The organism is Pseudomonas sp. MWU13-2862 (genome assembly GCF_023242495.1).
Classification (GTDB): Bacteria; Pseudomonadota; Gammaproteobacteria; order Pseudomonadales; family Pseudomonadaceae; genus Aquipseudomonas; species Aquipseudomonas gingeri_D.
Window position 1 is genome coordinate 1 of record NZ_JALMEZ010000025.1, and the last position, 57671, is coordinate 57671.

The window sequence follows — 57671 nt, forward strand, 5'->3', positions numbered from 1 at the left end:
GTGGGGTAATAATGGGAATGATACCGTCAAATTTGTTGGCGATATTTCACCAGAGCAGTTGTGGTTTAAAAGGGAGGGTAATGATCTCCAAATCAGCGCTATTGGCTCAAACGATAAGGCAGTGATTCAGAATTGGTATATCGGTGATTCTTATCACGTCCATCAGTTTTTAGCTTCTGATAGCAAGGTCGTGTTGGAAGGGCAGGTGCAAAATCTGGTGGATGCCATGGCAGGATTTGGGGTGCCTGCTGGCAGCGAGTCCAACCTTAGTAACGATCAGCGTTCGCAATTGGATGTAGTCATCGCGGCAAACTGGCACTGAGTATTTCAAGTGAAAGCGGTCGATAGCCTGTTGGTTATCGGCTGCTTCAGTGACTTGACGTTTCTGCTGGATTTTCAGTGCTCCTTGCAGGAATGTTATCTGCCCTATTTCACACTCGACGGCTATGATGGTGTTACTACAGGTATTTTTTAAAACTGCCGGCCGAAATACTCACCACCACACCCAGTACCGCTGCGCTGGGCAGTAGCACCAGCAAAGGGCTCACGGTCATCGGCAACGCGGGGTAAATGATCCAGGGCGCGATCCACAGCGGCACGATCATCCGTTTCGCCCGATGGTAGATGAACCCGGACTCTCTCCCCGCGCCAAAGCGACGCAAATCTCGACGCACCAGTCCATCGATCAGCCCCGTGAAGACCGCCATCAGGAACAACGGCAGCGTCAGTATCAAAATCAGGATGCGCGCCAGAAAGGTCAGCGCTGCATACACCGCCGCCAGCCCGTAGTCTTCAAGGTGCACATAGACCAGCCCCAGGTAGTACTGAATCCCTGCCCCTCGGTTACCGTTCAATCGTGCCTGCTCGGCTGATTGGGTAATCCAGCGGATCAGACCGGTTTTCTCGAAACCCCATTCATACGCCAGGCCGATGATCCAACGAGCGGTTTGCCCTGGCTGCTCAACCAGCAGGCTCTGGACAAAAGCTGCCGACAACCACTCCAGCTCGCTGTTCAGCATGTCGCGCGAGTGATGCCAGCCTTCCTCCGGCCAGAAGAAATACAGCCCGATCCACTCGGTCACCACACTGAAAAACAACGACACCAACAAAATGCCGAGGAGGGTGAAGGGCAGCCCCAGGACCTTGCTGATCAGGCCCTTATCGCGTTGTGGTTGTTGGCTTTTTGCGGTGTCGGTGCTAGTAGCCATGGTCCTCTCCTGCTCAGGACTCCGTGACGATCACAGGCTCGAAGCAGACCAACAGTGGACCGGCGACCGGGTCCACCACCCTAATCTGGAGCACGTTGATCCAGCGTGGAGAGAGACCGTTTTTGCTAAAGCGGTCAAACAGATCATTCCCTTCATGGGCCCCCCATCGAGCAGCGATCAGTAGCTGATGCAAGACGTGGGAGACCGTCTGAGTCGCCGACGTGAGTGCCCGAAGGTGAACGAAACGCAGCTTCACACGGACTTTTCCTTTCATGGTTGAGCTTCCTCTGCAGTTGTCGAAGCGGTCTTGGCCTGGTGCGCTTGCTCCAGCAGATCCGCCGGTAGTGATTCATCCAGCGCCCGTGTTCCACTGCTCATCCACCACTCGCCACCGCCATCGATGTAGCGCTTGCGCATGTGCTGGGCCAGGGTTTGCAGGTCCTTGGGCATGCATTCATCAGGATCGGGGGCGGGTATGGGCATACGGATTTTCCAAAGGTTGGCACCTTCGATCAGGGCAAAGGCTTGCCCCTTCGGCAGACTGACGATGTGGGCCGGTTCTATCAGCGGAACGCTGGTGGAGCTGACCCGGTCCTGGGTGTTGCTGGTGAAGTCGGTACTGCCGGTCGGGTCCGAACTGTCCGTCGCGCCGCTGACCAGCGTGGTGGCGTAGACGTCCACCTTCGGCAATTGCCGGGTCAGCAACTCGGCGGTGGCGGTCTCGCGCACCCGCAGCATGAAGAGGTTGTTGAAATTGCCCACTACCTGACCGGCTTTGGCTCGGTTGCCGATCTTGGCTTCGATATCGCTAAGGGTCTGGGTGTAAGCAGTGACTTGGATACCGGCACCGCCGCCCTTGTTGATCATCGGAATGAACTCATCACCCATCAGTTCGTTGAACTCATCGGCGTGAAGGTTGATGGGGATTTTCTGATCGTGGACAGCACCCGGCAGGCCGTCATCAATGCCGAACTTGTAGATGTGGCCTGCCACGGACACCAGGTCCGAAAACATCGAGTTGCCCACGGCGGCGGCCACCTCTGGATCGGACAAAGCATCGAGCCCAACGTACACAATCGCCCGCTTACGGATGATCTGCATCCAGTCAAAAATCGGCCGAGGATCGTTGAGGTCCGTATAGTTGGGCGAGATCAGCTCGGCCATACGCCCAGTTGTGAGCTTCTCCAGCAGCGGGAGGAGCGAGGCAACGATCTTGTCGAAATAGGTCTTGTCATAGCGGATCGCCGAGCGCAGTCCATCCATCACGGGGTCCGCTACTCTGGTTTGCGACAGGTACTGGTCAATGGCCGTTACGCGCTTCTGCCTGCCTCGCATGTTGTAGGGCGTGTTCTTTTCAGTGAGGGTGCCTTCAATCGTGACAATCACTTCCCAAGCCCTGGGATCGTGTTTGGCAAAGTAGTAACCGCTGTACTCAATGAATAGCGCGTCGATATTGATGACGTGCTGTAGGATCTTCAGGTAGTCCGGGCGGATTCCCAGTTCCACCAACGCTCGGGCAATGATGTTGACAAAGCGCCAGGCGAACTCCCTGAAGGCTGCGCTGTTGCCCTCGCCCGAGAGCTGACCGGCGATGCGACTGGCCACCTCGGAGATGCGCCCAAAACGACCTACGGCGTTGTAGCGCGCCGAAAAATCCGGCCAACCCAGGTGAAAGACATAAAACTCGTCCTCACGCCCGGCGCGCTTGGCTTCGACGTACATACGCTTGAGTAGATCTGCATCGCCCTTGGGGTCGAACACAATCACAGGTTCGAACTCAGGCAACCCGTTGACCATCTCCTTGCGGCGGATATCCTGGGTAATGAATAGCTCTGCCAACCGGGTTTTACCGACCCGTGTCGTGCCCAGGACCAGGCTGTGGCCGACACGTTCTCCCAACGGCAGCGACACCTCGACTTCATTGGGTTCAACGCCATGCAGGCGAGGAGAGCCGCCTACTGGCGGCAGAGGACGCACCGGGTTAAACGGGCTGTCCCAGGCGGTAACGCGGGGCACCAAGCTCAACGGAAAAGGCGCCACCTCCAGGCGTACTTCCAAACGGCGAGCGGCCTGAAATCCGGCGGTGGGCTCCACGTAGCGACGAAACTCGGGCCGGTAGGTCTGCATCAGACGCTGGGTGTGCCGTTGCTCCCACTTGAAACCGAGGCCGATAAATAGTCGGCTGTTGCTCACGGGCACTTGCTTACTGGTCATCACATAGCGCGGCAGCCGACGGATATTGCGCCGATAGCGCAACACCACCAGTGCCTGACGAAGGCGCATCCCGCCGAACCCCAGAAAGAACACCGCCGCCCCGACCCCGAACAGTGGCGTCATCGCCAGCGACCAGGGCGCGAACAGACTCAAGTACGCCCCGATGCCACACACCGCTACGGTGTAGAGCTCCACCGCAGGCCGCAACAGGGCCTCGATGGTATGGGACTGGGTCATGACTACTGCTCGATACCGGTGGCCGTCACCAGCGCGGGGTAGTGCTCTATCCCCAAGCGCTGCGCCAGGTCATCCGCCGCCGCTGGCACCATCTCCAGTCCGGCGCCCAAAGCGCGTAGTTCTGTGAGGGCTGTCATCCGCTGAACATTGACCACCCACCCGACGGCTTTGATTTCACGCAAGACATCGCCACGGCGCTGCAGCCACTGCCGTGACAGCTCGTCATCGCCCACCAGGAACACGGGCTGTAAGCCGGCGGCATTGTGTGTACGGCTCTCGAAGGGCCCAGGGCTCAGCGAAGGGGACTTCACTGGCAACATGTCCGCCTCGCTGTACGCGGTGGTGCGCACTGGCGGCAAGGTCATGGCCCTTGCCGGTTGCTCATCGGGCAACAGGTTGAGCGAGCGGTAGTACGCCAGGGTTGAGGTGCCGCCCCGGTCATCAACGACGATCAGTTCGGCGTGGGTGGCTTTGCACAACAGGCCCGCCACTGTGCCCAGCATCAGAGCGGTCAGTGGTGCGCGGGAGATAAAAGAGGCGTGTGGTGTTTGTGTCGGGTTCATGGGGTCTTCATTCCTTGAAGGTTGGGGCGGGTGATACGAGTGAGGTGCCGAGCAAAGGCTTGGCGGTAGCGTTTGGCGGGTGCACCGCCAGCGGGGCGGTGGTAGCGGCCTGCGGCAGTGGTCCAGTTGTTGTTCGGGGATTTGTGTTTCAGGAGCAACGCGGTGGCGACGGTCAGGTTGCGGTACGGGTCCAGGGCTTCGCAGGGATGCGTGAAGTGCTCGCCGTTCCAGCCCAGGTTGATCTGGCCCAAGCCCGCATCCACCTGTTTGGCACTGACTGTCCGGAGGGCTTGGAGCAGTGCACCGCACGCCGAGCGCCGATCCGCAAAGCGGTACGACTGGCCCGCCACGTTCAGGGTCCAGGGCCAGGGAACCAACCGGCCACGTACACGGGCACCACTTTCCTGTAGGGCCAGCGCGTACAACACCGGAGAGGGAACCGGCGTGCCCCGGGTCGCCCACTGGTAAGCGGGCGGCGGTAAGGCAGCAGCGCTGACCTGTAAGGCCAGCAGGCCGCCACTCACCAAACCGGCACACGACCACAAGCGGCCCCGGCTCATTGCCTTTGCCATTGGCCAAAGACCTGCCGCATGACGGCAGGAAAGGCCCCGTTGTCGCCCAGACGTGCCCAGTGTCCGGTGTCGTGATTGAGGGTGATGTCGCGGTTGAGCACCTTCTTCGGCTCAATACCGGCCCGCTTGGCCCAGGCCCGAAGGCGGTCGTCTTTGCCCCGGCTGTCGACCAGGTACAGATCAAAACCCTGTGCCGCTTGCTGAAGCTGTCTGACGCGCTCTGGGCAGCCTTTGCAGTCCGAAGTGACAAACACTGCCAACCGAGCCGATGAAATCACAGGAGACGCCTGGGCCGTGCTCTCGGTGCCGATCAGGTTCACCGGCAGTTGCCCGGGGTACAAACGCTGATAGGCCTCGTTGTAGGCGTTCTGGTAAGTCAGCAGCTTTTGCACTCGGACGAACTCCGCCTGCACCTGCTGTTCGGCATAGCGCTGCTGTTCCTGTGGATCTCGCGCCTCAATACCCAATGCCGTCAGCGGATCGAGGTTGGGCGAGTACACACCGAGCGGTCCTTGCATCAAGCGGCGATAGCGTTGCCACTCTTCTGGCTTGAGGCCCCATTCAGAGGCCAGCGCCTGCTCAAGTGCTTGAGTCGGGAGCTCCTGATGCTGGATGTGTGGTGTGCTTTCAACGGTCAGAGGGGTCAGCGTTTCGGCTTGAGCCACCAGGGACGGCAACAGACAGGCACCGCTCAACCACAGACAAAGAGGGGATATGTTCATGGCGCAGCCCTCACGGGATCGAGATGGAGAGCGAACCACCATCAGGCCGAATCCATTGGGCTTTGCCTGGCTCCAGCGCTTCCAAACGCCAGCCCAAGAACACCCGGCCCGGCCGAAGCAGTTCGATGTCCTCCAGTCGCCGCACCCCTGTGAGCGCCACCGCTAAAAACAACTCACCGCCGCGTGACTCCAGACCCACGACGGTGAACGGCAGTCGCGTGGACGCGGTGGTGTTGGTTCTGCGAGGGTGCACGACCTTGGGCAGCCTCGATGAAGGCCTCCGCGCGGCGGCAGAAGACGGTACCGGCGCAGTGGTCGGGGAGGGAGGCGTTTCTACGGCCGCTTTGAGCGCCAGCAGCGCGCCCTCGGTGTTTTCCACCTGGGTGGTCAGAGCAGCGACGCCTGAGACGACGGTCGCTACGGAACGATCCGCGGCCAGCGTCTCAATACGTTGAAGAAGCGTCTTTTGCGCGACTTGAAAGTCGGCCTCTGTCACGCATGACTGCAAACCATCGAGTTCGGTATCCACCCTTTTCAGGTGCAACTGGATGCTTTCCAGACCTTCGTGAGAGGGCATTGACTCCACAGCGTCGGAAAGCATCGAGAGCTTGTTTCCCAGGTAGACCGCTGTGCCTGCTAGCAAAATCAGCGTCACACCTTGAATGGCCGAATACACTGTAGGACGTTTCATTGCTCACCTCCCAACGGCTGCGCCATAGGTGAGGAAAACGCTCCCGTTGTACCCGCCACCGGACCAACCAGCACGGTTGTCGGTAGCTGATCAGTCACATCGTCTCGCGCCGCAAAGCAGACGCTCCGGGCTCTTTCGTCCACCTCCACACGCCAGGCTGGGCCAGCCAACGTCAGCAGTGCATTGCGTACGGTGATAGGCCCAAGCCGGTAGTGCGCCGCTGGAAGCGGATGGGCATACAGCACCTGCACGCCGCCAGTCTCTGCGGCGATCGCCGGGCACAACCGATAGCCGGAATGGCGCAGAACGTAGTGCATCGCTTCGTGAACCGTCGGGTTCAGCGTCTCCGGCAATCGGATATCGATCACTTGGCTCAGCAAATCCAACTGCTCGGTTCGGGGAAACGTGCTGGCGAGGGTATAGCGCCCCTCACGCTGAGCCGGCGAGCGTTCAGGCTGCAGCCATTGAACCTGGGACGAACGTGAAACCTTCGACACGGAAGGCCGCACAACCTCTCTCTGGGGAGACGAAGTCATCAATGAGTTGCAGCCCGACAGCGCGATCACCGTCAGTGGCAAGGCGAGTTTTACAGCAGTGGCCAAAGGCCGAGTAGGGGAGAAAAACATCCATGTGTCCTCACGCGTTGGTAAGAACACATTTGCAAATCAGAGCAATCGGCGCAGCAAACAAACAGGATTTGGGTCGATGTGATTTTTCAGGTGACCTTCTGCTGGAAGGGACACCGCAGCATTAGGCATCAGCTGTTTGGGCGGTTTCGAGAGGGCAACCAGTTTTTCAGTCTGGAAGAACTGGCGCTTCAGCGAGCAGCTTTTCGGATGACGAAGCAGAGTGATGGGGGCATCAAAGACGGGTGAGCGTGAGCTCCAACTGCCGATGCTCCCAAGCGCTCAGTAGATCAACGGGATTGGTTCCGTAACGCTGCCAATCGTCGAGTGTTCCTGTTCTTCCGGCAGGGCACGTCGCGGCTTCACAGTAAGTGAGGGTGTCGCCGTCATTGAACAGCGTGAGCGTCCAGTGATCTACCTCAACGGGCATAGGTCCGGTATGGATCTCGTTCCAGCATTGTGTACTCAGTCGACGCAGGGTACGTACCCCCAGGGCGACCTCTTTGAGCACCTGATAAACTTCACGAGCGGTGAGGGAGGCGGCTGTCGTCATGCGCTTTGTTCCTCTGGGGTCCAGCTAACAGACGGTGCGAGTGATCTGCTTTTGCGACTCTGCATTGCAATACACGGACTGGAATGGGGGCTATCAGTATACTGACGTCTTCATTCCTCAAGATGCCCGAATAGCATGTTGAGGCTGGGAGGACACGATGTATGGTGATTTACGATCGTCCAAGAGTCGCTACACTTCCCGCTCTCTGTTTTGGACCCCGCTATGAATCTCTCTGACGTCGTTCTAGTGCTGCTCTTGGCCGCACGTATTCATGGTACGGATGAAGCGGTGAGGGCATCGGCCAAGAGCTGCGTGAAGAAGTTGCCACGGTCTAAGCGCGACCTGATCTACAACGTGATCAACAGCCGCAGCCCCATGGAACTGGTCGCTCTCCTGGCTGAAAATCTCGACGACTGAACAGCGAAATGCTTGGTTCGTTTTCCTGATTCAGGAGATGACATCACCGTGACCTAATTGGCTGAAATTCAGCAAAGCCCCCCTGCGGGAGGATTCCCAGCAGGGGTAGGTGGAACCCACTCAACAAGCAGAAGGCATCAGCGGACCGACGAAATCTGGTCTTGCAGTGTCAACACTCTTCGGCCTGGTGCGGCGTTTACGAGACGCCTTTTGGACCAATCGAGTATTGGCCACATACCAGTGACTCAGATCGATGCCTTTGGTGCGAACCATTGCTGGCAGGCGATCCATTTCACGAACCAGAGAATCTGGGACGCAGGGAGGTGGTAGCTGAATTGAAGGGCTTGCCTTGGGTTGGGTGACAGGCAATACATTCGTTGATTTCACTGCACTCAGGAATTCCCGTGTGACAGCGCCGAGTGCGAAGCCAATGTTGTAGCTGAGTGTGGACATGGTGTTCCTCCTGCAGAACAGGGTGCGGAGAAAACACTGTCCTCTAGGGGAAGTGATTCCCCGTTAGGTGAGTTGCATCAGGTTTCTATCGACGGTTGTCGTTCAGATGAAGACGTGGGCAAGAGTCCGTCTGGTCGCAGACAGCCTCCAGCCACGGGTTCAGATCTGCCACTGCAGGGGCCGAAGTGAAACCAGAAGGCGGGCGCCCGGGGAGGGCGCCTTGATAAGGGTTACATCAGCCCATGTTGGGTCATGGACAATGGATCACCGGCACCGACAATGATGTGGTCCAGCAACACCACGTCAATTAGCGCCAGGGCCTTACGTAGTCGTTGGGTCAGTATGCGATCAGCCTGACTGGGTGTGGTGCACCCCGAAGGATGATTGTGAGCTGCGATGACCGCTGAGGCGTTGTGGGCAATTGCACGCTTGACCACCTGCCTGGGATGAACAGTGGTTTGATCAATGTCTCCTTGAAACAGTATTTCAAACGCGAGGACTTGGTGTTTGGTGTCCAGGAAAAGGATGGAAAAGACCTCGCGATCCATCCCGGCCAGTTTCAGTTTGAGGAAGCGGCCGACCTCTGGTGGGCTTTCGAGCTTAGGGCCCCGAGCAAATAGCCGTCGATCCAGAATCCGCATGGCCTTTTCGATCAACACATCTTCCTGGGCTGGGCTTAGTGCAGCTAGAGCCCGCATGTCGTTTGGGGCGTGGGTAGAACTCATGACGTCAACCTCTGTTTCCAATCATGGAGGCACGCCATCCCCGAGGGACGCGTATGCCCCCGAAGGTGAAAGAAGGCGCCGGTCAGGGCGCCTGGGTGATGGATCAGACCGCGTGGTGCGCGACCGTTGCAGCTTCCGTGATGTCGGTTAGATCACCGATATCGCTGGAAGCAGAGTCATAGGCAGTCTCTGGTGCATTTGTTGTATCTAGCGGATTGGATGTCTGCGCTACATTCGCCGAATCGACGTCTGATTCCTCTTCCTTGGGCGCGTGGTACACCACTTCACCATCGATTTTGATCAAGGACAGAGAAAGTAAATTGCTTATCAGTCTGGTATCCGGCTGACCTCTGAACTCACCTGTCTGATGGGTGAAAGACCTGGTCCAAAGGCCGCTGAGTTTGAAGCATGCCACGACGGTCTGACCTGAGTTGATCTCTTGTGCACAGTGGCTGATGAGCTGTTTGGCCTCGGTACCGACCACGGTGCAACTAAAGTACCTGTATTCGACTTTGTCGGCAGGGCCCATGAGCACGGTAACGGAAACCTTCAGGTACGATTGTTTATGATATGTGATCGTGCTGACATTGTTGAGATAGCCGATGCAGTCAAGGTACATGTTGAAATGCTTTTTTTCTTCAGCAACGGGTTGAGTTTGAGTCGTCATGAGTGTCTCCAATTTCAATAGGAAAATGGGGAAACACTCATCCCCAAGGGGAAAGTGATTCCCCATTGAGTGGTGGTGCAGTAGGCATTCGGCCGTCAAAGGCACTGACGACTGACCGCGATGATGAATGCGAGAGCGGTCCGGTGGTGATCAACGCGATCATCGCGTCGTAGCCTTTTAGATCCGGGCTACCTGGGCATGTTGCCGACAACGTCAGCAGGACACCCCTTCAGCATGAGAAAAAGAACCCCAGTTGGTCTAGTCCTCCCTTTCAGACGGGGTATGTCGGATATTTCAACTTGAGCGCCGTCAGCTTGGCGAAGCATCCCGTGTCGTGCCACTTCCCATGCTTCCTCTGGTTGATACACCTCGGCCCTACCTTCGAAAAATAAATGCAGTGGGACGTAATCCTGTTTTCCCCTGGCATTCCGCGCCCAAAAAAGGTCATAAAAGGAGAGGCGAAACGGAAGGGGCCAAGGGAAGCAAAACGAAGGGCAAAGGGCCTACCCGCAAACGGTCATCCGTGCACTGAACAGCCAAAAGGCTCCCTCACACCACACGGATGGCAGGCTGAATGTTCTGGCAATTCAAGCTGAAAAAGGCGGCTGATCATGAGCCAACTCGCAAGACCGGGGCGTCCAACTATTTCACACCGCAGACTGCCGCCGAGCTGTTGTCGACCCCGCGCCGGCGCAAACTCCTAGAGCACATCTGGCAGCGCACCTCGCTGTCCCGTAAACAGTTCTCCGAACTCTACCTGAGCCCCATCGAGCGCTACGCCGAACTGGTTCAGCAACTGCCCGCCTCTGAAAATCATCACCACGCTTACCCTGGCGGTATGCTTGATCACGGCCTTGAGATCGTGGCCTATGCCTTGAAAATCCGACAGTCCCACCTGCTGCCCATGGGCGCTCCCCCTGAAACCCAGGCAGCGCAAACCGAAGCCTGGAGCGCCACCGTCGCATACGCGGCCCTTTTGCATGACCTTGGAAAAATCGCGGTCGACGTGGAGGTGCACCTGGACGACGGAACAATCTGGCATCCGTGGCAGGGCCCGGTCAGCCGCGCGTATCGCTTTAAGTACCTGAAGGGCCGCCCCTACAAGCTCCACTGCGCCGCGACGGGCTTGCTCTCCTTGCAAGTGCTGCCACCGTCGATTCTCGATTGGCTGAGCACCTATCCAGAACCCTGGGGCGCACTGATCTACGTGCTGGCCGGGCAATACGAACATGCCGGTACCTTGGGTGAACTGGTCAGTCAGGCTGATCAGGCGTCGGTGGCGCAGGAGCTGGGGGGGAATCCCGTTCGGGCACTGGCCGCGCCGAAGAGCTCCCTGCAGCGTCAATTGATTGAAGGGCTGCGCTATCTCGTCAACGAGCGGCTCAAGCTGAACCAGGCTCGTGCTTCAGACGGCTGGCTCACGGATGACAGCGTGTGGCTGGTCAGCAAGACGGTAGCGGACAAGCTTCGCGCGCACTTGCTGTCTCAAGGTGCGGATGGGATTCCGTCCTCGAATGCCACGCTGTTTAACGTCCTGCAGGACAACGCGATCATTCAGGTCAACACTGATGGCAAGGCGATCTGGACTGCCACCGTTGAGAGTGGCAAATGGAAAAAGACCCTGACGTTCCTCAAAGTCTCGCCGTCGTTGCTCTGGGAGGAGGGTAAACGCCCTCCGGTATTTAGCGGTTCGATCACGGTTGAAACGGCAGTCGAAACAACGGGGGAACGAAATGAAACAACGGCCGGGGATCGCTCATCGCCTGGACTCTCTCCACCTTGGGAGATGGAGTCTGACCTGATGCAGATATCTGCTCAGGCGAGTTTCATCTTGGAGGCGGATGCACCCTGCGGTTTAGAAGAGGGGGCGCTAGAGGAGGAACCACCGGAGTGGTTTCGGATGTTGAACGAGGGCAGCTCAATGGAGGTGTATCACCATGAGGCTGATGAACCGGTCACTGCCGAGCCCCGTCCATCGCCCGTGCGCCAATCCCCGCTTTCACGCCAACCTTCCTCGCCAGTTCGTTTGCCAATCCCAGACGTGAAAGTGAAAGACCTGGGAGAGGCTTTCATGACATGGCTGCGCCAAGGCATTCTGAAGCACACAATCACCATTAACGACGCTCACGCTTCGGTCCATAGCGTCGCCGAGACGGCCTTTCTGGTTACGCCGAAGATCTTTCAGCGTTATGCCCAGGAACACCCCGAAACTGCACGAATGGCCAAGGAGCAGGGGACCAGCGACTGGCGTTGGGTACAGCGTCGTTTCGAGAGACTGGGCCTGCACCACAAGAGTGAAGGGGGGCTGAATATCTGGATCTGTGAGGTCAAAGGTCCTCGCAAAACCCGAGGTATCAAGGGCTATTTGCTCAAGGATCCACTGCTGATTTTCACTGAGAAGCCCTATGACAACCCGTATCTGAAGTTAAAGGACTCGAAGGGCTGAAGTTCCTACGCCTGCACGACTTTGTCGATGTCACGGATGCCAGTGCGTTCCTCTACAGCGAGTTCGCCCTGATGCGACGGCTGTGTCATCCCAGTGTGGTACGTACCTACAGTTTCGAAGTCGACACTGCTTGTGCGCGGACCTTCATGACCCAGGAGTTGATCGAGGGCATGGGCCTGGACCGGCTGCTGTGCGAGCGGCCCGAGGGCTTGCCTTGGCCTGTGTTGCAGCCGATTGCCATTGGCCTGCTGGAGGCATTGGCCCATGTGCACCAGCGTGGGGTGCTGCATGGCGATGTGAAACCCGGCAATGTCCTGTTGGCGAAGGATGGCCCGCGGCTGTTCGATTTCGGCCTGGGTCGGCCGATGGCGGGTGTGTTGCCCGGGCTGGCGCAGTTGAACCGGTCGCGCTTCAAGGCCTGGACGCCGGCGTATGCGGCAGCCGAACTGCTGGAAGGGGCGCCATTATCGGTCGCGACGGACATCTATGCCTTGGGATGCGTGCTGTATGAGCTGGCCAGCGGCATGCACCCTTTCCATCGTCTGGATGCGCTCAAGGCCAGGGACCAAGGTCTGGAGCGAACCCTGCGACGTCCGGCACAACTGCCGGGCCGTCTCTGGCCTGCCTTGCGCCAGACGCTGAGCTTCGACCCCGAGCAGCGGAGCATCAATGCCGATCAGTTGCTGGAGGCGTTTCGCAAGGTCCCGCTCCGGCGCCGCTGGCCGCGCCTTTGGCTCCGTTGCTAGTACCCGCGCTGCACGTTCGCCAGGTTCTCTGGTGTCAGGCCGTTGAGGACGCGCTCGAGATTGGCGAGGAAACTGTCGGCAATTTCGTGACCACTGTTGCTGGAAATCGCCGACGTATGGGGTGACAGACGAACCCGTGGATGGGCGTAGAACGGATGTCCGTCCGGCAGCGGTTCGGGCTCGGTGACGTCCAGCGAGGCGAGGCCGATCGTTCCGTTCTCCAGTGCTTCAAGCAACGCTCCCTGGTCAAGCAGGCCACCACGCGCGATGTTGATCAGATGCAGGCCGGGCCTGGCGCTGGCGAGCACGGCAGTGTTGACGATATGCCGGGTCGCGCCGGTCAGGGGGGCGGCCAGCACCAGGTGATCGGCGCGGGCAAACAGGTCATGGATATCCCGCGCGGCCTCGACACCTTCCACCTCGAAGGGCGTCTGGCTCTGACGCAACGCCAGCACCTTGATGCCCAGGGCGTGGGCCTTGGCCGCGAGGCTGCGACCGATGGCACCAAAGCCGAGAATCCCCAGGGTGGTGCCCTTGAGCGGTGTCAGCGCAGTGAAATTCCACTGTGAGTCATGCACCCAGATGTCCGGTAGACGCTTGGCGGCGGCGAAGATCGCGGCCAGGGCGAATTCGGCGATGTTCTCGGCGGCGCTGCCCCGTGACGTACTCACCGGTGGGCCGTCGAAGAACCATTTGGGGTAGAAGTCGATACCGGAAGACACCACCTGAATCCATTTCAACCCATAGGGCCAGCCCGGCGGTGGGGTGTCCGGCGCCAGGTAGCCGCGTACATTGATCGGCCGCGCCAGCAGGATACTGACCTCGGGTGCCAGGTCGCTGGGTACCCCGGCCGGGACGCCGATAAGGCGCACGCCAGGGTGCGCTTGGGCGAGGCGCTGGCGGACCACCTCGTTGAGGTCTTCATCCAATTGGCTGGCAATCACAAGCTGGTTCATGGGCGTTCCTTTGGCTGGCGCTGGGCGAAGACGGCTTTGCCGACACCTTGCAGCACGGCATCGTTCTGCGGCGTGTGAACGCGACTGCAGAGCACGTCGCGGTAATGCCGTTGCAAGGGGTTGTGGCGTGACAGGCCGGGATTGCCGGACGCCTCGATGGCCAGTTCGACGGCACGGATGGCGTTGCCGGTGACCAGGAATTTCAGTTGCGCGGCGTTGCTCGTGGGCGTGTGTCCCTCAGCCGCGGCATCGAGCAGGCTGCGGTTGGCGAACAGCAAGGTGTCGATATGCCCGACGGTTTCCTGGAAGCGCGGCAGGGTCGAGAGTGCCGCGCCGAGGTTGGAGGGCTTGCGTTGTTCCAGCCAGCCCACCAGCCAGTCCCGAGCCGCTTGGGCAACGGCGTCGTAGACCGATGAAAGCAGTACCGACATCCACAGGAAGCCGTCGCCATCCAGCTCGGGTTGCGGTGCGCTCCAGGGGCTGACGCTGACGGCGTGATCCAGCGGCACCAGGACATTGTCGAATACCACCTCGTGGCTGCAGGTGGCGCGCATGCCCAGATGGTCCCAATCCTCGATGATGCTGATGCCGGGCGTGTCCTTGTGCACCAGCCAGGCACCGACCAGCGGGTCTTCATCGGTGCTGCGGGCCCAGACGCTGAACCAGGTCAGACCGTGGCTGCCGGTGGAGTAGATCTTGCGCCCGCTGATCCGCCAGCCGGCAGAGGTGCGGCGCGCGACGGTCGCCGGCAGGCCGCCACGGGCTGGTGTACCGAGGTCCGGTTCGACGCGCAAGGCGTTGATCAGCGCCCCCTTGCTCACCGCGTCCTCGGCCACCTGCGTGCGCAAGGCCGGAGGCCAGGTTTTGCTGTCCTGCAAACGGGTGTGTTGCAGGTACTGCATCACCAGGATCAAGGCGGTGGAGGGCTCGCCCTTGGCAATGGCGCTGATGGCCTTGCGCGCCTGGGCCAGGTTGGCGCCGCCACCGCCCAGGGCCTTGGGCACGGTCAGGGCCACCAGGCCGTGTTCGTGCAACAGCTTGAAATTGTCATGGGGGAAGGCGCCGCTTTCGTCGTAAAGATGAGCGGTGGCGGCCAACTGACTGCTGATGCGTTCCAGCAAGGCTTCGAAATTGGCAACTGCCACCGAGCGCAGCAGTGGCGTTTGTTGAGAGGAAAGGCTCATGGTCGGCTCACTCGATCAAAATAGTGTTTATATCGGCAGCAACTTGAACTGCCGATCCCACAACGGGCTGACATCCAACCGCTGGCTCAATACCCCGGCGCTGAAAAACAGATCCGCCACTTCCTGCTGCGAAGCGATGGCCTGCTCATTCACTTCGATCAGCTTGTAGGGCTGGCTGCGGCTGTTGTACATGTCGAGGAACACCGCTTTATCCACCCCCAGCAGTTGCGCCGATTTCACGGCCCAGGGCTCGGGGTTGTTGTTCATCCACTCCAGGGTGCGCGCTTCGCGCTGCAGGTAGTCCTGGATCGCCTGTTTGCGCAGAGGGTCCTCCAGGGCGGCGGGGCGGGCCGCGATCAGGTAGTTGCCCGAGAGGTAGCCCAGGGCGGTTTTCAGCACCCGGGCTCCACTGCGAAATTTCGCCAATTGGATAAACACGCCGTAGATCACCCAGGCGTCCAGCTGGCCGCTCTGGAACGCGCTGAAACCATCTTGTGGGGTGAGTGCCACGGCGGTGATGTCGTTCAAGGTCAGCCCTTGTTCCTTCAGGGCCTTGATCAAAAAGTAGTGGGACGTGGTGGAGCGCACATAGCCCACCCGCTTGCCCTTCAGTTGCTCGACGGATTCCAGTTTCGAGTCCTTGGGGATCAGGATCACCTGGTTGTTCACGTCGCCTTGAAGGACGGCGATCAGCTTGGGCTCGCGATGGCTCTGGATCGAGAAGATCGGCGGGATTTCACTCATGCCGCCGATGTCCAGGCTGCCTGAAGCCAAGGCTTCGACAATCAGGTTGCCGCCGGCAAATTCCGCATAGTCGACTTTGTAGGGGGTATCGGAGGTGCCGGCATCGTCGGTGAAATAGGAGTCCTGGCCACGGTAGCTGGCGACGGCGAGGGTCAGCTCCGAAAGTTTTGCCGTGGCCCCCAGCGCCCGTGGCACCAGGGTCGACAACCCCAGTGCGGCCAAGGCTACGGAGCTGGCGGTCAGGAAACCGCGACGATTGAGCTGTCCCTGGATGATCGTGTTCATCATGGTCAGGCCAGTGCCTCCTGTTGCGCTTCGGATTCAAGGGCGAGGCTATGGCGATTGGCCGGGACCTCCAGGCCGAGGTTGTCGCGCAGGGTGACGCCGCTGTATTCGCTGCGAAACAGACCACGTTGCTGCAACACGGGCACCACCTGTTCGGTGAAGGACTGCAAGCCATCCGGCAGTAGCGAGTTGATAATGAAACCGTCGGCCGCGCCCGCTTCGAACCAGGTCTGGATCGCGTCGGCGACCAGCTCCGGGGTGCCGACGAAATCACGTTTGGGGCGCGAAAAGCGCAGCGCCACTTCCCGCAACGTCAGGCCTTCGTCCCGGGCCAGCTGTTTGATGCGGTCAGAGCCGCCTTTCTGGCTGTTGGAGCCCAGGTCGCCCAATTCGGGGAACGGCGCGTCCAGTGGATATTGGCTGAAATCATGGTCGTTGAACGGCCGACCCAGGGCCACGATGGCATCCTCGACGGTCACCAGTTCCACGGCTTGTTGATAGCGGCTTTCCACCTCGGCTTCATCGCGGCCGACAATCGGCCGGATGCCCGGCAGGATCGACAGCTGATCGGCATCGCGGCCAAAACCACGGGCGCGCTTTTTCAGGTCCTGGGCATAGGCACGGGCTTCGTCGAAGTTCTCGGCGTGGACAAAAATCGCATCGGCATTCTCGGCGGCAAAGTTACGCCCGGCCTCGGAGGTGCCGGCCTGGAAAATCACCGGCTGACCCTGGCGGGAACGGGCGATGTTCAGTGGGCCCTTGACCGAGAAAAACTCACCCTTGTGTTCCAGGGCATGCAGCTTGCCGGGGGTGAAGAACTCGCCGCTTTGCTTGTTATAGGCAAAGGCATCGTCCTCCCAGGAGTCCCACAGGCCCTTGACCACTTCCACGTGCTCCTTGGCGATGCGATAGCGCACGGCATGGGGCGGGTGTTCGGCCTTGCCGAAGTTGTCGGCGGTACCGCTGAGCCAGGAGGTCACCACGTTCCAGCCGGCGCGGCCGCCACTGATATGGTCAAGGGAGGCAAACTGGCGCGCCACCTGGAAGGGTTCGGTGTAGCTGACGGTCACGGTCGCCACCAGGCCGATGTGCGACGTCAGCGCCGCCAGGGCCGATAGGATGGTCAGCGGTTCGAAGCGGTTGAGGTAGTGGGGGCTGGATTTTTCATGGATATGCAGGCTGTCGGCAATGAACACGAAGTCGAACTTCGCGCCTTCCGCCAGTTGTGTCTGCTGCTTGTAGAAGCCGAAGTTGACACTGGCGTTGGGCTGGGCCTGCGGATGGCGCCATTCGCCCCAGCCATGGCCGACGCCATGGACCATCGCACCGAGTTTCAGTTGGCGTTTGCTCATGTTCTCACTCCTTTAGCGGGACGGCTGTTTATCGAGAAGCTTGGGTAAAGGGGGCACGCTGGGCGTTGAAGCTCTTGTCGAAGCCTTGGGAGACGTCGATGTGTCGGGTGAGAAGCCCTTCTTCCTGGTAGATGTCAGCGGTGGTTTGCAGGCCGCTGATCACCGCGTCGTCGATCGCCACCGGTTGCATATGGGTGGCCTTGGCCACGGCTATATGCACCGCCAGGGGCAGGCCGGTGATTTTGGCCAGGGCGGCGGCATAGGCTTCGGGATGGGCATTGCTCCAGCGATAGGCGCGATCGACCCGGGCGACGAAGTCGTCCAGTTGCTGGCGCTTGCCGGCAATGGCCTGGCTGGTGGCCGCGAGGTACAAGTGGTTGGTCAGCAGGCTGTCACCACTGACCAGGACCTTGGCCTGGCTCTGGGTGGTGGCGATGGTGGTGTAGGGATCCCAGGTCGCCCAGGCGTCGGCGCTGCCGTTGTCCAGCAGCAGGCGCGACTCGCTGGGTAGCAGGTAGATGAATTGCACGTCCTGGGTGCTCAGGCCGACACTGCGCAGCGCCTTGATCGCCAGGAAGTGGCCGATGGAGCCGCGGGTGGTGACGATACGCTTGCCCTTGAGATCAGCGGCAGTGTTCAGCGGCGAATCCTTCAGCGTGAGCATGGCCGTGGTGTAGCGCCCCTCGGCGTGGATGATGCTCACCACCTTCAGCGGCGCACCGGCACCGAGGGCGAAGACATAGGGTGCATCGCCCAAGGCGCCGATATCCACGGCACCGGCATTCAGTGCTTCACCCAGCGGGGCGGCGGCGGGGAACTCGGAAAACTGGATCTCGTAGGGCACGTCGGCCAGTTCGCCGGAGACCTCCAGCAGCACTTTGATCGTCGACTTTTGATTGGCCACCAACAGCGGTTGCAGGTCGGCGGCGTGGCTCGCCGCGCCGAACGCGAGGGCGCTGGCGAGCAGCAGGTGCTTGAACGGTTGGGTAAAGCGCATGACAGCGTGCTCCAGGCGAAGCTTGATGTTTCGTGTCACCTCCGCCTGGAGAAAGGGGTCGGGCTGAATTCAATGTGTGGTATGGCAAACGGCGCTGCCCGGCATGCGGTGCAGAAGCCTGGAGGGCTCAGATCACGAAAAAGCCATGGGTGCCGTCGCGGGCCAGTTGCTCCACCAGGCCGAACTCCCAGTCCAGGTAGGCCTGCATGGCTTCCCTTGGGTTGTCGGTGCCTTCATAGGGGCGGCGATAGCGGTCGATGCGCGGTGAGGCGAGGTGACTCTCGCCTTCTTCCAGCGGCAGTTGTGCGGCAATCCAGCTGGCGGTGCCGTCTTGCAGCAGGAACACCTGCTTGCCGGTCAGGGCCTCGACTTCGGCCACCGCCAGGCGCGCCAGTTGGCTGCTGCCACAGGTCAGCACATAGCGTTGCGTTGCCGGCACCTTGGCCAGGGCTTGCGGCAATTGCCCGCGCAGGGCCCACCAGGCGCCGGGGATGTGGCGTTTGACGTAGTTGGCGCTGCTGGTGAAGTCGAGTACGGCGGTGTCGCCGTGGGTCAACCACTCGGCCAGGGTCTGCGGGCTGATGACTTCGGCCTGCCGAGCTGCAGGGACCGGTGCCTGCCACGGGCCTTGCTCGCTGAAATGAGCCGGTTGCAGGTCATCCAGCACATGCACTTCCCAACCCAACTGGGCGAGCCAGGAGGCGGACATATTGGCCCTTACACCGTCGTCATCGGCCAGCACCAGGCGCGCACCGCGCACGCTGGCGACATGATCGGTTTCCTGCACCAGTTGGCCGCCCGGCGTCGAGCGGGCGCCAGGCAGGTGACCGGCTTCGTATTCTTCCGGGGTGCGTACGTCGAACAGGTAGGTGGTACGCGCCGCTTGCTGCTGCCAGCCTTGCAGGTCGGCCAGGGTGGCGCGGCCCACGTGGGCCTTGTCGGCAACGCGGCGAGCTTCCTGGGCGGCGACCTGGCGATGTTCTTCCGAGGTGGGGGCGAAGCGTCGCGACTGACCGTGCTGCAGCGTCTGGCCGGCGAGGGTCCAGCCGATGGTGCCGTTGCGCAGGGCGAATACCCGATTGGCGATGCCGGCATTGATCAGCGACTGGGTGCCGATGATGCTGCGGGTGCGCCCGGCGCAGTTGACGATTATATGGGTGGCCGGATCCGGCGCCAGCTCGCGGGCGCGTAACACCAGCTCGGCGCCGGGGACGCTGATGCCAGTGGGAATACTCATGGTCTGGTACTCATCAAAACGCCGGGCATCGAGCACCACCACATCGGCCTCGCTGTCGAGCAGCGCCTGGACTTCTTCCGCCGCCAGGGACGGGGTGTGGCGGCGGCTTTCCACCAGCTCGCCGAAGGCCTTGCTGGGCACGTTGACGTCGATAAACAGCTCGCCACCGGCGCGGCGCCAACCATCAAGACCGCCCGCCAGCAGGCTGACCCGGGTATAGCCGAGCGCCTGCAAGCGCTCGGCGGCGATGTTCGCCAGGCCTTCGCCGTTGTCGTAGACCGTCACCTGGGTATCGCGGCGGGGGATGCGCGAGTAAACCTCCAGCTCCAGTTTGGACAGCGGGATATTGGCGGCGAACAGAGGGTGGGATTCGGCGAAAGGTGCTTCCTCGCGTACATCGACGAGGGCGACTTCTTCATGGTCCAACAGGGCCTGGCGAATCTGGGCGAAGGTGCGGTTCGATACAGTGCTCATTGGGCAGGGCTCTCTTTGGACAAATCCCAGATGTTCGGGAGAAAGGCGTTGGAATAACCGGATATAAACAGTTTCTCGCTGCCGTCGGGCTGATACACCGCACGGCGCACGGCACCGATATTGGCGCCGTAGACATGGATGCTGATGGACACCTGGTCAGCAAAGGCATTGCTGACTTGATGGATGTCACCGATCTTCGGCGAGACGGCCTCGACCTGGCCCGGTTCCAGCCGGATCGGTTTGCCCTCGGCGCTCAACGTGCCGTCGGTGTTGCGTTCGAACCCTTGGGAATACTCGGCGCCGCGCAGCATGCCGATCAGCCCCCACACCCGATGATCATGAATCGGCGTGCTTTGTCCCGGTCCCCACACAAAGCTGACGATGCTGAAACGCTGCCGAGAATCGGCATGCAGCAGAAATTGCTGATAGCGCTCGGGGCTGGGCTGGGCAAATTCGTCCGGCAGCCAGTCATCATGGCTGACCAGTTGCGCCAACAGCTTGCCGCCGCGGTGCAGCAGATCGCCTTCGCGAGGGTTGCCGTCGATCAATTCCGCCAGGGCGCCTATGAATGCTCTGAGTCTCTCCGGGTGTCGGGCCTGGGTCATGGCAGTTCCATCGTGGGTGGTTCGTGGTGGTGGGTTATCTAAGCATAATGTTTATAGTTAATATGCTATTTTTTAATGATTAGGTTATAGCTGAAAGTAATTTAGAACCGGTTTGAATAGCGTTAGGCGTTATCGATGGGGCGGGTGGGCTATCCAGGCGGCGTTTATGTAACTATGCTTTTCACACATCTTAATGACTGTTCTCTATGTGCGGCCCAAATGAAAATTGACGATATCGATGCCTTTGTCGAAGTGATTCGTTGCCAGTCCATCAGCCATGCCGCCGAGTCGTTGCAACTGACCCAGCCGGCGATCACCCGCCGCGTGCAGAACTTCGAGCAGGCGCTCGGAGTGGAGTTGTTCGACCGTAACACCAAGCCTCTCAAGCCTACGCTGATCGGAACCCGGGTGTATGAACAGTGCCGTCTGATCCTGCGGGAGATGGATGCATTGCGCGAGTTGGTGGCCACCGATGCACCGCCCACCGGGTTGTTGCGCCTGGGTGTGCCGCAAACCATCGGTGACGTGGTGCTGCTGGACGCCCTCAAGCACCTGCGCACCGAATACCCCGATCTGCGCGCCCAGGTGGCCACGGGCTGGGGCAGCCAGTTGGTCGGCAAGATCGAGCGCGGTGAACTGGACGCGGCGGCGGCGCTGTTTCCGGCGGGCAAGATCTTCCCGGACAACATCATCGGTGAATCCATCGGCAAGATGGAACTGGTGGTGGTGTGCGCCAAGGCCCAGTTGCCCAAGCGCCCGTGCAAGCTGGCGGATGTCTACCAGAACGGCTGGATTCTCAATCCCGATGGCTGCGGCTTCCGGGCCGGGCTGCAACGCACCCTGTCGGACCAGGGCCTGGCCTTGCGGGTCAACCTGGAAACCTTCGGTACCGAGTTGCAGTTGGGCTTGGTGGCTGACGGCCTGGGGCTGGGCCTGGTGCCGCGGCCGTTGCTGGAACGCAGCGTCCATCGCGAGCAACTGGCGGTCATGCCCCTCAAGGATTTCAAGCCGGTGATGGACCTGTGGCTGATCTACCCGCACTTCCTCGGCAACCTGCAAGGGCCGGTGGATGCCTTTGGCAAACGGGTGGCGGCGTCGTTGCACAAAGTCAGAAACGCCGCATGATTGCGCTGCTGGATATGAAAAAAAATAATAATTAGCTTAGATTAAAATGTGCTTTTTATTATTTTTTTCCATCCCATAGGCTTGTCTGGAAGTCCTTAAGGCCATCCAGGAAGTTTTGCCATGAGCAGCGTCAGTCCGTTATCCAGCGTTTCGAACAATGTCCGACTGCGGGTCACTGCAGAAGAGTGGGAGGTCCGTGTCAAGCTGGCTGCGGCCTATCGGCTGGCGGCCTTGTACAAGTGGACCGATCACATCTACACCCATTTCTCCGCCCGGGTGCCGGGGCCCGAGGAGCATTTCCTGATCAATGCCTTCGGGCTGTTGTTCGATGAAATCACGGCCTCCAACCTGGTCAAGGTCGACATCGATGGCACCCTTGTCGATGACCCGACCGGGCTGGGCATCAACTACGCCGGTTATGTGATCCACAGCGCCATCCATGCTGCCCGCCCTGACCTGCAAGCGGTGTTGCACACCCATACCCGCGACGGCATTGCGGTGTCGGCACAGAAGGGTGGGTTGTTGCCTATTTCCCAACACTCCATCGGTTTTTCCGGGCGAGTGGCTTACCACGGCTATGAGGGCGTGGCCCTGGACCTGGATGAGCGTGAGCGCCTGGTGGCGGACCTGGGGGACAAGAGCGTGATGATCCTGCGCAACCATGGCTTGTTGACGGCGGGGATCAGTGTCGAGCATGCGTTCCAGCAACTGCAGGGCCTGGAGCGGGCGTGCAATATTCAGATCGCGGCGCAGGCGGCGGGGAATGCCGAACTGATCTTTCCGCCGGCCGAGGTGGTGGCCAAGGTTGAGAAGCAGGCCGAGGTGTTCAAGAGCGGGGAAGGGCCGGGGGTGGCGCGGCATTGGAATGCGTTGATTCGGCAGTTGGAACGTACCGATACCGACTACAAGCATTGATCGGTCATGGGTGAGTTGATGCCCACCCTTCCCGAGAGGGAAAGGTGGGTTTTGCAAGGGGATCAACCCGAGTACAAAAGGTCGAACCCGACGCTTTCAAAAAGGCCGCTCTATGCGACCTTTTCAGCCGCTTGCCGCTCGCGTTCCGCCACCAACTGGCGGGTCAGGGGGATCAGGCGCTTGCCATAGTCAATGGCATCATTGAGAGGGTCGAAGCCGCGAATCAGGAAGGTGGTGATACCGAGGTCGTAATAGTCGAGCAGGGCCTCTGCCACTTGTTCCGCCGTGCCCACCAGTGACGTCGAATTACCCTGTGCCCCCAGCAGTCCGGCAATCCCGGTCCACAAGCGTTTATCCAGCCTCGAACCCTGGGCCGCCGCCGCCAGCAGGCGACGAGACCCTTCGTTCGGTGGTTCGCGCCGGACAAAACCGTTCTGCTCGGCCAGGGCGGTAGCCTGTTGCAGGATCTGCTCCGCACGTTGCCATGCCAGCTCCTCGGTCTCGGCCAGGATCGGCCGCAACGACAAACTGAAGCGAATCGTCCGTCCGTGTTTGGCGGCTTCAGCCCGTACCCGGGCCACCACTTCCCGCACTTGCTCGTAGGTTTCCCCCCATAGCGCATACACGTCCGCATGCTTGCCGGCCACGGCGATCGCAGCCGCTGAAGAACCGCCAAAATACAGCGGGATATGCGGCTGTTGCGGCGACTTCACCGTCGAATAGGCGCCCTCGACCTGGTAGTAGGTGCCTTCATGGGCAAAGGGTTTCTCGCTGGTCCATTCCTGGCGCACCACGCTCAGGTATTCATCCGTGCGGGCGTAGCGTTCGTCCTTGTCGATATGGCTGCCGTCGGCCCGCAGTTCGCGATCGTCGCCACCAGTGATGATGTGAACGGCGGTGCGCCCGCCGTTGAACACGTCCAGGGTGGCGAACTGTCGAGCGGCCAGGGTCGGCTGGGCAAAACCGGGCCGATGGGCAATCAGGAACTGCAGTTTTTTGGTCACGCTGGCCGCGTGGGAGGCAATGAGCGTGCTGTCCGGGCTGTTGGAGTGGAAGGCTACCAGAGCACGGTCGAAGCCGGCCGCTTCGTGGGCGCGAGCGACGGTTTCCACGTAGTCGGGTTGCAAGGTCGGGCCACTGCGGGGATGGATCTCCGAAGCGTGGTGGCCGCCGATGTAGCCGATAAATTCAATGCTCATGCTCAGTTCCTTGTGGGTAGGGGCGCTCTGTAGGGGTCGAAAGTAGGGGGCGGGGGCGGGGCTGTAAAATGCCGTTTTGTTCTAAGTTAATTATTAATTTGTAGAATTTTAAGAAATGCTATTTATCAGTAATATGCATTTTGTTGGTTGAGGTCGGCGTGGGCGGCGAGGCTCGCTTGATTATGCAAATAATTTATTGTTTGGATTTTATGTCTGATTTTTAATCATATTAGGTTATTCCCAAAAAGAATTTCACTGAGGTTTTTTATGCGACTAGCATGAAGCTGCAACGGCGCTCCTGGCCGTGTTTTTTGTGAGGACGGAAGCCCGATGAATGAAAAAACCCTGAATGCCAGCTCGTTTTCCGTCGACAAGGCGGCTCGCTTCCAGGGCGAGCCTGAAGGTGTGTCACGACTGGTGCCCCTCTGGTTGCGCAACTGGCGCACCCCCGAGGTGTTATTGCGGTTGGTCAGCCCGATCGTGTTGCTGCTGGTATGGGAGTTGGCCTCCGAGCTGGGGCTGATCCCGCAACGGATCATCGCCGCGCCGTCGCAGATCGGCGGTACCTTGTGGGCGATGATCGTTTCCGGCGAGTTGGGCAAGCACCTGCTGGTATCCCTGCAACGGGCGCTGCTGGGGCTGGGGATTGGCGTCAGCATCGGTGTGGCGGCGGCGCTGATCACCGGTCTGTCCAAGCGTGGCGAGGTGATCCTCGATTCGCCGATGCAGATGCTGCGCACCATTCCCTCCCTGGCCCTGGTGCCGTTGTTCATCCTCTGGTTCGGCATCGGCGAGTTCACCAAGATCGCGCTGATCGTCACCGGCACCACCTTCCCGGTCTACCTCAACCTGTTTTCCGGTATCCGCAACATCGACCCCAAGTTGATCGAGGCCGCCAACACCCTGGGGCTCAATCGCCGTGAGTTGATCTGGCATGTGATCCTGCCGGGTTCGTTGCCTTCTTTTTTTGTCGGCCTGCGCTACTCCCTGGGGATTTCCTGGCTGGCCCTGGTGTTCGTCGAGCAAATCAACACCACCGCCGGTATCGGTTTCCTGGCCAGCGATGCGCGGGACTTCATGCGCACCGACGTGATTGTGATTTGCCTGTTGATCTACAGCGTCCTCGGCCTGCTGATCGATGGGCTGATCCGCACCCTGGAACGTTTCGCCCTGGCCTGGCGCCCATCTTTCGTGAGGAACTGACATGTCGAATATCGAATCCTTGGCGGCACCGGTACAGTTGCGCAATGTGGTGCGCCAGTTCGGTCAGCAACGGGTCATCGACGGCCTGGACCTGGACATTGCCCCCGGCGAGTTTGTCGCACTGCTGGGCGCCAGCGGCTCCGGCAAGACCACCTTGCTGCGCAGCCTGGCCGGGCTGGACAGCATCGACAGCGGCCAGTTGCGCGTGCCCAAGGCCCGGGCGGCCGTGTTTCAGGAGCCGCGGCTGATGCCCTGGAAGCGGGCCTGGAAAAACGTGATCCTCGGACTGCGCATTCCCGATGCCAGGGAACGCGCGGTGCAGGCGTTGACGGAGGTAGGGCTGGCCCATCGACTGGACGCCTACCCGGCGACGCTCTCCGGTGGGGAGGCCCAGCGCGTGGCATTGGCCCGTGGTCTGGTGCGCGAACCCAAGCTGCTGTTGCTGGATGAACCTTTCGCCGCGCTGGACGCCTTGACCCGGATCAAGATGCATCGGCTGATTATCGAACTGTGGCGCAAGCATACGCCGGCCGTGCTGCTGGTCACCCACGACGTTGATGAGGCGATTTTGCTGGCCGACCGCGTGATCGTCCTGGCCCATGGCAAGATTGCCGAGCAACTGACCATCGATCTGCCTCGGGCGCGGGACACGGGTCAGGACGGCTTCCAGGCGATCCGGGCACGCTTGCTGAGTCTTCTCGGGGTTGAAGTGGACGTCCCGGCGGCGGTGGGGCAAGCGGCTGCCAGTGGCTTGCGGCGGTTTGCCCATGGTTGAGTTGAGAGTGTTGATGCTGGTGGCGGCCGCGTTGTTGCTGGGGGGCTGTGATAAAGCGGCCGAGGCCCCGAAAACCCATTCTGATTTATCGGGCGTGACCTTGATCCTGGGTGATCAGGCCAAGGGTTTGCGCACGGTGGTAGAGGCGGCCCACGCCCTGGAAGGCATCGACTACAAGGTTGAATGGGCCAACTTCCAGGGTGCCGCGCCGCTGTTCGAAGCCTTGCGCGCCGGCGCGGTGGACCTGGGCCCGGCCGGTGACACGCCGGTACTGGCCGCGGCCACGGGGGGCACGGCCTTGCGTATCGTTGCCGTACGCCGCAGCCAATCCCGGGGCATTGCGATCCTGGTGCCACCCGATTCACCGATTCACACCGTCGCGGACCTGAAAGGGCACAATGTGGTGGTCTCGTCCGCCCGTGGCAGCATTTCCCAGTACCTGCTGATTCGTGCCCTGGCCAATGCCGGAGTGGATGAGAAAGACGTCAAGGTCGGTTTTGTCCTGCCCACGGATGCGTTACCCGCCTTCAATGCCGGAAAGATCGAAGCCTGGGCCACCTTCGGCGTGTATCAGGCATTTGCCGAGCAGAAAGGTGCCAGGGTGCTGATCAGCGGGGAGGGGATCAATACCGGGCTGACCTTTATCACCGCGTCCGATGAAGTGCTTGCCGATCCCCTCAAGCGCAGGGCGTTGGGCGATGTGTTGCAGCGTTTCGCCAAGGCTTTTGAATGGGCGCAGAAAAATCCCGAGGAGTACGCGCGGGTGTTTGCCAAGGCCAATGATATTCCCCTTGAGGTTTCTCAGTTGCTGCGCCGTTGGGGGGATGAGTCGTTGTTGCCGGTAGAGGCGAGGGATCTGCAGGCGTTGCAGCAGGTGGATGATCTTTTCGTCGAGAAGAAGATCTTTCCCCATCGGGTCGAGGTGGAGAAATTCACCGATGCGCAGGTGTTTTCGAATGAGTCGGTGGCGCTGAGTCGATCGACATCGACAGCCACAAATCCCAACTGATCGTTCTGAAGACGGACTCACGGGCGCCGATACAATCCGCGTCCGCGTCTAATGGAAGCGCTGGCCCGAGGCCTCGCCCTGGAGTTGGCGCCGATACGGGTCAACACGCTGTCACCCGGTCCGATCAATCCCCCCATTTTCACTGAAGCGCTGGGCGCCAGGCTGGTCTGAGCGGCCCAACCGGCCAGCTCTGAAAAAGCTCATGCCGGACGGTCATTCTCATAACGAACCAATAGAGGCAATATGCTATCTGCGTGGGGGCGCTTCAGCCACGGTTGGCACCCAAACGAATAAACGTCTGAAACAAGCGCTATAAGCTTTACTTGGAAGGCACATTGCTAGTAATCAGTGAGTGTCTTCAATTTTTGGCTCAGGGAGCGCTGATGAGTGTTCGTCCATTGACCGACTCCCCGTTGCAATCGAACGATTGCGATATTGTCGCTTCTCAACTAAAAGGGACCCCGGGCACGGTTGGCATGGCCTACGTTGGCAACGAGGACAGGATCGAAGACTTGCTGGACTCAGCGCGCAACTGGGCCCATACCACTGCCTGGGTGGTTTACCGCGCCGGAGAACAAATGCACCGGGTCGGGCAGGGCGACCCCTCGCTGCAGTGGCCCTCAAGCGTCGCCCATGAAGCGTTTGACGCCTTTTGCCTGACCCGCCAGTTGCACCGCTGGCCGACGGGCAGAGGCGAAAACGTGCTGGGCTGGCTGCTCGCACCCATCAAGGATGCCGCGGAACCGGCGCTCGCCGAGTTTGCCCAGCGCCTGGGCATTGAGGTACAGACCAATACCCTGGCCCGTGCGCAGGTCACTCAGCGTGTGTTGTATGAGATTACCTACCTGGCCAGTTCAACCCGCGACCGTTCGGTGTTTCTGGTGGGGGTTCACCAGTTGCTGGCCAGCCTGATCGACGCCGAGAACTTCTACCTCGCGCTGTATGACCCGCTCAGTGGCAAGATCGACTACCCGTACTACGTCGACATTATCGACGTGGATGCCCTTGAAGCCGAGAACTACGAATACCTTGACCCTGGGCACCTGTCCTTGACCGGCCAGGTGTTGACCACCGGCCAGCCACTGCTGATCGACTCCGCCGGCATTCTCGCGGCCCAGGCCGAGGGCCGTTTCCACTGCGTGGGTGATCGTCCCGAGTTCTGGATGGGCGCACCCTTGAAAAATGCCTCGGATGAAGTGTTTGGCATGCTGGCGATGCAGGTCTACGACGTGGCCCGTATCTACAGTGCCGAAGACCGCGCGCTGTTTCTGGTGGTGGCCCGCCACGTGGCCATGGCATTGGACCGGATCCTGCACCGGGCGGACCTGGAAGAGACGGTGATGCGTCGTACCCTGGAGCTGTCGGCACTCAACGATGCCTTGAGGCAGGAGGTGCTTGATCGCGAGCGCGCCGAACACCTGCAGAGCGCGTTGTTCCAGATAGCCGAACTGTCGAGCCAGCCGGGCGACATGGCCGAGTTGTTTCAAACCCTGCATGGCATCGTCGGCGAGTTGCTGTTCGCGCAGAACTTCTACATTGCGCTGTTCGACGACGCGACTGGCGAAGTGACCTTTCCTTACTATGTCGATGAGCGACTGACCACCCACCCGGTGGCCCGGCGCGGGCGCCGGGGCTTGACCGAGTACGTTATCCGCCAGCGTCGACCCTGCCTGATCGATGCCGGCGAGTCCGAGCGCTTGTCGGCGAGCGGTGAAACCGAAAGGGCCCATGAGTCTGTCCGCGCCTACTCCTGGCTGGGCATTCCCTTGTTCGATGGCGATGTGGTGCGGGGCGTGCTTGCCGTACAGAGCTACACCTCGCAGGTGTGCTACACCCTGCGTGACCAGGAGTTGCTGACGTTCGTGTCGCGACACATCGACACCGCGCTGTCGCGCCGCACGGCCGCCGAAGCGATCCACGCTGCCAACCTCATGCTCGAAGCCCGGGTGCAGAACCGCACCCGCGAACTCGATCATGCCAATGCCAAGCTGCAACACGAAAACTCCCACGATGCGCTGACCGGGCTAGCCAACCGTACCTACCTGCAACAGCGCCTCAACCAGGCCTGGTCACGGTTCGATAGCGAAGGCGGGCACCTGGCGGTGATGTTCATCGACCTCGACCGTTTCAAGATGGTCAATGACAGCCTCGGCCATCATTTCGGCGATCTGCTGCTGATGCAGGCCGCCGACCGTTTGCGCGGTTGCCTGCGTGACTCCGACATGCTGGCGCGCCTGGGCGGTGATGAGTTTTCGGTACTGGCTCCCGAGGCGCCGCTGGACAGGGTGATCGACATTGCCGAACGGATCCTGGTGGCGTTTGACCTGCCGTTTTTCATCAATGGCCATGAAGTCTTTTCGTCCTGCAGTATCGGTATTGTCAGCGCAGACAGCCAGTTCCATCAGGAGCCGGCCGACCTGCTGCGCGATGCCGATGCGGCGATGTACCGGGTCAAGAGCGCCGGGCGCGACAGCTACGCGGTGTTCAACCAGGAAGTACGCCGCGAAGTCTCGGACCAGGTCGAGCGTGAAGGGGCCTTGCGCAACGCCCTCAAGCGCACTGACGAACTGCTGCCGTATTTCCAGCCGATTGTCAGCGTCGAAAGCGGTGAGCTGCTGGCCCTTGAAGCGCTGGTCCGCTGGCATCAGCCGGGCGGGCGGGTGGTCGCGCCGGGCGAGTTTCTGCCGGACTTCGAGGGATTGCGCCTGATCGGTCGACTGGACCTGTACATGCTGAGCAGCATTGCCGTGATCCTCGCCCAGCCCCAGCACGCCCATTGGCCACCGGTACACGTCAATTGCTCGAGCTACAGCATGACGCGCCCGGACTTCGCCAGCGATGTGCTTGCACTGCTGGCGCGGCACCAGGTCTCGCCGTCGCGGATCTGCCTGGAACTGACCGAAGGTGCCCTGGTGGCGGAGCCGGCGCTGGCTCGACGCACCATGCAACAGCTGGCCGACAACGGCATGTCGGTGGTGCTCGATGACTTCGGTGCGGGCTTTTCATCCCTGAGCTACGTGCATCAATACCGTTTCAGCGGCTTGAAGATCGACAAGTCGTTCATCCTCGAACTGACCAGCAGTGCCCGCAGTCGCGCGATTGTCCGGGCGATTGTGCGAATGGCCGAATCCCTGGACCTGAGCGTGGTGGCCGAAGGGGTCGAGGACGCCGAGACGCTCGAATTGCTGCGTGAAATGGGGGCGGGACAGGCCCAAGGTTACTATTTTGCCAAACCGATGGGGTTGCAGGCGTTGATGGGGTGTTTTTCTGGCAGCGGATCGGTTCTTGGCTGGAGCGGCAGCGCAGACGCGTAACCCCCAGCTTCTCCAGCCACCCTTTACCCATTCTTTACCTGCCTTTGTGTCTCGTTCGCCAGAGGCTCGGTTACGCTGCTAGCCATCTTGATCTTGACGACTTTGTGAATCGAATGAACCTTCAACCTCGTTACTGGCTAGCGGTGGGCGCCTTAGTGGGCAGCCTGGGATTGATCTCTGGTTGCGCGGGCGATCCGCCAGACCCGCGAATCGAATTCACCGAGCTGGTCAATAAAGACCTGGCCAGCGCCTATCAACCGTCCCACAACGAAACAACCGATTGGGGCGCCATCTGGCAACTCGATCAGCAATCGGTGGATGTGGCCTGGTTGGCGCCGGCTACCCATGAGCGCCTGCCGCTGATTATCTACTTGCCGGGGTTGGGTGAGCCGGCCTCGGGCGGTGTGGAGTGGCGCAAGGCTTGGGCGCAAGCCGGTTATGCGGTGCTGTCTGTTCAAGGGCACGCCTATGATCAGTCGATTTTTGCCTCGGCGCAGGCGTTGGATGGCGACTTCCGTGGCGTGGCGAGCACTCATTACACCGCCGCCGCCTTGCGCGACAGGCTGGCCACCTTGCAGAAAGTCCTGACTGAGGTTCGGGCTCGGGCCGCGAAAGGCGACGCACAACTGGCGGCCATCGATTGGGACCAGGTCGTGGTGGCCGGCTTTGATTTAGGGGCACAGACCGCTGAGGCACTGGCCGGGGCGCTGGAACCTGGCGCTACGTCGGGCGTCGCGATTCAGCCCAAGGCGGTGTTGTTGCTCAGTCCTTATGTAGAAGCCGGTGCCCGGCCAGGGCTGTTCGCCCAGATGTCGGCGCCCGTGCTGTCGATGACCGGTCAGGAGGATGAAGATCCGTTCAACTGGGTCAGTTCCTATCGCCAGCGACAGGTGCTGGGGGAGTCGGTGACGGTGGCCGGCAGCGTTCAGTTGGAGCTGAACAAAGCGACGCACAAGACCTTGTCCGGTACCGAGCTGTTCAACCGACCATCGAAAAAAGCCGACAAGGGCAGCGACCCGTCCGGCGATGCTCCCAAGAGCAGAGGGCACAAGCACGGTGGCGCCAAGCCCGGCGGTGGCGTCCATAGTTCGATGGCGGGCGAACCGGCCCCGGATCCCAAGCAAGTGGCCGCGATTCAGGCAATCGGTGTGGCGTTTCTCGATAGCCGCATCAAACACAATTCCGCGGCTACCGAATGGTTGCTGAAAGGCGCGCCAGGTTGGCTGGAGGGGGCGGGGCGGTTGAAGTAGTCATGGCCGGATCCTGGTGCGCCAGCAGATCGGTCTACTCGTGAGTCATGGCGGGGTTTTCCCTACAGCAACTCCCCGCAGATTTAACGGATGGGCGATGTCACTCGTTCAGCAGAGCTTGAACGACAGGATGTCGATATTTTTCTTGTGCAGGCTGCTCTTGGGCGTCAGGCGCATGTACCAGTCGCGAAGCCAGCAGGCGATGCTCGACTCGGCCTGTTCGATGCCGCTCATGAAGCGCGCGGCGTTGACGATTCCGTTGGCGCGGGGATGCCGATACGCCTCGTACTCCGCCAGCGCGGCGCGCAGGTCAGACGTTCTCGCCAATCGATCAGCCAGTACTACGGCGTCTTCGATAGCCTGCGCCGCCCCTTGACCCAGGCTCGGCAACATCGGATGAGCCGCGTCGCCCAACAGCGCCACATGCCCGTCGCAGAACTGCTCCACGGGCTGGCGATCCCGGGCATGCATTTTCAATATGACATCGTCGGGCGTCGCCTCGATCGCGGCACGGACTTCCGGCGCCCAGCCGGCATAGGCGTCGAGCACTTCCTGTTTGTTGATGCTCAAGGCGTCGTGCGAGGCGTTTTCATGGTTACAGGTCCCCCACCAATAAGCATGGCCGTCGCCCACGCTGCAAAGCCCGAAGCGCTTGCCGCGGCCCCAGTAGTGCGCCACGTAGCCTTCAGTCATGACCGGGTGACTGAACGGCGTTACCGCCAGCCAGGCGATATAGCCTGAGGATCGTATGGGCGTCTCGCCCAACATCTGTCGGCGGATAACCGAGTTGAGACCGTCGGCGCCAATCAGCAGGTCAGCCTCGTCGGTACTGCCGTCTTCGAAGCGCACCGTCACGCCATTGGCGTGGTTGGTATAACCCGTGCAGCGCACACCCGTTACCAGCGTGTCGGGGGCGAGCTGCTGCGCCAGCGCACGCAGCAGCAAGGGCCGCTGGATACTGATACTGGGGTAGCCCAGTTGCTCGCCTATCTCATGAATGGGGATGCTGGTGATGGGCTCGCCACCCGGTTTCTTGAAAAAGAACTGGCGGATCTCCTGGCCAGCCTGTTCGACCGGAGCATGGGCACCGATCGAATGCAGCGCCGCCATGGCATTGGCCATGATGGACAAGCCGGTGCCGCCGGTGCGCAGCGTTTGAGCCGCTTCGAAGACCTTGACCTGCCATCCCGTGCGTTGCAGTGCGATGCCCGCGGTCAGGCCGCCGACACCGGCGCCTGCCACGATAGCTTTCCTGGGTTCTGTCATGCTGTTTTCACCTGTAGCAAGCCATTCAAGTCTGACGGAGCTGTCAATCCGGCTCCGTTGCCCGCGTTTCCTGTCAGGGCCGCGTCCATGTGTAACTTGATGAATTTGCCAACCCGCTGGATATGGGGTTCGCGCATCATCGTCAGGTGATCGCCTTCCACGCCAATGCGCTGTACCCGAGGAGAAACAGAGCGCCATCCGCGGTACGGATCGCTAAAGGCGGTGCCCACCAGTTCGTGGGGGCCTTGCAGTACTTCGGGCAGCTCTACATCCGCCGCGAATAGGGTCACGGGCAAGTCCCGTGGCGGGAAACGGTACTCCAGCATCCCTTGCCAGTTGGCATGGAATACCCGGAACAGTTGGTCCAGTGTCGCCACGGTAAAGGTTTCGTCGAAAATGCCCTGATCGATGCCGTGCTGTCGGATCACCGCGAAGGCTTGCGAATCGCTCATCGAGGAAAAGTCCAGGGCCTGATAGTCGTATTCCTTCTGGCCGTCGCCGCTGAGCAATTCCCACATGAACCAGTTGATGAACTCGGAGCGTTCGACCTGCACCTGGTCTTGACTGATACGCACGATGGTGTCGAGCAGGAACACGTTATGCACAACTCGCCCGCGACGCTGCAACTCGCTCGCCAGCTCATACGCCACGACGCCGCCATACGACCAGCCACCGATATTCAGCGCCCCGTGCGGTACGACCTGCTCGATGGCATCTGCGTAATACTTCGCCTGGCCGTGTACCGACGGGATCGGCTCTCGGGCGTCCCAGGTTCCCGGCGCCTGCAGCGCAAGAAGATTAACCTGATCCTTGAGGACGCGCGCCAGGGCGGCATAGCACAGCACGTGGCCGCCTATAGGGTGGACGAGAAACACCGGTGGCTTGCCAGGCGCGTTCTTGAAGTCCACCAGCGCGCCAGTAGCGGAGTGTCCGGTTTCGCTCCTTTGCAGCACTTGGGCGAATTCGGCGATGGTCGGGGCCTGGATGAAGTCGGACAGTGATGGCTCCAGACCTTGATGCATGACCAGCTTCGCTACCAGTTGCACCGCTTTGAGCGAGTTGCCGCCCACCTCGAAGAAGTTGTCATGGACACTGATCTCCTCCAGGCCCAAGGCTTCCTGCCAATAAGCCTGCAACAAGTCTTCAGTGGCATTTCGGGGCCCGGTGAAGGGGCGCAGCAGGGTGTTTTGAATCTCGACCTTTTGCAGTTGCCGGCGGTCGATCTTGCCGGTGGGACCCAGTGGCAGTTGCTCAATGCTGATCAGCGTGTTCGGCACCATGTAATCGGGCAATGCAAGGCGCATCTCTGCCTTGAGTTGATCCAGATCCAGCATGCGCCCCGGCATCGTCTGGACAAAACCCACCAGGTAACGGCTGCCATCGTTTGCAGGCTTGTCGATAACGGCGACTTGCCGGATGTCGGCGCCGAATCGGGCAGAGCCCAGCATGGCCACCTCGATCTCGCCCAGCTCGACGCGGTAGCCGCGAATCTTGACCTGGGCATCACCACGGCCTTGATAGACCAGATCACCCCAGGGCAGGTAAAACCCGATGTCCCCGGTTTCATATAGCCTGCGGGTCTGGCCCTCCAGTTGACGATAGACAAAACGTTCGTCGGTCAGATCGGATCGATCCCAGTAGCCATTCGCCAGGCAAGGACCTTCGATAAACAGTCCGCCTATGACGCCGACCTGGCAGGCATTACCTGCCGCATCCAGAACATGCAGGCGTACCCCGTCTACAGGCGTACCGATCGACGGCATGCTCGGCCAGGTTTCGCTGGCACCTTCAAGCTTCAGGCGCGTGACCACATGCGACTCGGTTGGCCCGTAGTGGTTTTCCACCTGACACTCTTCGAGGCCGGCAATCAGGTCGCGGATCTCACTGGTGATCTTCAACTGCTCACCGGCCACGTTGATCCGACGCAGCGATACCGGGCGAATCCCCAACTGCATGGCCACTTCGGCCAGTCCCTGAAAGGCGACGTAGGGCAGGAACAGACGGTTGATCCGCTGCGCGCAGATCAACTTCAACAATTTGATGAAGTCATAGCGCAATGCTTCTTCGATCATCACCAGTTCAGCGCCGCAGGACAGGGTCGAGAGAATTTCCTGGAACGATACGTCGAACGAGATGGATGAATATTGCAGTGTTTTCAACGAGACGGCCGGGTCGATGCCCTGCGCCTGCTCGCGGTTCTGCCAGAGGATCAGATTGCTCAAGGCGCGGTGTGGCATGGCCACACCTTTGGGACGGCCTGTCGAACCCGACGTATACAGTACGTAAGCATTGTCGTCGGCCTCGATGCCCGCAGCGAGCAGGGCAACCCGCTCATGGCAGCGCTCCGCATCGTTGTCGAACCCGGCGACCACGCTGTCCCAGTGCCGCTTGTGTACATGCTCCGCCAGCGATGTCAGCCGCTTTTCAGACGCGTCGGCGAACAGTACCAGGCTTGGCTGCGAATCTTCGAGAATCAGCCGGATGCGATCATCCGGGAAGTTCAGGTCAATCGGTACATACGCGGCGCCAGACTGTATGACACCGAGCAAGGCCACGATCAGATCAGGCGAGCGGGGCATCATGAGCGCAACCCGGTCTCCCTGGCCTATTTTGTGCCGGTGCAGCCAGCTTGTCGTCTGCGCACTGGCGTCTCTCAGCTGGCGGTACGATAGCCGGGCCCCGCCGAAACTCACGGCGGTTTGTTGGTCATGGCGGGCAAAGCTGTCCAGCAACAGGCTCGCCAGATTGTCATGAGCCGATGTGGCGGCCGGGGCTGGCGTGGTCTGCTCGAGAACAGCTGACCATGCCGGTACGCAGGGGCTGGCCTCTGGCGCATCCATCATCAATGCCAGTGTGCGCAACAGGTATTCGGTATAAGCCTGGACCTGGCTTTCGGCGACGCGGGCAGTGCGGTAGTCCATCTTCAAAATCAACGAGCCGTTGCCCGGATGGCGACCCATGGTGGTCAGCAGGTCATAGTTGCTGGCTTCGGTCGTTTCCCAGTCAATGAGGACTCCATCGTCCTGGGCCAGCATGTCATTGAGCACATAAAAATCGACATAGTTGAACACCACGTTCAAGGTTACGTCGGTTTCGCGGTGGATCAGCGCGAACGGATAGCGCCGATGAGTGAACACCTGTTGTTCCTGGGCAATCGATTGGCGGACCAGCTCAAGCCAGCTCTGGCCCAGGGTGTTGAAACGCACGGGCAGGGTGTTGAGAAACAGCCCCAGAATCGAGGCCGCATCCTCAAACTCTGGCCGACCGTGGCTGATGATGCCGCACAGCACTTCTTTCTGGTTGGACATGATGGCTTGTGCAAAGCCGTGAGCCGTCAGCAAGACCGAGCGCAACGGCAGATCCTGCGCTCTGCAGAACGCCTCGAGCCGGGCCAGGTCAGCCGCCGGCATTTCACGGTAGGCCGAGCGGTGCGCTATAGGGTCCGGTGCGACCGCATGGACCCAACTGGTCATCGACGCGGCAGGCGCCTCGCGCAGGTATTCGTTCCAGAACAGACGATGCTCATCCGTCATCACAGCCTCCTGCTCCAGGGCAATGAAGTCGGCGGGCGTGGTGGTCAGGGCGGGCAAAGCGTCTGCCCCCGGCGCCGAGGTGTAGAGTGTGATCAGGTCACGCATCAGGGTGGCGACGCTCCAACCGTCGAGAATGGCGTGGTGAAAGCTGAACACCAGGTCAATGTCGTCCGCCGCGACGAATACGCCGAACTGATACAGGGGAGCCTGATGCCAATCCTGACGATGGCGCTTGCGCTCTTCAACGTAAGTGGAAACCGCCTGTGCCCGCTCGGCAGGGCTCAGAGAGGTGACGTCAACGACTTGCACCGGCGACACGACCGTGGAATGCACACGAGCCATGGGCGTTGCGCTGTGGCTTAGATCAAAGGACATGCGCAAGGCCGGATGACGCCGGATCAATGCGTTGCACGCCTGGCTCCATGCCGCGGCATCCCAGCGAAGGCGTAGCCGGTAGCGAAAGATGTCGTGATAGATCGCCGAGTCCGGGTGCATCATCGAGTGATAGATCATTCCGACCTGGAGCTGCGAAGCCGCGAACACCTCATCGAACACGCCCTCGCTGGCCAAGCGGATGTCTTCTGATACTTGGGCAAAAGGCTTCACATGTTCTACGGGCTGCCATTGCGATGAAGATGCCTGCTGCGCGTTCACAAGCCGAGCCAATTGAGCGATGGTCGGGTTCTGGTAAATCTGTGTCAGCGTGAACGCCATGCCTTGCTCACGCGCCTTGATCTGTAGATGGATGACCTTCAGGGAATCGCCGCCGAGCATGAAATAGTTATCATGGACGCCCAGTACCTCTCGTTTCAGGTTGTCTTTCCAGAGCTGCGCCAGCGCCTGTTCCAGTGCCGTGCACGGCGCTGTCGCGTCGGTGCTGCCCAGGGTATGTGCGGGTTCGGGCAAGGCCTTGCGGTCCAGTTTGCCGTTTGCATTGAGCGGGAAGTGCTCCAGCTGAACAAGATACCTCGGCACCATGTAGTCGGGGACGTGCTGGCGCAGATGCTCCTGCAGCGCCTGCGCTGAAAGCTCGTTTCCGCTGGCGCTGACCAGGTAGCCGATCAGATAGGTATCACCTCCGGTTTCCTGGCGAGCGATCACCACCACATCCCTGACACCTTCGCAGGCCAGCAGATGGGCTTCGATCTCACCCAGCTCGATGCGCAGGCCGCGGATCTTCACCTGGAAGTCATTACGGCCCAGGTACTCGACAGTGCCGTCGGCCAACCAACGGCCCAGGTCGCCGGTCCTGTAGAGGCGGGCATTCGGGTCGTAGCTGAACGGGTCGCTGAGGAAACGCTCAGCCGTCAGTTGTGCACGGTTCAGATAACCACGTGCCACTTGAACCCCACCGATGTAAATCTCTCCCGCGACCCCCGGGGGGACGGGCTGCTGATGGGCATCGAGCAGGTAAATACGGGTGTTGGCAACCGGTTTGCCGATCGGCGTACTGTCGGGCGTGTCGGGGCCCGAGCAGTCCCAGGCGGTGACGTCGATGGCCGCTTCGGTCGGGCCGTACAGATTGTGCAGCGCGATGTCCGGCAGTTGCGCCTTGAAGCGGCGAACCAGATGCCCGGGCAACGCTTCACCGCTGCACAGCACGCACCGCAGGTCACTGAAGCCCTGGTTGTCGCCATACTCCAGAAAGACATCGAGCATCGAAGGCACAAAGTGCATCAGGGTAATGCCGTGTTCACGGATGACTTGAGCGATATAGGCCGGATCCTGATGACCGCCTGGCCGTGCCATGTGCAACTGGGCACCGGCCAGCAGGGGCAGGAAAAATTCCCAGACCGACACGTCGAAGCCGAAGGGGGTCTTTTGCAGGACACGGTCGGTTTCATTCACCCTGTAGTGGTCTTGCGCCCAAAGCAGGCGATTGACCACGCCACGGTGCTCGTTCATCACGCCCTTGGGCGTGCCGGTGGAGCCGGAGGTGTACAGCACGTAGGCCAGATGAGCCGAGGTCAGGCCCGGCACGTGTGGGTTGGCAACCGATTGACCCGGCAATGACTGACGCTCCAGATCAATCACCGGCACCGAAACGTTCGACAGTAGACTCAATGTCGCGCTTTGAGCCAAGACCGCAGCGGGAGCACTGTCCTGCAGCATGTAGGCAATCCGGTCCGCAGGATAAGTCGGATCCAGCGGCACATAACTGCCGCCTGCTTTCAGGATCGCCAGCAAACCAATGACCATCGACTCGCTACGTTCGGCGCAGATCGCCACACGACCATCCGGTTTTACCCCGATATCGAGCAAGTCATGCGCCAGTTGGTTGGCCCGGTTATTCAGCTCGCGATAACTCAGGCGGATATCGCCATGCACCACAGCGACCGCTTGCGGCGTGCGCTCGACCTGGGCTTCGAACAACCCGTGGAGTGTCTGCTCCAACGGGTAATCGAATCGAGTGGCGTTGAACTCGACCATCAGTTGCTGGCGCTCCCGCTCCGGCAGGATCGAGAGGCTGTGCAAGGGCGCCTGAGGTGCATGTTCAAGTGCTTCGACCAGGCTTTCCAGCGCGGCCTGCAGGTAATTGCAGACACGCTGCGCACCGATCTCGACAACGGTCTGGGCGTTGAGTATGAAGTCCTCCCCCAGGTCGTCCACGTTCAATGTCAACAGGTAGTTACTGCGTTCCTCGACGTTCAATACTTGAATGCCTGCCCATACTGCGCCGGCTTCCTTGCTCAAGGCTTCGCTGTCAGTGTGTCGGTAGTTGAGCAGGGCGCTGAACAGGGGCAGGTCGCTCGGCACAGCGCTGCAGCGCTGCGCCAGTGCCAGCGAGGCATGCTCATGTTCGAGGAGTGCGGACAGCTGTGCATGAGTGGCTTGAACGCTGGCCTGAGCCCCCTGATGACCCACGTCGATGCGCATCGGCAAGGTGTTGATGAACATGCCCAGCGCCCGGTCTGTGCCCGCCGAGCCGCTCATGCGACCGATCAGGACGGTGCCGAAGACGACGACATCGCGTCCTGAAAAGCGTCCGACGACCTGGGCCCAGGCCAGGTGCATCAGGCTGGCTGCACTGACCCCGGACAGCCGGGCCTGCTTGCGCAGGCGTCGGCTCAAGGTGTTATCAATACGGTGATGCACTTCTTCGATTCCGCTCCCGTCGCCTTGCACATCGTGCAGGTCGAACGGCAGGGTCGGCTCGTCGATGTCGCCGAGCAGGTTGCGGAAGAAGGCTTCATGGGCTTCGAGGCTGACGCCCAGACGGGCCTGAGCCACGTAGTTGCGGTACGGCACCGAGGCCGGCAGGTCATGGCCTTCACCCAGCATCAGCGCCTGTATTTCGTCACGCATCACTTCCAGGGCGGTGTGGTCGAGCACCAGGTGATGGCACAGCAGCAGCGAGACGATACGCTGCCGGGGGGCATCGTAGGCACTGACCAGCCGCATCAACGGTGCCTGTCGCAGATCCAGGCGATAGTGCCGCGGGTCATAGCGGTGCTGCAGTTGCGTGGAGATATCGCCTTGAGCCGGATCAAGGTCAAGGGTTTCGGTGGCCAGGGTGGCCTGACGCCACACCACTTGCACTGATTCATCCAGTCCTTCCCAGAGCAGGGCGGTGCGAAGGATATCGTGGCGCTGGATCAGCCGTTGCAGTGCCTGGCTGAATGCGTCCAGGCAGGCTTGATCCTGGAAGGCAAAGACTGATTTCAGGACATAGGGATCACCGCGCTCAGCGCGCAGGTGGTGGTAAAGAATACCTTCCTGCAGCGGCGCCAGGGCATAGATGTCCTGCACGTTGGCCACGCCCCCGGGCACGGAGGCCACGATGCGATCGATAGCGTCCTGGGTCAGGTCCGCCAGTGGCAGCATGTCCGGGGTAATGCGTTTGCAGTCCTCGGGGATCAGATTGGCAGGTACCACGACTTCCATGCCGCCGCCCACGGCAGCGGCCAGGGCGGCCAGGGTCGGCTGGCTGAACAGCACGCGAACATCAGCCCTCAGGCCAATCTGACGCATGTGCTCTATCAGCTTGACGGCCAGCAATGAATGCCCGCCCAGCTCGAAGAAGTGGTCATGGCGACCCACCTGATCGATGCCCAGCAGTTCTTGCCAGATAGTGGCGATGGCGGTTTCGGTGTCGCCAATGGGCGACTCGTATTCGCGGCTGACCAGCGATGATTGACCGGGAGCGGGCAGGGCGTTGCGATCCAGCTTGCCGTTTGAGGTCAGCGGCAGAGATTCAAGGCGCACGTAGGCCGCGGGTACCATGTAGTCCGGCAGTTGCGCCTGCAAATGTTTGCGCAGTACGTCGGGGCCTACTTCAGCATCAGCGCTGAAGTAGGCCACCAGGCGCTTGTCGCCCGGCACGTCTTCACGGGCCATGATCACGGCTTCTTTTACCGCCTCGTGCCCGGCCAGACGGGCTTCGATTTCACCCAGTTCGATACGGAAACCACGGATCTTGACCTGATCGTCATTGCGCCCCAGGTACTCGAGGCTGCCGTCAGCAGACCAGCGCACCAGATCGCCGGTGCGGTACAGCCGGGCACCGGGCTGTTCGCTGAACGGGTTGGCGAGAAAGCGCTCTTCATTCAGTTCGGGACGATTCAGGTAGCCACGCGCCACCCCGGCGCCACCGACATACAACTCACCGGCCACGCCCAGAGGCACGGGCTCGCGGCGGGCGTCGAGCACATAAAGCTGCAAATCCGCTATTCGTTGGCCAATCGGGCTGACGCCCGTTCGCTCGGCATCGGCGGCTTGCAAGGGGTAATACGTCACATGCACCGTGGTTTCGGTGATGCCGTACATGTTCACCAGTTGCGTCCCGGCGTTGCCTGACCTTGCGTACCAGGGCTTGAGGATTGCGGTGTCCAGCGCTTCGCCGCCAAAGATCACTTGACGCAACGAGTGCGCCTGCTGGCTGTCAGCCTGTGCGGCGATCAGTTGGCGGAAGGCGGAAGGGGTCTGGTTGAGCACCGTGATCCCGACGTTGCAGATCAGCGCATAACATTCCTGCGGTGAGCGGCTGACCATTTGCGGGACGATCAGCAACTGCCCGCCGTGAACCAGCGCGCCCCAGATTTCCCAGACCGAGAAGTCGAAAGCAAACGAGTGGAACAGTGCCCAGACGTCATCTGCGCTGAAGCCAAACCACGCATCGGTGGCCGAGAACAGGCGGGCCACGTTGCGATGCTCGACCTGCACGCCTTTTGGCAAACCGGTGGAGCCTGAGGTGTAGATCACGTAGGCTAGATGCGAAGCGTTCAGTCCCGGCACGTGCGGATTCTGGACGGATTGCGCCTGCAAAGCGGCATCGTCCAGATGGATGACGGGCAGTGAACCGAGCGACAGCACGTCCGCTGTCGCGGCCTGTACCAGCACCGCGGCCGGTGAGCTGTTTTGCAGCAGATAGGCCAGACGTACGGCGGGGTAGACAGGGTCCAGCGGCACATAACCTGCGCCCGCCTTGAGAATCCCCAACAGGCCGATAATCATCTGTGGCCCACGTTCGACGCAGATGGCGACCCGATCATCCGGGCCGATGCCCAGATTGATCAGATGATGCGCCAGTTGGTTGGCTTCGCGGTTCAGTTCGGAGTAAGTCAGCGCCTTGCCGTTATGGTCGCTGACGGCGCAGGCGTCCGGTTGGCGTTCTGCCTGTTGCTCGAAGCGGGTGTGAATGAGTCCGTCTTGAGAGTACAGGTGTTCAGTGGCGTTGAATGTCTGCAGCACCTGTTGCTGTTCGACCATCGGCATGATCGGAAAGTGCGAAACCGGTGTGTCTTGTCGTTCGATCACGTGGGTGAGCATTGAAAGAATGCGTGTTTGAATCTGCTGCACTTCTTCCAGCGTGAAAAACGCCGTATTGAAGTTGAAGTCCAGATAAACGTCTTCGCTCGGATTATAGTCACACACGAAAATCGCCAGCGGCAGGCGCTCATACCCGCTGTACTGGGGGAATACTTCGATCGGGCTGTCCCCGAATACCACATCTCCGTCGAGACTCTCAAACGACAGTGACAGGTCAAACAGTTGCCGACGGCCCGCCTGGCCCAGTTTCAAAATCCGGTTAAGTTCTGCTATCGGAAAGCGTTGATGTCGGTAGCTGCGGCGCAACTTGGCGGAAGTCGTCTGCATCAGTTCCAGAAACGAAGCCTGGGGGGCCACTTCGAGACGGATGGGATTCAGGGAAGAAAACATGCCCGCCGTGTTCTTCTGGTAAGCCGTTGTCCGGTTGTGGACCGGCATGCCGATCACGATGGAGTCGACGCCGGTGGTACGGCAGAAGTAAGTGCCGATGATGCTCATGAAAATATGGGGGAGTGACAGGCCCTTACCGCTTGCAAACCGCGCAAGTTCATTGAACAGAACCCGGGGAATCATCATCTGGCTCAGCGCGCTGGGCGCTAGGCGGTTGTCGGCAACCGCAATACGCGGCTGCAGCAAAGGGGGCGGCAGCTCGGCATACAGCTCTTTCCAGAAAGTCTTGTCACGTTCGAAGCGGGTCGATTCCAGATAGGCTCGATCCTCTGCGAGAAACGAGAGATAAGAGTTCCCTTGAGGTGGATTGTGATCGTCACGCAGTAGGCCGTTATAAGCATCCGCGACAGCATGAACGAGTAAATAGACCGTGACGCCATCACCTATAAGGTGGTGGTAGCGATGCTGGCAGTAATACCGACCCGGCCCGCAGCGCACGAGCCTGGCTTCCCAAAGCACCTCGCCCAGCAGGCTGAACGGCTGACGAAAAGCCTCTTGCAGGTACGCCTTTACATGTTCCTCGGAGGCCTGTTCGCCAGAAAACTCGACAACGCTCAGCTTCGCCTTGACGTAAGGCATTACGCGTTGACGTACATTCCCGCCCTGCACACTGAGAACCAGACGCAAGGACTCATGGCGATCCACGACCAGCTGGAACGCTTTCTCGAACAGTGGAATATCCAGTTCACCCTTGATCTCAAGGACCATGCCGATGTTGTAGTAGGGCAGCTCTGGGTTTGCGATCTGGTCAAACCAGACGCCTTGTTGAGGGGAAGTGAGTTCAAAGCCTGGACTTTCATTGTCGCACATTGGCAAGTCAGCGGAGGTCATATTGGCGCCTGCATTCAAGTCACTTAAGCTCGTCAACAGCCAATGAATCGGCCGTGAAAAGTCAGGGAATAGGAGAGGATCGGTATGTGCAATTGACGGTCTGTTTGTTCGGTAATCACAGCGAGTTGACCATGATGGCATTGTGGTCTAAGGCTGGCTTCAGCAGCCGATATCATTCACGTAAAGTACCAGCGGGTGAGTAACGAAGTCACTGGACTCCAAAACACAGGCGCAGCCATAACTGGAAATGATCAACTTGATATTATTAGACATTTACAGGGGGGGATAAATCTGCACCGGAAAACGGGGACATGCTGCATAGTTGATTCAGCAGAAATGGCGGAACTTGATACGGGTATCTATATTCACTGTATTTCTGCCTTCCAAGTCTGGCATCCACTTACGCTGGAGGCTCACTATTGCAGCAGGAATTAGACTCGCCGCTTTCTTGCGCAGTAATTCCTTACTTTTGCCGTCGTGCCCTAGGAGATGAAAGGTACTTTTCCACTATCCAGGCCGAGCAAATCCAAGTTGTCCATGAGCGGTCTCCACGAAATAAGTGAGAACCCCGGTAAGTTTGGATTTGGCGGGGCTCCCGTGCTGGGATGAAATGGCCGACTTCTGTGAGAGGCTGCGAGCGCCACTGTCCTTGTGTTCGATCCTACCGGTTGAAAGGGACCGGTGATGGAGAGCTGCTTTCGAACCAGGGTGGGCATTGGCAGTAATGAGGGTTGGAATGCAGAAAATCCAAACGCAGCCGTTACAAAGGCGCGTTTCAATTGAATCCACACCTCCTCTCGAAACCATTGCGCTAGAACACATCATGATCGATTTTTTCATTGCTCTTCTGGAGTTTCTGGACCCTCTGGACTCTATGGCTCAAACCGACGGGCCGTCCACATGGGTGCGACGTCATCGAAAGCTGATCAGAGTGTTGTACATCCTTTGTATGCTTCCCGTGTGCGTAGCGCTCTTGCTGCTGGTTATCGACTGGGTGGTTGGCCTCGGCATCGGAGGGAAGAGCGTGGTCATGGTCGTGGTGGGGATGCAACTGATCGGTTTGTTTGCTCTGCTGCGCCGCAAGAGCAATAAATAGATGTCATCGTCGGGTTCCGCCATCTCCGTCAGTGGCGATGCGGATCCGTTCCGAGGTGTCTCTGTCTCGGGTACTCAAGGAATGTTGCGGTTCAACTAAACCGGACCTTGTCTTGGGTTTCCTATCCCTGTCCGAACAGGTATCAGTCAATCGCCAGGGGAGGGCTGACTGGCTGTTGAACTTCAGACTCAAATGAGCGGAAGCCAGGCTTTCCGCTCATCCTCAGAGCACTGTCAGCCGCTGAAGCTGACCACTTGTTCATCCAGCACCGAGTCCATCTTCAGCTGTGCCAACTCAATCAGATGCACCACGCCCATCGCGACCTTGCGGTTCGAACCGGTCTGGTTGTCGGCGTGCTCATAGGCCGTGGCCGCTGCGGATTGCAGAATCGAGTAGACATTGGCCAGGGCGTCTTCATGACTTCCGGGATCGTGCCGATGATCATGCAACACGGCGACTGGGGCCGGTTTCGAACCTGCGTCCGGACCGAGGTTGTAGTGGGACAAGACTCGGTCGGCGATACGAGGGTCAATGGTTTCAACGTTGGGTATTACAGGTGGGTTGGGGGTGACCTTGAACATGGCGAAATCCCGATATGTAGGTGGAGTTGCCACCATTCGCTCGCACACGAATAAAGGTGGCAGCCATACGCAGGTGTGCAAGACCGGGCATATCGGACCCCGGCAGACTCGAAAGTCTCCTGCGCACGGCCACCATTAAGCAGGAGTCGCAGGCATAAGATTACCTGCCGACACAGCTTGTTTGAGGGCGCATGAGCACCGATATGAACGGACTTGCACGTCCGTATCATCAATTGTGTGATGACAGGCCAAGACTATCCGCGACATTCGGCTCAAACAAGCGGTCAGGATTTTCTAGGAAATTTCACTCAAGGGAAAGAGAGATCTCTTTCCAGTCGCTGAAATGGCCGGCTTCTACGAAAGGCCACGAACGCTACGGGCCCTTGGTGCCCAACTGCCACCCGTCAGCGTGCCATAGATCACTGTGATATCGGCGGCGCTGTGCAGCTTACAGGCTGTTGCGATAGCCGCGCGGAAAAGCCGGACTGCCCGTTTTCAGACGGTGACGTTGACCGTCCGCCGAGCAACGAATCGCCTGATGCTGCGGTTCAAGGGTTCTGCATAGAATCGCCCGACCGCTGCACTCAGTGCGGCGGACAGTAGGAAGAACACAGCCAGGAGCAGAATTTTCTCATTCCCCACAACGACGGAAGGCGGGAACATCGTTCTCATTGCGCCGAGCACGATGAGGTGAAACAGGTAGAGCTCGTAGCTGAGCCTTCCAAACCATCCGAGACCGACCAGGAGGCGGGTGCGTTGGCGGACGAGGACGGAGGGCCGATGGTGCGCACCCAACAACAGCACTGCGGTGCCAAGGGCCATCGCTGTCACGCCAAGCACGTTGGCTTGTCCGATCGGCCAATACAGGTAGAGGAATGTCATCGCGGCGAGGGTAAGCGCCTGCAGGCCCTTCGCTACAACACCGCGCATAGGCATTCGCTTGGCAAGCAGTGCCGTGCAGCAGCCGATGGCGATGCCGTCAAAGCAAGCGAAATAATCATAGAGAAAGCCTTCCTCATTTCCCTGATGAGCGAAGCGGTAAAAGGGCCCAACGATAATGATCACGCCCCAGAAGGCAAGCAGCAGCGACTCCCGCCGCAGGACAAGGCAGAGCATCGGGAACGAGAGATAGAACACTTCCTCGACCGACAAGGACCACAACACACCGAGAGGATAATTGACCCATCCTCGGGCGCTGATCAGCACATTCATCCAGAAGGTCAGGGACGCTAGATTCACGGTCCAGAACGAGACGGGCGTTGCGGTCGACGGAGTGTTCTGGAAGATCGTCACACCTGCCAGCGCAAGCACATTGACGGTGAGGATCAGCAACAGAAGGCATGGGACTATACGTGCGATACGCAACCCGTAGAACGCCCACGCACTCATGCCGACGAGCCCGGGCCAGCGACGATTGGCATTCGAGGTAATCAAATAACCCGAGATGACGAAGAACATAGTCACGCCATAGTTGCCGTTGCGTGCGACAGCGCGGACGGCATCCCATCCCAATACACTGGCCAGGGTCGTGTCGTTCAGGTGGTACGCGATGTTGAAGTGATGAAACAGTACGAGAAAAATCGAGACGCCCCGGATCAGGTCGATCCGGGCATTACGAAGACCGAAGCTCATAGTCAGCTTATCCGTTCGTCCATTTTACCCAGGGTTAAGCCCGCTCGTTCTTCGACGAGTCCATGACGATGTAGCTGGTGATCGACGATACATGAGGCAAGGTACCGAGAACGTCGGTATGAAACGTCTTGTACGCCTTGATATCCGCAACCTCTACGCGCAGCAGGTACTCGATGGCGCCCGTGATGGTGTGGCATTCCACGACTTCCGGAGCGCCAGCGATGGCGCGCTCGAAGGCCTGAAGGCTTTCCTTGGTGTGATTGGAAAGGCCTACGGTGATGTACACCACAAAGCCAGCCCCCAGGCGGGATCTATCGATAACGGCCCGGTATCCGGTGATGATACCGGCAGATTCCAGGTCCTGTACCCGCCTCAAGCAAGCAGAGGGGGACAGACCGACCCGTTCAGCCAGTTTCACATTGGTTTGGCGCGCGTCCTTGGCAAGCTCGGACAATATTCTTTCGTCAATTCGGTCTAAAGCTGTTGTTTGTTGCATGGATCTGATTTTTGCTCGTGAGTTCACAAGAAAATTCTGTGATTTAAGCAATAGAATATTCCGCTTCATGGGCTTGATACAACAGATGAATATATGAGCGATATGGCGTTTCTTTTCCCCTTTCTGCTTTTCGCCATCGTGATGACAGGCACGCCGGGCCCGAATAATGCGATGGTCCTAGTATCGGGTGCCCGGGTAGGGGTCTGGCGCACGATGCCCCTCGTGTGGGGCATCGTGGCGGGTGTGGCGCTCCAGATGGTGATATTGGGCCTGGGCCTCGGAGCGGTGTTCGAGGCCATTCCGGGGTTTCACACCGCGTTGAGCATCGTGGGGGCGACCTACATCTTATGGCTCGCGTGGAAGATTGCCTCCAGCGGTCCGTTGGTGATCGGCGATGAGGAGCGCTCGCCCATGGGGTTTTTCGGCGGGGTGGTTTTCCAGTGGATCAATCCCAAGGCGTGGGCCATATCGATCAGCGCGGCAGCCACCTATATTCCCCTCGAGAACCATCTTGTGAACGTGTTCATGACCGCTGCGCTGCTGGCGGTCGTGTCTACTCCCTGTGTCGGGATCTGGGCGGTGGGTGGGGTGGTATTTCGACGTTTCCTGATGCGAGCGAATGTGGCGTTGGTCTTCAATATCGTCATGGCGCTTGTCTTGTTAGGCGCTACCCTGCCAGCCATTGTGCGTCTAACCCATTGATTGCCTGGAGCGTCGATCAAGGTGATGGCGCGCGCTTCTCAGCAGTCGGATTCCGTTTCCTGTAGCGCTATTTAAGAAAGAGCGCTTCATCACGCCCCTGAACCTTATACTTGGCCCGCCGTCCAGGCAGGTTAGGTTCAGGAGTTGAAACCATGGCAGGTAGCAGTTTTTTCGCGTTGTTCGATGACATCGCAACCTTGTTGGACGACATATCGGTGATGAGCAAGGTCGCCGTGAAGAAAACCGCCAGTGTCCTGACGGATGATCTGGCGGTGAACGCGGAGAAGGTGGTTGAGCTCAAGGCGGATCGTGAGCTGCCAGTGGTCTGGGCCGTGTGCAAGGGCTCCCTGGTCAACAAGGCGATTCTTGTCCCACTGGCGCTGGGGCTCAATTACCTGGCCCCTGCGCTGGTCCATTGGTTGCTGGTGATTGGCGGGATCTACCTCTGCTATGAAGGTATCGAGTCGCTTATCGAGAAGTTGAGTCCCCATGGCGGCCAGGATGAAGCACGAAAGGTAAAGAGGCTCAATGAAGCCGAGGCAAAGGTCTACGAGGCGAAGAAGGTGAAAGGCGCCATCGTGACCGACTTTGTCCTGAGCGCCGAGATCGTGGTGATCACCCTCAATGTCGTGGCTGAGGCGCCTTTCGTGCAGCAGTTGATAACACTTGTGTTGATCTCCTTGCTGGTGACGTTTGGTGTGTACGGGTTGGTGGCTGGCATCGTTCGGCTGGATGACCTCGGACTGCGGCTGCGCAAGATCACCCACCCCGGTCATTTCTCGGCAATGCTTCGCCGGATGGGCGGCTGGCTGATATCGGCCGCGCCCAAGCTGATGAAACTGCTGTCGTGGGTGGGCACCATCGCCATGTTTTTTGTCGGAGGGGCGTTCATTGCGGAAGCGGTCCACGGTGGACCTGAATGGATCGTCAAGCCGGCCATCAAGCATTGGTTGGAGAACTATTTGATCCAGGCCACCGTGGGACTGATCGCCGGGGCCATTGCAGTCGCAGTGGCCTGGACGGCAAGACGGCTGAGTCATCGGGTACTAGGGTAGGCCCTTGACCCTCAGGTGACGTGCAGGGCGGCTCAAACCCTCGAGCCGCTCATGGGATCCATTCGACTTGATGTAGATCAAGCCGGAAAGTCCTCCGACTCCGATAGTGTGCGCTCGTGCTTGCACTCCATCAGTGCCTGGCAACGACTATTGCATTGAGGTGTCGATGTGTACGCGTTCTCGCCACGGGAGTTGCCGGAGCAACTCTTCATATTGACCGAGCTTGCGCTCAACCTGCGCTGGACCTGGAATCACGCACTCGACGGTCTCTGGGAAGCGATCGATCCAATGCTATGGGAGCGTACCCATAACCCCTGGATGATTCTGCAGAACGCGTCGCCGCAGCGTTTTGAGGCGCTCTGTCGGGATACCTCGTTCTCGCAGACACTCACACAGGCCATCGAAGAGCACCGGCGTTATCTCGGTGAGCCGGGCTGGTATGCACAGCAGTCGGCGCCCGCCGATTCGGCGCGGATCGCATACTTCAGCATGGAGTTTGGCCTGAGCGAGGCCTTTCCACTCTACGCCGGCGGACTCGGTGTGCTGGCCGGGGATTATCTCAAGACAGCCAGCGACCTGGGCGCCCCGGTAGTCGGAGTGGGCTTGCTCTACCAGGAAGGTTATTTCCGGCAAAGCATCGACTCGGCCGGTCGACAGCATGAGGCCTATCCCTACAACGACCCGACCAGCCTGCCGATCCAGCCGGCTATTGGCAGCGACGGCGCCTGGCTGAAAGTCGCGCTGCAACTTCCGGGGCGCACGTTGCATTTGCGGGTGTGGCAGGCCATCGTCGGACGTACGCGCCTGTATCTGCTGGACAGTAACGATCTGCTCAATGGCGCCGGCGACCGCGGGATCACCTCCAAATTGTACGGCGGCGGTTCGCAAATGCGCTTGCTCCAGGAAGTGGTGCTCGGCATCGGCGGCTGGACGGTACTCGAAGCCCTGGGGATCGACGTGGACGTGTGCCACCTGAACGAGGGGCATGCCGCACTGCTGGTGCTGGAGCGGGCCCGCTGCTTCATGCACAAGATGGGCGTTTCGTTCCGGGAAGCCTGGTGGGCGACGCGTGCCGGGAATGTCTTCACCACGCATACGCCGGTGGCGGCGGGTTTTGATGTCTTCCCCGCCGCGCTGATCGGCAAGTACGCGCGTCCCTACCTCGAAGACTGTGATCTTTCATTGCGCGAACTGCTGGCATTGGGTCGGCGTGATCCGCTGGATGACGACGAGCCGTTCAACATGGCTTTTCTCGCCTTGCGTGGCTGTGCCCAGTGCAATGGGGTGAGTCGCCTGCATGGTGAGGTCAGCCGTCGTCTGTTCGGCGATCTGTATCCACGCTGGCCGTTTCAGGAAGTACCCGTGGGGCATGTGACCAACGGCGTCCATGTGCCTTCCTGGGACTCGGTCTGGTCCGATCACCTGTGGACCACCTGCTGCGGCAAGGAGCGTTGGCTCGGTAGCGTGGAGTCGCTCCCCGGGCCGCTTTCCGACAGCGACGACCAGGCCCTGTGGACCATGGCCGGCGAGCAACGCCTTGATCTGGTGAAGTACGCGCGTCAGCGTCTGGCCTGGCATCTTGGGCAGCGTGGCGAGTCCGTGCAGCAGATTGAAGAGGCCGCGCAGGTGCTCGATCCCAATTGCCTCACGCTCGGTTTCGCCCGGCGCTTTACCGACTACAAGCGCCCGAATCTGCTGCTGCATGACCCGGATCGCCTGACGCGTCTGCTCACCGATGAGCAGCGTCCGGTCCAGCTGATCATCGCGGGTAAGGCCCATCCCGATGATGAGCAGGGCAAGCAATTGATCCAGGCCTGGATGGACTTCGTTCATCGTCCTGGTCTGCGCCGGCACGTGGTGTTCCTGGAGGATTACGACCTCGAACTGGCCCAGCATCTGGTACAGGGCGTCGATGTCTGGATCAATACACCACGACGCCCCTGGGAAGCCTGCGGTACCAGCGGCATGAAGGTGTTGGTCAATGGCGGATTGAACCTGTCCGAACGCGACGGCTGGTGGGCGGAGGCCTACCAGCCCGATTGCGGCTGGGCCATCGGCACTGACGGGCCCAGCGACGATGTGGTCGATGCCGAGTGCCTGTACCGCTTGCTCGAGGACGCAGTCGTGCCGTCCTTCTACACCCGCGACACCCAGGGCATTCCCCGTGCCTGGGTGCAACGCATGCGGGCCAGCATGTCGCAACTGGGGCCGCAATTCAGCAGTAACCGCATGCTGCTCGAATACCTGGAGCGTTTTTACCAACCGGCGATTCAGGCGTTCCGACGCCGCCGCGAGGACCAGGCCGGGCTCGCCCGTGGGCTTCAGGCGTGGCAGAAGGCGCTGAGCGCGGGGTGGGACAACATACATTTTGGTACGCTCGATGCACATCGCGACGGCGATCAGCTACATATCAGCGTGCCTGTCTATCTGGGGGAGATCGCCCCGGAATGGGTAAGGGTGGAGCTCTGTGCCGCCTTGCGCGACGAGTCCCCGGCGCTGTGCCTGCCGATGACCGCCAGCGGCCCGATTCCCGGCGCCGTCCACGGTTATATCTTTTCCCTCTCGATGGCTGTCACGCGACCCCTGGAGGATTACACCCCACGGGTTCGCGCCTGGCACCCGGAGGCCTTTCTGCCGGCGGAAAATGCGCTGATCGCCTGGCAGCGTTGAGGCCCGGTCAGTGGTCATAGGCCTCGAAGCCGGAGACCACATCGAACAGCTCTTCGTCGATGCTGTCCTGGCGCAGTCGGTGAAAATCGTCCCCCAGGGTTTTCAGCAGTTCGCCGATGTTTTTCTCCGCCCGCTGCATGGCCGCCAGACGGCTGGCATTTTCGCTGGCCAATGACTCCGCGCAGCTACGGAACAGCGAGACAAACAGATACTCGCGAATAAACGCGAGCGAAACCTGCTCGCCGTTTTGCTGTACTTCGGGAAGGTTATTGGTGGGCCAGGGCCTGCTGGCCAGCTGGCGTTGCCAGGCATCGTCCAATGGCAGCATGCGCTGGCTGACCGATTCGTAGAGTGCCCCAGGTTTTGGCCTGTTGTGAAAAAGGTAGACCTGGCCGATTTCGCCCCGTTCACGCTGGCTTTCAAGCTCAAGCAGAATCTGGCTGACCAGGGGTGTGATCTCGACGATAGCGTTCGGCAGGATAAAGCGGCTGGAAGTGTTCAATGGACTGTCGGCAAGGCGTGATTGGATACGCTCGCCCACCACCCAGAGCATTTTTCTGTTTGGCAGTGGATCCAGTGTTTCAAGCACAAACTCGGCGAGCGCATCGTTGAACTGGCCGACCAGTCCCTGATCGGAGCCGAACACCACCGCGCAGACCGTCCCCGGGTCCTGCTGTTTGCGCCGGCCCAAAGCGCCGGATTGGCGCTGGCGGAAACAGGCCAGCAGGCCGAGTTGCACCGTTCGGTCATAGTCCTCCAGCGAGCGCACGGCGTTCTCATATTGACTGATGTTCGACGCCGCCATCGCTTTCATCGTGCGCACCACGGATTCGAGATCGCCGGCACTGGCGATCTTGCGCCGCAGGCTGGCGCCGGTGTCGCTCATGACGACACCGGGTTATCGGGCGTCGCCAGGAATTGCGCCACGGCCTGCCTGGCGAGTTCGGTCATCAGCTGTTTGTCGGCATCGCTCAGTTTATCGGTGCCTGCCAGGCTCGCGCTGAGCGCGGCGGGAAGCGTGGCGGCTGCGGCCCGGACGGCCTGCTCGGCATCCGCCATCCGGGTCAGCGGTACCGGATCGAACAGTCCCGCGGTCAAGGCCAGTAAAACGGTGATTTGCACGGAGGTCGACAGGGGGGAGAACTCCTGCTGCTTGAGGCAGGCGCGAATACGCCGGCCATGCTCGATCAGCTTGCGGGTGGCCTCATCGAGGCGGGCGCCAAAGCGGGCGAAGGTCTCGAGTTCCTCGAACTGGGCGTAGGCCAGTTTCAGGTCGCCGGCGACGGCCCGGTAGGCCGCGCTTTGCGCCTTGCCACCGACCCGTGAAACCGACTTGCCGACGTCCACCGCCGGCAGTACCCCGAGTTCAAACAGTGTCGGCGACAGATAGATCTGGCCGTCGGTGATGGAAATCAGATTGGTCGGAATATAAGCGGAAATGTCCTGGGCGGCGGTTTCGATGATCGGCAAGGCGGTCAGCGAACCCCCGCCGAGTTCCGGACGCAGATGGGTGCTGCGTTCGAGCAGACGCGAATGGATATAGAAAATATCGCCAGGAAAGGCTTCACGCCCAGGGGGCCGGCGCAGCAGCAGTGACAGCTCCCGATAGGCTTGCGCGTGCTGGGTCAGGTCGTCGTAGACCACCAGCACGTCGCGGCCCTGTTCCATGAAGTACTCGGCAATGCTGGTTGCGGCGTAGGGGGCGATATAGGCCAGCCCGGGGGCGTTGTTGCCCTCGCTGACGATCACCACGGTGTAGGGCAGGGCGCCCTTTTCCCGTAGCGTGTCGATAAGTTTGGCGACGCCGGAAGCACGTTGGCCAATGGCGCAATAGACACAAATGACGTTCTTGTCGCGCTGATTGATGATGGTATCGAGCGCAATGGTCGTCTTGCCGGTCTGCCGATCGCCGAGAATCAGTTCCCGTTGCCCACGCCCGACCGGAATCAGCGCATCGATCACTTTGATGCCGGTTTGCAGCGGCACGCTGACCGGAGCCCGGTCCATGATCGGCGCGGCCGGTCGTTCCAGCGGCAGGCGCGGTCCTGGCGGTAGCGGCGCGAGGTCATCCAGGGGGCGTCCTGTCGGATCGATGGTACGTCCCAGCAGTGCCTCCCCGACCGGCACATCGACGACATGCCCGCCACGCTCGACCGGGTCGCCGGCCTGCAGCTCCCAGTAGTCGCCGAGCAGGACCACGCCGATTTCATCTTCGTCGATATTGAAGGCGATGCCCTTGATCCCGTGCGGAAATATCAGCACCTCCTCGAAACCGACACCGGGCAGGCCGCTCACCTTGGCGATCCCCGGAGCGACGCTACGCACCTGCCCGATCTCTCGGGGGGCCAGCGGCGGCACAAACGCCTCGGTCGCTTCCCGTATGTGGGCAAAGGTCTGCTCCAGGACATTCTCCAGCCGTTCATCGGGCATGGGGGGCTTCCTTGTCGGAGAGAACCTTGGCCGGGGTATTGACCGCCAGCAGATCGCCGACGCTGCTTTCCAACTCCGTCAGGTAGTGCGCGATGCTCCACGCCACCTTTTGTCCGTCGGTGCACAGCTCGATGCCGCTGACCAGCTCCGGAGCCGTTTCGAAACGGGCCTGGGTGGCGCTTCCGAGCAGTGCCTGGAGTTCCGCTTCGAGGCTGGCGCGATGCGTCGCCGATAGCTCGAAGGTGCTACGCACGACTATCGGCAGGGCCTTGTTCCGCAGGGCGCCGGCCAGCTTTTGCTTTTCATCTGAACCCAGGGTCCGCAGGCGCTCTATGAAAGTGGCGACCATTTGCTCTTCCAGCGTCACGCCGGCCAAATCGCTCAATGCCTTGCGCGCAATGCTGAAGACCTCCTGTTGCGTACGGCGAAAGAGTGCCTGGTGCAGGGCCTGGGCCTCACTGCGCAGGCTGTCCTGTTGCCGGGCGCCCAGGTTGATGGCTTCCTGGCGTGCGGCATCCAGCAGACGCTGGCGCTCGCTGTTCGCCGCGTCGGTTGCCTGGCTGAGCAATGCCGCGCGTTCCCTGTCGAAGTCGGCGTTCTTGCGCTGGAATGCTTCACGCTCCTGTCCGGCCTCGGCTTTTTTCGCATCGGCGTCCGCCAGTTCCCTGGCGATACGCTGTTCACGGGCGTCGATGGCGTTGAGTATCGGACGATAGAGAAAGCGCTTGAGCAACCAGACCAGAATCAGGAAGTTGAGGATCTGTGCGCCGACAGTGAACCAGTCGATAAGCATGATCTACTTTCCAGCGACCTGGGCGATGGCGTGGCTCCAGAATGGATTGGCGAAAATCAGGATCATCGAGACGACGAAGCAATAGATGGCCACCGATTCGACCATCGCCAGGCCGACAAACAGGGTGCGGGTAATGGTGGCCGATGCGTCGGGTTGTTGCGCCAGGGCGCTGAGCGCGGTGGCCACCGCGCGACCTTCGCCGAGCGCCGGGCCGATACTGCCGATGGCGATGGTCAGGCCCGAGGTAATGATCGAGGCCACTGCGATAATTGTCATGCTGTCCATGGTCACGCCTTCCGGGGGGTCATGTGGTTGAGGCAGGTTCAGGGGTTCTGGGTGATTTGCGCGAGCGGGTTGCCGCGGCGATGTAGACCGCCGCCAGGATGCTGAAAATGTAGGCCTGGACCATGCCGGTCAAGAGTCCCAGGGCACTCAGGAGCACGGGAAAGATGAAGGGGGTGATGGTCAGCAGGATGGCCAGGATCATTGTGCCGCTCATCATGTTGCCGAACAGCCGGGCCGCCAGTGCCAGGGTGCGCGACAATTCGCTGACGATATTGAACGGCAGCATGATCACCGTCGGTTTCAGGTAGGCGTTCAGGTATTCAGCCAGGCCGCTTTCGGCGATACCGAACAACGGCACGGCGATAAACACGCAAATAGCCAGTGCCGCGGTGGTCGACAGGGAGCCGGTCGGTGGCTCGTAGCCGGGCACGATGGTGAAGAGGCTGGCCGTTCCCACGAAAAGGAACAGGGTGCCGAGAAACCCCAGGTATTTGCGCGGCTGGACCAGGCCGACTTCGCCGATCTGCGTGACGATGCCGGTCACGACAATTTCCAGCAGGTTCTGCCAGCGGCTGCGCTCCAGCCCTGTCGCCAGACGTCGGGTGATCAGATGGGAACCCAGTGTCAGCACCAGCATCAGGCCCCAGGTGAAGGCGATGGTCGCGTTGATCTTGAACAGGCCGTATTGCCACAGCACGATGTCGTCCGGACTAAGGTGCATGGTCACCCTCCAGGTTCACCACTGCCGGGCGCGAGAGCCGCATAATGAGCAGGCGTGCCACGACAAAGCCGGACAAGGCGGCCAGCCAGCGCTGCCAGGTGTCGCCGCAGGCCAGGTAGAGGCCCACCAGCACGATGGTTGTACGCACCAGCAGGCTGGCAAAAAACCACAGCCCGACCCACGGCGACGCCATCGCCCGCCGAACCGTCCACCACAGGCCGCCAAAAAACACGACACCCAGCACCACACCGGCCAGCAGGGGCGCCAGGAGGCTTAGTTCATTCATCGTCATCGGTCTCCTGTTCGTGTATTTCGCGCTCTTCCTTGGCGACCCAATGCCAGGCATTGAAACAGCCCAGCACCAGGCCGGCGGCCATGAGTGCCAGCGTCCACGAGCGCCCGCCCGGGTAGCGCCCATCCAGCCACAGGCCGGCGGCCGCGCCGAGCAGGGTGGGAATCACCACCGACCAGCCGATCAGCCCCATCATCCCCAGGCCTGACCAGACGGTCCGCGTCCTATGGCGTTGAGCCTTGAGTTTGCGGGCCGCCTTGCTGCCGACTTGCTGGCTGAAGGCCTTTTCGCCGGGTGTCGGCTTTTTCTCGTCGTCACTCATGATGCAGTGCGGCGAAGCGGCGAATGAAGCTGCTTTCCAGTTTAGCCAAGGCCGAACGAACGCTTTGCTCTTGCTCGTGCCGGCTGAGGAACTCCCGTTCGATCACCTGGCGCAGCTGCGCAAGGTCCATATTGCCGATCGCATCGCGCACGCACACCAGGACTTCGCCACCGGTTTTAACCAGCACGCCTTCGTCGACCGCCAGGCAGACTTCGCCTCCCTCCCTCGTTTCATAGGTCAGGATGCCCGGCACCAGGGCCGCGGCGCAGTCGAGCCGGTTGGGCAGCAGGCCAAAGGCGCCACTGAGTGATTCAGCAACGATGCGCAGGACCTCGTGCTCCTCGGCGAAGACCTTGAAGGGCAGCAGAATCTTAAGATGCATGCGGGTTGACGGCATTTCCCACCTCCGGGACGTGCTTGTCCATGGCTTCGTCGATGCGGCCAATCATGTACAGCGCCGCCTCCGGCACATCCTTGAACTCATCCCGCAGGATACGCTCGCAGCCGTCAAGGGCGTCCTTGAGGCTGACCAGTTTGCCCTGCATGCCGGTGAACTGTTCCGTGGTGAAAAACGGCTGGGTGAGAAAACGCTCCAGCCGGCGTGCACGCGCCACCACATTGCGGTCTTCGCTCGACAATTGTTCGAGGCCGAGCATGGCGATGATGTCCTTGAGATCGGCGTATTGCGCCAGCGTACGGCGGATCTCCTGGGCCAGTGTGTAATGTCGCGTGCCGATAACCCCGGGCGTCGCCATCTTCGAGTTTGACTGCAGTGGATCTATGGCGGGATAGAGCCCCTCGCTGGCCCGTTTGCGCGAAAGCACGATGGACGCCGACAGGTGCGAGAAGGTGTGCATCGCGGCCGGATCGGTGAAGTCGTCCGCCGGGACGTACACCGCCTGGATCGAGGTGATGGCACCGGAGTCGGTATTGGCGATACGGTCTTGCAGTTGGGCCAGCTCGGTCCCCAGGGTCGGCTGATAGCCCAGGCGGGCAGGCATCTGCCCCATCAGCCCGGAGATTTCCATGCCGGCTTGAATGAAGCGGAAGATGTTGTCGACCAGCAACAGCACGTCACGGTGTTCATCGTCGCGGAAATACTCGGCCATGGTCAGCGCCACATGGCCGACCCGGAAGCGGGCACCCGGTGGCTCGTTCATCTGGCCGAACACCATCACCATGTTGTCGAGCACGCCGGCCGACTTCATGTCGCGATAAAGCTCTTCGCCCTCGCGACAGCGCTCGCCAATGCCACAGAAGATGCTGACCCCTTCGTGCTGGCC

At 60.4% G+C, this 57671-nt stretch carries 48 protein-coding genes and 1 pseudogene (1 of these 49 running past the window's edge); 15 read left to right on the plus strand and 34 right to left on the minus strand.

The genetic code is table 11. The features are described 5' to 3' along the window. Nucleotides 1-322 (plus strand): calcium-binding protein (locus M5C56_RS30865; protein WP_348648056.1); only part of this gene is annotated, 322 nt, incomplete at its 5' end. 136 nt (nucleotides 323-458) lie between these two features. On the opposite strand, the gene M5C56_RS30870 is transcribed toward M5C56_RS30865, so the two are convergent. The 9 genes from M5C56_RS30870 to M5C56_RS30910 all read right to left on the minus strand — a co-directional run bounded on the left by M5C56_RS30870 (nucleotide 459) and on the right by M5C56_RS30910 (nucleotide 7386). Then, a complete protein-coding gene (locus M5C56_RS30870) occupies nucleotides 459-1208 on the minus strand; it encodes a TIGR03747 family integrating conjugative element membrane protein (protein WP_247263472.1) in 750 nt (249 codons plus the stop codon). 13 nt (nucleotides 1209-1221) lie between these two features. After that, nucleotides 1222-1482, minus strand: coding sequence for a hypothetical protein (locus tag M5C56_RS30875; RefSeq protein ID WP_103498441.1), 261 nt, complete (start codon nucleotides 1480-1482; stop codon nucleotides 1222-1224). Beyond that, nucleotides 1479-3659, minus strand: a complete 2181-nt coding sequence (traD, locus tag M5C56_RS30880; RefSeq protein ID WP_103498440.1) for a type IV conjugative transfer system coupling protein TraD — start codon at nucleotides 3657-3659, stop codon at nucleotides 1479-1481. Before traD ends, M5C56_RS30875 begins: the two co-directional genes overlap by 4 nt. Before the next feature lie 2 nt (nucleotides 3660-3661). Further along, the gene (locus tag M5C56_RS30885; RefSeq protein WP_247263473.1) at nucleotides 3662-4222 is read right to left on the minus strand and encodes an integrating conjugative element protein; all 561 of its coding nucleotides are present in this window, start codon (nucleotides 4220-4222) and stop codon (nucleotides 3662-3664) included. Next, nucleotides 4219-4782: a lytic transglycosylase gene (locus tag M5C56_RS30890; RefSeq protein ID WP_103498439.1), complete on the minus strand. Its 564-nt coding sequence runs from the start codon at nucleotides 4780-4782 to the stop codon at nucleotides 4219-4221. The genes M5C56_RS30885 and M5C56_RS30890 overlap by 4 nt, the downstream gene beginning before the upstream one ends. Further along, nucleotides 4779-5471: a TIGR03759 family integrating conjugative element protein gene (locus M5C56_RS30895; protein WP_247263474.1), complete on the minus strand. Its 693-nt coding sequence runs from the start codon at nucleotides 5469-5471 to the stop codon at nucleotides 4779-4781. Before M5C56_RS30895 ends, M5C56_RS30890 begins: the two co-directional genes overlap by 4 nt. Before the next feature lie 55 nt (nucleotides 5472-5526). Next, nucleotides 5527-6207 carry a hypothetical protein gene (locus tag M5C56_RS30900; RefSeq protein WP_103498437.1) on the minus strand — a complete coding sequence of 227 codons (681 nt, stop codon included), beginning with the start codon at nucleotides 6205-6207 and terminating at the stop codon, nucleotides 5527-5529. Further along, nucleotides 6204-6833 carry a PilL N-terminal domain-containing protein gene (locus M5C56_RS30905; RefSeq protein ID WP_103498436.1) on the minus strand — a complete coding sequence of 210 codons (630 nt, stop codon included), beginning with the start codon at nucleotides 6831-6833 and terminating at the stop codon, nucleotides 6204-6206. The genes M5C56_RS30900 and M5C56_RS30905 overlap by 4 nt, the downstream gene beginning before the upstream one ends. 235 nt (nucleotides 6834-7068) lie before the next feature. Next, the gene (locus M5C56_RS30910; protein ID WP_103498435.1) at nucleotides 7069-7386 is read right to left on the minus strand and encodes a hypothetical protein; all 318 of its coding nucleotides are present in this window, start codon (nucleotides 7384-7386) and stop codon (nucleotides 7069-7071) included. A 222-nt stretch (nucleotides 7387-7608) separates the two neighbouring features. Here M5C56_RS30910 and M5C56_RS30915 point away from each other — a divergent pair, with 222 nt between their 5' ends. Further along, entirely contained in the window at nucleotides 7609-7803 is a 195-nt protein-coding gene (locus tag M5C56_RS30915; protein WP_103498434.1) for a hypothetical protein, read from the plus strand. A 120-nt stretch (nucleotides 7804-7923) separates the two neighbouring features. Here M5C56_RS30915 and M5C56_RS30920 read toward each other — a convergent pair whose 3' ends face one another. The 3 genes from M5C56_RS30920 to M5C56_RS30930 all read right to left on the minus strand — a co-directional run bounded on the left by M5C56_RS30920 (nucleotide 7924) and on the right by M5C56_RS30930 (nucleotide 9648). After that, nucleotides 7924-8256: a hypothetical protein gene (locus tag M5C56_RS30920; protein WP_103498433.1), complete on the minus strand. Its 333-nt coding sequence runs from the start codon at nucleotides 8254-8256 to the stop codon at nucleotides 7924-7926. A gap of 230 nt (nucleotides 8257-8486) precedes the next feature. Then, nucleotides 8487-8981, minus strand: a complete 495-nt coding sequence (radC, locus tag M5C56_RS30925) for a DNA repair protein RadC (protein WP_103498432.1) — start codon at nucleotides 8979-8981, stop codon at nucleotides 8487-8489. Nucleotides 8982-9084: 103 nt separating this feature from the next. Next, nucleotides 9085-9648 (minus strand): DUF3577 domain-containing protein, encoded by a 564-nt coding sequence (locus M5C56_RS30930; RefSeq protein ID WP_178129932.1) that lies wholly within the window; start codon nucleotides 9646-9648, stop codon nucleotides 9085-9087. Between the two features lie 574 nt (nucleotides 9649-10222). On the opposite strand from M5C56_RS30930, the gene mobH reads away from it, so the two are divergent. Together mobH and M5C56_RS30940 are read left to right on the plus strand one after the other, a co-directional pair. Next, the gene (gene mobH, locus M5C56_RS30935) at nucleotides 10223-12094 is read left to right on the plus strand and encodes a MobH family relaxase (RefSeq protein WP_103498430.1); all 1872 of its coding nucleotides are present in this window, start codon (nucleotides 10223-10225) and stop codon (nucleotides 12092-12094) included. 17 nt (nucleotides 12095-12111) lie between these two features. Next, a pseudogene (locus M5C56_RS30940) lies at nucleotides 12112-12840 on the plus strand (serine/threonine-protein kinase); the annotation flags it as partial. Here the strand turns inward: M5C56_RS30940 and M5C56_RS30945 are convergent. From M5C56_RS30945 to M5C56_RS30975, 7 genes are all read right to left on the minus strand, one after another. Then, nucleotides 12837-13796 (minus strand): D-isomer specific 2-hydroxyacid dehydrogenase family protein, encoded by a 960-nt coding sequence (locus M5C56_RS30945; RefSeq protein WP_103498428.1) that lies wholly within the window; start codon nucleotides 13794-13796, stop codon nucleotides 12837-12839. The pseudogene M5C56_RS30940 and the gene M5C56_RS30945 overlap by 4 nt on opposite strands. Next, nucleotides 13793-14980, minus strand: a complete 1188-nt coding sequence (locus tag M5C56_RS30950) for an acyl-CoA dehydrogenase family protein (protein WP_103498427.1) — start codon at nucleotides 14978-14980, stop codon at nucleotides 13793-13795. The genes M5C56_RS30945 and M5C56_RS30950 overlap by 4 nt, the downstream gene beginning before the upstream one ends. Nucleotides 14981-15007: 27 nt before the next feature. Continuing rightward, a complete protein-coding gene (locus M5C56_RS30955) occupies nucleotides 15008-16012 on the minus strand; it encodes an ABC transporter substrate-binding protein (RefSeq protein ID WP_103498426.1) in 1005 nt (334 codons plus the stop codon). A gap of 2 nt (nucleotides 16013-16014) precedes the next feature. Further along, the gene (locus M5C56_RS30960; protein ID WP_103498425.1) at nucleotides 16015-17361 is read right to left on the minus strand and encodes an LLM class flavin-dependent oxidoreductase; all 1347 of its coding nucleotides are present in this window, start codon (nucleotides 17359-17361) and stop codon (nucleotides 16015-16017) included. Nucleotides 17362-17389: 28 nt separating this feature from the next. Continuing rightward, nucleotides 17390-18358 carry an ABC transporter substrate-binding protein gene (locus M5C56_RS30965; RefSeq protein WP_103498424.1) on the minus strand — a complete coding sequence of 323 codons (969 nt, stop codon included), beginning with the start codon at nucleotides 18356-18358 and terminating at the stop codon, nucleotides 17390-17392. A 127-nt stretch (nucleotides 18359-18485) separates the two neighbouring features. Beyond that, entirely contained in the window at nucleotides 18486-20069 is a 1584-nt protein-coding gene (locus M5C56_RS30970; RefSeq protein ID WP_103498423.1) for a rhodanese homology domain-containing protein, read from the minus strand. Then, on the minus strand, nucleotides 20066-20674 hold the full coding sequence (locus M5C56_RS30975) for a cysteine dioxygenase (RefSeq protein ID WP_103498422.1): 609 nt from the start codon (nucleotides 20672-20674) through the stop codon (nucleotides 20066-20068). The genes M5C56_RS30970 and M5C56_RS30975 overlap by 4 nt, the downstream gene beginning before the upstream one ends. A 219-nt stretch (nucleotides 20675-20893) precedes the next feature. Here M5C56_RS30975 and M5C56_RS30980 point away from each other — a divergent pair, with 219 nt between their 5' ends. After that, nucleotides 20894-21799 carry a LysR family transcriptional regulator gene (locus M5C56_RS30980; RefSeq protein ID WP_103498421.1) on the plus strand — a complete coding sequence of 302 codons (906 nt, stop codon included), beginning with the start codon at nucleotides 20894-20896 and terminating at the stop codon, nucleotides 21797-21799. Between the two features lie 120 nt (nucleotides 21800-21919). Continuing rightward, complete coding sequence (locus M5C56_RS30985; protein ID WP_103498420.1) at nucleotides 21920-22714, plus strand: class II aldolase/adducin family protein; 795 nt, start codon at nucleotides 21920-21922, stop codon at nucleotides 22712-22714. A 110-nt stretch (nucleotides 22715-22824) separates the two neighbouring features. Here the strand turns inward: M5C56_RS30985 and M5C56_RS30990 are convergent, their stop codons facing one another. Beyond that, entirely contained in the window at nucleotides 22825-23913 is a 1089-nt protein-coding gene (locus M5C56_RS30990) for an LLM class flavin-dependent oxidoreductase (RefSeq protein ID WP_103498419.1), read from the minus strand. 330 nt (nucleotides 23914-24243) lie between these two features. Between M5C56_RS30990 and M5C56_RS30995 the strand changes: the two genes are divergently transcribed. The 5 genes from M5C56_RS30995 to M5C56_RS31015 all read left to right on the plus strand — a co-directional run bounded on the left by M5C56_RS30995 (nucleotide 24244) and on the right by M5C56_RS31015 (nucleotide 31464). After that, on the plus strand, nucleotides 24244-25116 hold the full coding sequence (locus tag M5C56_RS30995) for an ABC transporter permease (protein WP_103498418.1): 873 nt from the start codon (nucleotides 24244-24246) through the stop codon (nucleotides 25114-25116). 1 nt (nucleotide 25117) lies between these two features. After that, a complete protein-coding gene (locus M5C56_RS31000; RefSeq protein ID WP_103498417.1) occupies nucleotides 25118-25891 on the plus strand; it encodes an ABC transporter ATP-binding protein in 774 nt (257 codons plus the stop codon). Next, on the plus strand, nucleotides 25884-26900 hold the full coding sequence (locus M5C56_RS31005; RefSeq protein WP_103498416.1) for an ABC transporter substrate-binding protein: 1017 nt from the start codon (nucleotides 25884-25886) through the stop codon (nucleotides 26898-26900). The genes M5C56_RS31000 and M5C56_RS31005 overlap by 8 nt, the downstream gene beginning before the upstream one ends. Nucleotides 26901-27283: 383 nt before the next feature. Continuing rightward, nucleotides 27284-30214: an EAL domain-containing protein gene (locus M5C56_RS31010; RefSeq protein ID WP_103498415.1), complete on the plus strand. Its 2931-nt coding sequence runs from the start codon at nucleotides 27284-27286 to the stop codon at nucleotides 30212-30214. Between the two features lie 113 nt (nucleotides 30215-30327). After that, on the plus strand, nucleotides 30328-31464 hold the full coding sequence (locus tag M5C56_RS31015; protein WP_103498414.1) for an alpha/beta hydrolase: 1137 nt from the start codon (nucleotides 30328-30330) through the stop codon (nucleotides 31462-31464). A gap of 108 nt (nucleotides 31465-31572) precedes the next feature. Here M5C56_RS31015 and M5C56_RS31020 read toward each other — a convergent pair whose 3' ends face one another. Continuing rightward, nucleotides 31573-32730: an FAD-dependent monooxygenase gene (locus M5C56_RS31020; protein WP_103498413.1), complete on the minus strand. Its 1158-nt coding sequence runs from the start codon at nucleotides 32728-32730 to the stop codon at nucleotides 31573-31575. Further along, nucleotides 32727-43313 carry a non-ribosomal peptide synthetase gene (locus M5C56_RS31025; protein ID WP_247263475.1) on the minus strand — a complete coding sequence of 3529 codons (10587 nt, stop codon included), beginning with the start codon at nucleotides 43311-43313 and terminating at the stop codon, nucleotides 32727-32729. The genes M5C56_RS31020 and M5C56_RS31025 overlap by 4 nt, the downstream gene beginning before the upstream one ends. Nucleotides 43314-44049: 736 nt before the next feature. Here M5C56_RS31025 and M5C56_RS31030 point away from each other — a divergent pair. After that, complete coding sequence (locus M5C56_RS31030; protein ID WP_247263476.1) at nucleotides 44050-44409, plus strand: hypothetical protein; 360 nt, start codon at nucleotides 44050-44052, stop codon at nucleotides 44407-44409. 233 nt (nucleotides 44410-44642) lie between these two features. Here M5C56_RS31030 and M5C56_RS31035 read toward each other — a convergent pair whose 3' ends face one another. The 3 genes from M5C56_RS31035 to M5C56_RS31045 all read right to left on the minus strand — a co-directional run bounded on the left by M5C56_RS31035 (nucleotide 44643) and on the right by M5C56_RS31045 (nucleotide 47118). Further along, a complete protein-coding gene (locus M5C56_RS31035) occupies nucleotides 44643-44990 on the minus strand; it encodes a hypothetical protein (RefSeq protein WP_247263477.1) in 348 nt (115 codons plus the stop codon). A gap of 495 nt (nucleotides 44991-45485) precedes the next feature. After that, nucleotides 45486-46622, minus strand: a complete 1137-nt coding sequence (locus tag M5C56_RS31040) for an acyltransferase (RefSeq protein WP_103498163.1) — start codon at nucleotides 46620-46622, stop codon at nucleotides 45486-45488. A 34-nt stretch (nucleotides 46623-46656) separates the two neighbouring features. Continuing rightward, nucleotides 46657-47118 (minus strand): Lrp/AsnC family transcriptional regulator, encoded by a 462-nt coding sequence (locus M5C56_RS31045; protein WP_103498164.1) that lies wholly within the window; start codon nucleotides 47116-47118, stop codon nucleotides 46657-46659. 93 nt (nucleotides 47119-47211) lie between these two features. Here M5C56_RS31045 and M5C56_RS31050 point away from each other — a divergent pair, with 93 nt between their 5' ends. The 3 genes from M5C56_RS31050 to glgP all read left to right on the plus strand — a co-directional run bounded on the left by M5C56_RS31050 (nucleotide 47212) and on the right by glgP (nucleotide 51545). After that, nucleotides 47212-47820, plus strand: a complete 609-nt coding sequence (locus M5C56_RS31050) for a LysE family translocator (protein WP_103498165.1) — start codon at nucleotides 47212-47214, stop codon at nucleotides 47818-47820. Between the two features lie 110 nt (nucleotides 47821-47930). After that, a complete protein-coding gene (locus M5C56_RS31055) occupies nucleotides 47931-48875 on the plus strand; it encodes a DUF808 domain-containing protein (protein WP_348648057.1) in 945 nt (314 codons plus the stop codon). Between the two features lie 168 nt (nucleotides 48876-49043). Beyond that, on the plus strand, nucleotides 49044-51545 hold the full coding sequence (glgP, locus tag M5C56_RS31060) for an alpha-glucan family phosphorylase (RefSeq protein WP_103498167.1): 2502 nt from the start codon (nucleotides 49044-49046) through the stop codon (nucleotides 51543-51545). A gap of 7 nt (nucleotides 51546-51552) precedes the next feature. On the opposite strand, the gene M5C56_RS31065 is transcribed toward glgP, so the two are convergent. The 9 genes in view from M5C56_RS31065 to atpD are tightly spaced (at most 19 nt apart) and all read right to left on the minus strand, a layout consistent with a single transcriptional unit that may run on beyond the window. Then, on the minus strand, nucleotides 51553-52431 hold the full coding sequence (locus M5C56_RS31065; RefSeq protein WP_103498168.1) for a F0F1 ATP synthase subunit gamma: 879 nt from the start codon (nucleotides 52429-52431) through the stop codon (nucleotides 51553-51555). Beyond that, complete coding sequence (locus M5C56_RS31070; RefSeq protein ID WP_103498169.1) at nucleotides 52428-53975, minus strand: alternate F1F0 ATPase, F1 subunit alpha; 1548 nt, start codon at nucleotides 53973-53975, stop codon at nucleotides 52428-52430. The genes M5C56_RS31065 and M5C56_RS31070 overlap by 4 nt, the downstream gene beginning before the upstream one ends. Next, the gene (locus M5C56_RS31075) at nucleotides 53965-54768 is read right to left on the minus strand and encodes a F0F1 ATP synthase subunit B (protein ID WP_103498170.1); all 804 of its coding nucleotides are present in this window, start codon (nucleotides 54766-54768) and stop codon (nucleotides 53965-53967) included. Before M5C56_RS31075 ends, M5C56_RS31070 begins: the two co-directional genes overlap by 11 nt. Before the next feature lie 3 nt (nucleotides 54769-54771). Continuing rightward, a complete protein-coding gene (locus tag M5C56_RS31080) occupies nucleotides 54772-55053 on the minus strand; it encodes a F0F1 ATP synthase subunit C (RefSeq protein WP_100943204.1) in 282 nt (93 codons plus the stop codon). 19 nt (nucleotides 55054-55072) lie between these two features. Beyond that, nucleotides 55073-55774, minus strand: coding sequence for a F0F1 ATP synthase subunit A (locus M5C56_RS31085; protein WP_103498171.1), 702 nt, complete (start codon nucleotides 55772-55774; stop codon nucleotides 55073-55075). Next, nucleotides 55764-56060, minus strand: a complete 297-nt coding sequence (locus tag M5C56_RS31090; protein ID WP_103498172.1) for an ATP synthase subunit I — start codon at nucleotides 56058-56060, stop codon at nucleotides 55764-55766. The genes M5C56_RS31085 and M5C56_RS31090 overlap by 11 nt, the downstream gene beginning before the upstream one ends. Next, the gene (locus M5C56_RS31095) at nucleotides 56053-56388 is read right to left on the minus strand and encodes an AtpZ/AtpI family protein (RefSeq protein WP_103498173.1); all 336 of its coding nucleotides are present in this window, start codon (nucleotides 56386-56388) and stop codon (nucleotides 56053-56055) included. The genes M5C56_RS31090 and M5C56_RS31095 overlap by 8 nt, the downstream gene beginning before the upstream one ends. Beyond that, nucleotides 56381-56785 (minus strand): F0F1 ATP synthase subunit epsilon, encoded by a 405-nt coding sequence (locus M5C56_RS31100; protein WP_103498174.1) that lies wholly within the window; start codon nucleotides 56783-56785, stop codon nucleotides 56381-56383. The genes M5C56_RS31095 and M5C56_RS31100 overlap by 8 nt, the downstream gene beginning before the upstream one ends. Further along, nucleotides 56760-57671, minus strand: partial view of a F0F1 ATP synthase subunit beta gene (gene atpD, locus M5C56_RS31105; RefSeq protein WP_103498188.1) — the 3' portion only. The gene runs 516 nt beyond the window's last position; 912 of the gene's 1428 nt are visible here — the last part of the coding sequence; the start codon falls outside the window, past its right edge — the gene reads right to left on this strand; it ends in the stop codon at nucleotides 56760-56762. The genes M5C56_RS31100 and atpD overlap by 26 nt, the downstream gene beginning before the upstream one ends.

Coding starts and splice junctions, on each gene's coding strand:
- M5C56_RS30870 (WP_247263472.1), bottom strand. CDS start 1,208: ATGGCTACTAGCACCGACACCGCAAAAAGCCAACAACCACAACGCGAT.
- M5C56_RS30875 (WP_103498441.1), bottom strand. CDS start 1,482: ATGAAAGGAAAAGTCCGTGTGAAGCTGCGTTTCGTTCACCTTCGGGCA.
- traD (WP_103498440.1), bottom strand. CDS start 3,659: ATGACCCAGTCCCATACCATCGAGGCCCTGTTGCGGCCTGCGGTGGAG.
- M5C56_RS30885 (WP_247263473.1), bottom strand. CDS start 4,222: ATGAACCCGACACAAACACCACACGCCTCTTTTATCTCCCGCGCACCA.
- M5C56_RS30890 (WP_103498439.1), bottom strand. CDS start 4,782: ATGAGCCGGGGCCGCTTGTGGTCGTGTGCCGGTTTGGTGAGTGGCGGC.
- M5C56_RS30900 (WP_103498437.1), bottom strand. CDS start 6,207: ATGAAACGTCCTACAGTGTATTCGGCCATTCAAGGTGTGACGCTGATT.
- M5C56_RS30905 (WP_103498436.1), bottom strand. CDS start 6,833: ATGTTTTTCTCCCCTACTCGGCCTTTGGCCACTGCTGTAAAACTCGCC.
- M5C56_RS30910 (WP_103498435.1), bottom strand. CDS start 7,386: ATGACGACAGCCGCCTCCCTCACCGCTCGTGAAGTTTATCAGGTGCTC.
- M5C56_RS30915 (WP_103498434.1), top strand. CDS start 7,609: ATGAATCTCTCTGACGTCGTTCTAGTGCTGCTCTTGGCCGCACGTATT.
- M5C56_RS30920 (WP_103498433.1), bottom strand. CDS start 8,256: ATGTCCACACTCAGCTACAACATTGGCTTCGCACTCGGCGCTGTCACA.
- radC (WP_103498432.1), bottom strand. CDS start 8,981: ATGAGTTCTACCCACGCCCCAAACGACATGCGGGCTCTAGCTGCACTA.
- M5C56_RS30930 (WP_178129932.1), bottom strand. CDS start 9,648: ATGACGACTCAAACTCAACCCGTTGCTGAAGAAAAAAAGCATTTCAAC.
- mobH (WP_103498430.1), top strand. CDS start 10,223: ATGTTCTGGCAATTCAAGCTGAAAAAGGCGGCTGATCATGAGCCAACT.
- M5C56_RS30945 (WP_103498428.1), bottom strand. CDS start 13,796: ATGAACCAGCTTGTGATTGCCAGCCAATTGGATGAAGACCTCAACGAG.
- M5C56_RS30950 (WP_103498427.1), bottom strand. CDS start 14,980: ATGAGCCTTTCCTCTCAACAAACGCCACTGCTGCGCTCGGTGGCAGTT.
- M5C56_RS30955 (WP_103498426.1), bottom strand. CDS start 16,012: ATGATGAACACGATCATCCAGGGACAGCTCAATCGTCGCGGTTTCCTG.
- M5C56_RS30960 (WP_103498425.1), bottom strand. CDS start 17,361: ATGAGCAAACGCCAACTGAAACTCGGTGCGATGGTCCATGGCGTCGGC.
- M5C56_RS30965 (WP_103498424.1), bottom strand. CDS start 18,358: ATGCGCTTTACCCAACCGTTCAAGCACCTGCTGCTCGCCAGCGCCCTC.
- M5C56_RS30970 (WP_103498423.1), bottom strand. CDS start 20,069: ATGAGCACTGTATCGAACCGCACCTTCGCCCAGATTCGCCAGGCCCTG.
- M5C56_RS30975 (WP_103498422.1), bottom strand. CDS start 20,674: ATGACCCAGGCCCGACACCCGGAGAGACTCAGAGCATTCATAGGCGCC.
- M5C56_RS30980 (WP_103498421.1), top strand. CDS start 20,894: ATGAAAATTGACGATATCGATGCCTTTGTCGAAGTGATTCGTTGCCAG.
- M5C56_RS30985 (WP_103498420.1), top strand. CDS start 21,920: ATGAGCAGCGTCAGTCCGTTATCCAGCGTTTCGAACAATGTCCGACTG.
- M5C56_RS30990 (WP_103498419.1), bottom strand. CDS start 23,913: ATGAGCATTGAATTTATCGGCTACATCGGCGGCCACCACGCTTCGGAG.
- M5C56_RS30995 (WP_103498418.1), top strand. CDS start 24,244: ATGAATGAAAAAACCCTGAATGCCAGCTCGTTTTCCGTCGACAAGGCG.
- M5C56_RS31000 (WP_103498417.1), top strand. CDS start 25,118: ATGTCGAATATCGAATCCTTGGCGGCACCGGTACAGTTGCGCAATGTG.
- M5C56_RS31005 (WP_103498416.1), top strand. CDS start 25,884: ATGGTTGAGTTGAGAGTGTTGATGCTGGTGGCGGCCGCGTTGTTGCTG.
- M5C56_RS31010 (WP_103498415.1), top strand. CDS start 27,284: ATGAGTGTTCGTCCATTGACCGACTCCCCGTTGCAATCGAACGATTGC.
- M5C56_RS31015 (WP_103498414.1), top strand. CDS start 30,328: ATGAACCTTCAACCTCGTTACTGGCTAGCGGTGGGCGCCTTAGTGGGC.
- M5C56_RS31020 (WP_103498413.1), bottom strand. CDS start 32,730: ATGACAGAACCCAGGAAAGCTATCGTGGCAGGCGCCGGTGTCGGCGGC.
- M5C56_RS31025 (WP_247263475.1), bottom strand. CDS start 43,313: ATGACCTCCGCTGACTTGCCAATGTGCGACAATGAAAGTCCAGGCTTT.
- M5C56_RS31030 (WP_247263476.1), top strand. CDS start 44,050: ATGCAGAAAATCCAAACGCAGCCGTTACAAAGGCGCGTTTCAATTGAA.
- M5C56_RS31035 (WP_247263477.1), bottom strand. CDS start 44,990: ATGTTCAAGGTCACCCCCAACCCACCTGTAATACCCAACGTTGAAACC.
- M5C56_RS31040 (WP_103498163.1), bottom strand. CDS start 46,622: ATGAGCTTCGGTCTTCGTAATGCCCGGATCGACCTGATCCGGGGCGTC.
- M5C56_RS31045 (WP_103498164.1), bottom strand. CDS start 47,118: ATGCAACAAACAACAGCTTTAGACCGAATTGACGAAAGAATATTGTCC.
- M5C56_RS31050 (WP_103498165.1), top strand. CDS start 47,212: ATGAGCGATATGGCGTTTCTTTTCCCCTTTCTGCTTTTCGCCATCGTG.
- M5C56_RS31065 (WP_103498168.1), bottom strand. CDS start 52,431: ATGAGCGACACCGGCGCCAGCCTGCGGCGCAAGATCGCCAGTGCCGGC.
- M5C56_RS31070 (WP_103498169.1), bottom strand. CDS start 53,975: ATGCCCGATGAACGGCTGGAGAATGTCCTGGAGCAGACCTTTGCCCAC.
- M5C56_RS31075 (WP_103498170.1), bottom strand. CDS start 54,768: ATGCTTATCGACTGGTTCACTGTCGGCGCACAGATCCTCAACTTCCTG.
- M5C56_RS31080 (WP_100943204.1), bottom strand. CDS start 55,053: ATGGACAGCATGACAATTATCGCAGTGGCCTCGATCATTACCTCGGGC.
- M5C56_RS31085 (WP_103498171.1), bottom strand. CDS start 55,774: ATGCACCTTAGTCCGGACGACATCGTGCTGTGGCAATACGGCCTGTTC.
- M5C56_RS31090 (WP_103498172.1), bottom strand. CDS start 56,060: ATGAATGAACTAAGCCTCCTGGCGCCCCTGCTGGCCGGTGTGGTGCTG.
- M5C56_RS31095 (WP_103498173.1), bottom strand. CDS start 56,388: ATGAGTGACGACGAGAAAAAGCCGACACCCGGCGAAAAGGCCTTCAGC.
- M5C56_RS31100 (WP_103498174.1), bottom strand. CDS start 56,785: ATGCCGTCAACCCGCATGCATCTTAAGATTCTGCTGCCCTTCAAGGTC.